Source organism: Mesorhizobium sp. ES1-3 (genome assembly GCF_020164795.1).
Lineage (GTDB): Bacteria > Pseudomonadota > Alphaproteobacteria > Rhizobiales > Rhizobiaceae > Mesorhizobium.
In genome coordinates this window covers 1-57217 of record NZ_JAIUGW010000023.1, presented here as the reverse complement: position 1 = coordinate 57217, position 57217 = coordinate 1, and the positions used below count along the sequence as shown (strand labels likewise).

Here is a 57217-nt window from a genome sequence, read left to right as displayed (position 1 = left end):
GGGCGATCTCTTGCGGCTGCGCCATGCGCTTCAGGAGCAGCCACCCGATACCTGCAGAGGTTCGCACCAACTATTGCCGCAGCAGCCATGCCAGACGGTCTAGCGAGAACGCGTAGGTGATGACGATCAGCACGGCCATGATGATGCCCATAGCGGTATGGCCTGCCACATGGAAACCCGCGGCACCGCCGAACAGGACGACGAATTCCAGCGCCAGCCTGACAGCGCCAGGCACCGGCACCGGAGCCCGGCCTGACCGGCTCGGATCATTGAGGACCGCGAAGGTACCCCATGCCGCGGCTGAGGCGAGCGGCAACGCGATGGCGAGGACCCAACGCCACGCTCCGTCCGAGAGGCTCCAGCCTGCCATGCCGAGGCCAAGCAAGGCGGCAAGCTCCAGCAGGAAGCGCAATGTAAGATTCCACCAGGCGTTGCCCACCATCGTCCTCCGAATCCCCGACGCCGAGGAGTGTGACTGAAGGCAATCATCGGGGCCAGACCGGATACCTCTTTTTCAGCGCGGCGCAAAACGGCAAGCGCCGTCGCAAACAGCGCAAGGATGGCAGCGCTGTTTCGCTAGTGATACACCTCGCGCGCCGGGGCTTGATGATGAACGCCCGGCTGCCATTTGCGAGGCTGGACCGTGAAGAAATACTCTGTATTCGCCATCGCCCGCGAGGCCATGCGCGGCCACAAGGGCTGGGAGGAACAATGGTCCTCGCCAGAGCCGAAGAAGGAATACGACGTCATCATCGTCGGCGCCGGCGGCCATGGGTTGGCCACCGCCTATTATCTGGCCACGGTGCACGGCATCACCAATGTCGCGGTGCTGGAAAAGGGCTGGCTGGGCGGCGGCAACACCGGCCGCAACACCACCATCATCCGTTCCAACTATCTCTATGACGAGAGCGCTGGGATTTACGACCATGCGCTGAAGCTGTGGGATGGGCTCTCCCAGGAGCTCAACTACAACGTCATGTATTCGGCGCGCGGTGTCATGATGCTCGCCCACAATGTGCACGACATCCAGGTGCTGAAGCGCCATGTTCACGCCAACCGGCTGAACGGTATCGACAATGAATGGCTGTCGCCGGAGCAAGCCAAGGAATTCTGTCCGCCGCTCAACACCTCGAAAGACGCGCGCTATCCGGTCGTCGGAGCGGCCTTGCAGCGCCGCGGCGGCACGGCGCGCCATGACGCGGTCGCCTGGGGTTATGCGCGCGGCGCTTCGGCGCGCGGCGTGCACATCATCCAGAACTGCGAGGTCACCGGCGTCAAGCGGGCCGCCAATGGCGCGGTGACCGGCGTCGACACGACGCGCGGCTTCATCGGCGCCAAGAAAGTCGGCGTCGTTGCCGCCGGACACTCCTCCGTCATCATGAACATGGCAGGCGTGCGCATGCCGCTGGAAAGCTATCCGCTGCAGGCGCTGGTGTCGGAGCCGGTCAAGCCGGTCGTGCCCTGCGTTGTGATGTCGAACACGGTGCACGCCTATATCTCGCAGTCCGACAAGGGCGAACTGGTGATCGGCGCCGGCACCGACCAGTATGTTTCCTATTCGCAGACCGGCGGGCTTCACATCTTGCAGCATACGCTGGACGCCATCTGCGAAATGTTCCCGATCTTCACGCGCATGAAGATGCTGCGCTCGTGGGGCGGCATCGTCGACGTGACGCCCGACCGCTCGCCGATCCTGGCCAAGACGCCGGTGCCAGGCCTCTATGTCAATTGCGGCTGGGGCACGGGCGGCTTCAAGGCCACGCCTGGCTCGGGCCATGTCTTTGCACACACCATCGCCAAGGACGATCCGCATCCGATCAACGCGCCCTTCACCATCGAACGCTTCCGCACCGGCCGCCTCATCGACGAGGCTGCTGCGGCGGCGGTGGCGCACTGATGATGACCGAGATGGCTGTGGCGATGCCGCTGATGCTGGCGGGGCTCCATTGATGACCATGGGCCAGAAGCTTTGCGATCAACCCGCCGGCGCGCGCGTCGGCCACGGCGAATTGTAGGAACAAACAGAATGCTTCTCATCCGCTGCCCCTATTGCGAGGAAGAGCGCCCGGAACTCGAATTCCGCAACGCCGGCGAGGCGCATATAGCGCGCTCGGCCAACATGGCCGGCGAGAGCGACGACGATTTCGAGAAGTTCTTCTTCATCCGCTCCAATCCCAAGGGCATCATCTATGAACGCTGGCGGCACATGCATGGCTGCGCGCGCTTCTTCAACGCGGTGCGCGACACCGTCACCGACAAGTTCGTCATGACCTACAAGGCCGGCGAGCCGAAACCTTCCAAGCTGCCCAATAACTCCAACGAAGGGCTTGCCAAATGAGCGGCGCGTTGCGTATTCCGGGCGCCGGACGCCTCAGCCAGGCCAAGGCCGCCCGCTTCAGCTTCGACGGCCAGGCCTATGCCGGCATCGAGGGCGACACATTGGCCTCGGCGCTGCTTGCCAATGGCGTGCATCTGGTCGGCCGTTCGTTCAAGTACCACCGCCCGCGCGGCATCCTGTCGGCCGGCGCGGAAGAGCCCAACGCCCTGGTGCAGATCGTGCGTGATGACGCGCGCAAGACGCCGAACGTGCGCGCGACGGTGCAGGAACTCTATGACGGGCTCGCCGCCAATTCGCAGAACCGCTGGCCGTCGCTGTCCTTCGATGTCGGTGCGGTCAACGATTTGGCATCGCCGCTGTTCTCGGCCGGTTTCTACTACAAGACCTTCATGTGGCCGAAGGCGGCCTGGAAGAGCCTTTACGAGCCGAAGATCCGCGAAGCCGCCGGTCTTGGCGTCTCCCCCGATAGGCCCGATCCCGACCATTATTCCTCGCGCTACGCCCATTGCGACGTTCTGGTGCTGGGCGGCGGTGCCGCCGGCATCGCGGCGGCACTTGCCGCGGCGGAGACCGGCGTGCGCGTCATCCTCGCGGACGAGCAGGCCGAGTTCGGCGGCAGCCTGCGCTTCGAGTCTGGTGCGAAAATCGACGGCCAGGGCGGCTTTGCCTGGGCGCAAGCGGCGATCGCCAGGCTGAGTGCGATGGACAATGTCCGCGTGCTGCCGCGCACCACGGCGTTCGGCTACTACGCGCAGAATTTCGTCGGCCTGGTCGAGCGCGTCAGCGATCACCTGAAGGCTCCCGGCCACGACCTGCCACGCGAGCGGCTCTGGCAGGTCCGCGCCAAGCGCGTGGTGCTGGCCTCCGGCGCCATCGAGCGCCACATGGTGTTCGCCAACAACGACCGGCCAGGCGTCATGCTGGCCGGCGCGGCGCGCACCTTCCTCAATCACTATGGTGTCGCGGTCGGAAAAAATGTCGGTGTCTACACCGCCAATGACTCGGCCTACGGCGCCGCGATCGACCTGAAGAAGGCCGGCGTCAACGTGGCGGCGATCGTCGATCTGCGTGACAACCCGACCGGCCCGGTGATCGACGAGGCGAGGGCGCTCGGCATCGAGATCAATTTCGGCCGTGCTGTGATCCGCGCCGGCGGCAAGCTGCGCGTGTCGTCGATGACGGTGCAGCCGAAGAATGGCGGCGGCGAACGCACCATCGCGGTCGATGCGATCCTGATGTCGGCCGGCTGGACGCCGTCGGTGCATCTGTTCTCGCAGTCGCGCGGCAAGGTCGCCTTCAACGACGAGACCAAGCGCTTCGTGCCGGGCACCTATGCGCAGGACTGCGTCTCGGTCGGCGCCTGCAACGGCACTGACGGCCTGTCGGCAACGGTTGACGAAGCCTATGCGGCGGGCGCCAAGGCGGCCAAGGATGCCGGCGCGAAAGCCGCGAAGGGTGTGAAGCCGAAGGTGGACGCCTCGGAAAGCTGGTCGCGCGGCATGCTGGGTGCGGCACCCGGCGCCGGGCCGGACACGACGGTGAAAGCCTTCGTCGATTTCCAGAACGACGTCACCGCCAAGGATATCCGCCAGGCGGTGCATGAAGGCATGCGCTCGATCGAGCATGTCAAGCGCTTCACCACCAACGGCATGGCGACCGACCAGGGCAAGACGTCCAACATGCACGGGCTGGCGATTGCAGCCGAGACGCTGGGCAAGCCGATCCCCGAGGTCGGCCTGACCACGTTCCGCGCGCCGTACACGCCTGTCACATTCGGCGCGATCGTCAGCCACGCGCGCGGGCCATTGTTCGACCCGACCCGCAAGACGGCAATCCATCCCTGGGCCGAGGCGCAAGGCGCGGTGTTCGAGGATGTCGGCCAGTGGAAGCGCGCCTGGTATTTCCCAAAAGCCGGCGAGGACATGCATGCGGCGGTCGACCGCGAATGCGTCGCCGTCCGCAACCAGGCCGGCCTGTTCGATGCCTCGACGCTGGGCAAGATAGAAGTGGTCGGGCCGGATGCGGCCAAATTCATGGAACTGCTCTACACCAATCCGTGGGAGAAGCTGGAGCCAGGCCGCTGCCGCTATGGCATCATGCTGCGCGAGGACGGCTTCATCTATGATGACGGTGTCGTCGGCAGGCTGGCGCCGGACCGTTTCCATGTCACCACGACGACGGGCGGCGCGCCGCGCGTCATGAACCACATGGAGGATTACCTCCAGACCGAGTTCCCTCATCTCAATGTCTGGCTGACCTCGATCACCGAGCAGTGGGCGGTCATCGCCGTGCAGGGTCCGAAATCCCGCGACATCATCGCGCCGCTGGTGGAAGGCATCGACATGTCCGATGAAGCGCTGCCGCATATGTCGGTGCGCGAGGGCAAGATCTGCGGCGTGCCGACACGGCTGTTTCGCATGTCGTTCACCGGCGAGCGCGGTTTCGAGGTCAATGTGCCGGCCGACCATGGCCAGGCGGTCTGGGAAGCGCTGTGGGCCAAGGGCCAGAAGCATGGCGCCACCGCGTACGGCACCGAGGCGATGCACGTGTTGCGCGCCGAGAAGGGCTATATCATCGTCGGCCAGGATACGGACGGCACGGTGACGCCCAACGATGCCGGTCTCGACTGGGCGGTCGGCAAGAAGAAGGCCGACTTCGTCGGCATTCGCGGCCTGACGCGGCCTGACCTCGTGGCCAAGGGCCGCAAGCAACTGGTCGGCCTCAAAACCAAGGACCCCAAGGTGGTGCTGGAAGAAGGCGCGCAGATCGTCGAGGATTCGAAGCAGGCGATTCCGATGAAGATGATCGGCCATGTCACATCGAGTTATTGGTCGCAAAATTGCGGCCGTTCGATCGCGCTGGCGCTGGTCGCCGGCGGGCGTGACCGGATGGGCGATACGCTCTACGTGCCGATGCCGAACGGGGTGATCGAAGTGGAGGTTACCGGCATGGTGTTCTTCGACGAGACGGGAGGGCGCCTCAATGGCTAAGGCTGCTGCAAAGACGGCCGCGACGGTTTCGCCCTCGGCAGAGCGGCGTCCGGCACTGGCCGGGCGCACCGTCTCCGCAACGGGTGTCAAGGTCGAGGTGCTGCCGCCGGCCGAGCGCGTCTCGCTGCGCGCGCCGGAAGCTTCGGTCGCTGCCCTGTCGAAGGCACTCGGCGTATTCTTGCCGAAGCAGCCGAAAACCTCGGCGTCGAAGGGCGGGCGAACGGCGCTGTGGCTTGGGCCGGACGAGTGGCTTGTCATCGACGAGGCCGGCAAGGACCCACTCGCCGATTGCGCAAAGGTTTCAGCGTTGCACTCGTCGGTCGGCATCTCGCATCGCAACATCGCGATTTCAGTCACCGGTCCGGCGGCGGAAGCCGCGATCAATTCGGGCTGCCCGCAGGATCTGTCGCTCGAAGCCTTCCCGGTGGGCGCCGCTTCGCGCACCATCCTGGGCAAGGCCGAGATCGTGCTGTTGCGGACGGCCGATGAGGCTTTCAGGGTCGAGTGCTGGCGTTCCTTCTCGGACTATGTCTTTACTTTCCTGTCCGAGGGAGCCCGCCACGCCGCTGGCTGACCCCGGAACGTTTGCCGCTCGCGTCCGTTGTGCGGCGACAGGTCGAGGAGAATTGCCGATGCCGTCGAAGTCCGCGCCGAAGTCGCCGAAAACCGCGGCAGTCCGTTCGCTAGAACTTGAGCGGCGCCACGAAGCCGACGCCGAAGAAGAGCTCGAGGAAGGCCTCGAGGATACGTTCCCGGCCAGCGATCCCGTGTCGATCACGGGGTCGTCCATTTCCGGCGCGCCGGCCAAAGCCGGCAAGGCCAAGACAGTTCCTGGCCGCAAGACCCGCAAGCCCTGAAATTTTGGCTGAAGGCGTCTTCCCAATGCCTCGGCGGATGCGGTATTCAAAGCGCTTTGGAGAGGAAAAAATGCCAATAAAAGCCGTTATCTGGGGCGAGAACGTCCATGAACAGACCAATGCCGCCGTGCGCGACCTCTATCCGCTGGGCATGCACGGCACCATTGCCGCCGCGCTCAACCAGGACAAGCGCATTGAGGCGACCACCGCCACCTTGCAGGAACCCGAACACGGCCTGAGCGAGACGCGCCTGGCGGCCACCGACGTGCTTCTATGGTGGGGCCATGCCGCCCATGGCGAGGTCAAGGACGAGATCGTCGAGCGCGTGCAGAAGCGGGTCTGGGAAGGCATGGGGCTGATCGTGCTTCATTCCGGCCATTACTCGAAAATATTCAAGCGGCTTATGGGCACGCCTTGTTCGCTGAAATGGCGCGAGGCGGGCGAGCGCGAGCGGGTCTGGGCGATCAACCGCGGCCACCCGATTGCCCAAGGCATCGGCGAATGCCTGGAGATCGGCGAGACGGAAATGTATGGCGAGCCGTTCGCGGTGCCGGAGCCGCTGGAGACGGTGTTTATCTCCTGGTACGAGGGCGGCGAGGTGTTCCGATCGGGGCTGACCTACCAGCGCGGCGCGGGAAAAATCTTCTACTTCTCGCCCGGCCACGAGACCTATCCGATCTATCACAATGAAGGCGTTCAGCAGGTGCTGCGCAACGCCGTGCATTGGGCACACAACCCGGCCCCGGCCTGGGCCGGCATCACCAATGCGCCGAATGTACCGACGGACAAGGCCAAGGAGAAGATTGTCCAGAAAGGCCTGCGCCTGCATGCCGACGGTGATAAGGGATTGAGCTGATGCATCGCTTGCTTTTGCTCGGCACCGGCTGGATCGCGGCGCATCATATCGAGGAGTTCGGTCAGGTTCCGGGCTGCAGCATCGTCGCCTGCGTCGATTCTCTGCCGGGCCGCGCGGCGGCGTTCGCCGCCGCCAACAAGATAGGCAATTTCTTCGAAAGCCTCGAAGCGGCGATCGCCTGGGGTGAGTTCGATGCCGCCATCAACGCGACGCCGGACGGCGTCCACAAGGCGACGACGCTCTCCCTGCTTGCCGCCGGGAAACATGTGTTCTGCGAGAAGCCGCTGGCGCCCAACCATGCCGATGCGCTTGCGATGAGCGAAGCCGCCGAGGCGGCCGGGCTCGTCAACATGGTCAACCTGACCTATCGCAACTCACCCGTGATCCACGAGGCCCGACGCATGGTGCAGGCCGGCGAGATCGGCGAGCTGCGCCATGTCGAGGCGGGCTACAGGCAAAGCTGGCTGGTCAGCAAGTTTTGGGGCGACTGGCGGATCGACGACAAATGGCTGTGGCGCCTGTCGAGCCGACACGGTTCGACAGGTGTTCTGGGTGATGTCGGCATCCACATCCTGGATTTCGCCAGCTATGGCGCGGCCCAGGATATCGTCGGTCTGCATGCCGACCTGGTGACGTTTCCGAAAGCGGAGGGCGATCGCATCGGCGACTATGTGCTCGACGCCAATGACAGCGTGGCGATGACGGCGCGGCTCAAATCCGGGGCGCTGGCCACGATCATGGCCAGCCGCTACACGACAGGTCACGGCAACGATTTGTCGCTGGCCTTGCATGGCACCAAGGGCGCGATCAAGGTCGAGACCGACGGCAAGGTTTCGCACCTGTCCGCCTGCCTTGGCGAGGATGTCGACCACCAGCGCTGGCGGACGCTGATGCCGCCCGAAGTCAAGCGCAACGCCCGGCGCTTTGCCGATGCGCTCGATACCGGACAGAACGGCGATCCGTCGTTCCGGCGGGCCGCAGACATGCAGAAGCTGATCGACGCGGCCTTCGAAAGTTCAGCGACCAAGCTGCCGGTCTCGGTCGCCTGAAATCACCATCTGGCCGGTTGAGCCGGCCAGAACCGACTTTCCGAAAATCTCAGTAGGCGCTCGGCATGATCCACGGGTTCACCGTGATTCCGAGCCGCGGACCCTTGCCGTCGGTCGTGGCTTGCTTGGAAGCCTTCTTATCGACCGAGCCGGTCGAAGCGCAATCGAGCTTCACATTGGTCCTGATGTCGACGCAGGTCGCTGCAGTCGGGTGCTTGACCGGGTGAGCGGAGCCGGCGGCAAAAGCCGAGCCCGAAAGTGCCAGCACGGCGGCGAGGGTGAGAAGTGTCTTTTTCATGGTCGGTCTCCGTTTTCGACGGTGAATTTGTTTCCGTACATGTACGTTGTTTCGTACAAATACGTCCGCCGATCGCGAAGTTCAAGAGAAAATCGTACATGTACGGTAAATTTTTGTTAACCAAGAAATTCGCCCCATTTGGCTGCGAGGGGCGACAAGGAAATCTGCGAAAACGAAAGGGCTGGCGCTCAGCAGTTGACCGGTGTCTCGGTCAACGGCGGCACATCTTGAGCGCTGAGCGTGGCAAGGGTGAAATCGCACATGCGTTTGACGAAAGCCTGCGGGTCGCCGAACGGGTAGAGCGGAAAGGTGATCAGCAGCGAGATCGTGCCATGGCCAACCGCCCACAGCATGGTGGCAATGGCGCGCGGATCGCCATGCAATTTGCCGGCGGCGACACAGGCCTCGACCCTGCTGATCAGCGCCTTCATCGCCGGGTTGCCTTCCTCCATGTCCTCGTAACTCCTGCCTTCCGGCAGCTTGGTCTTTTCGGTCATGAAGACGGTGCGGTATTCGTTGGGATTGCCGAGCCCGAAGGCGGCATATTCGGTCATGACCGCCTGCAAGGCCTCGATCGGATCGTCCGATGGGTGCTCCTCGATGCGCCGGGCAAGCGTTTCGAACGCGTCCTCGGCCAGCGCGAACAGGATGTCCTGCTTGTCGGCGAAGTAGGAATAGACCGACATCGGCGCATAGCCGACCCGCTTGGCCAGCTTGCGGATGGTCAGGCCTTCATAGCCTTCTTCCTGGACGAGCTTGTGCGCGGCCGCGACAAGCTCCGAGCGCAGTTCGGCCTTTTGTTTCTCGCGGCGTTTCTGGACGCTCAGCGGCAAGTCAGTTGCCCTTGTCTGGTTGGTGCCTGGCTAAATTATATACGCTGTACGGAAACGAACAAGGGTGCCGCCGGTTCCCATGGGGCAGGCGTCAGATGGCACGGACGCCGCCATCGACGGCCAGCGCCATCCCGTCGATATCAGACAGAACTAGCCGCGCGCCTTCGGCGGCAAAGCCTTTTGCGGCTCCCCGCCCAAGCCCGCCGGCCGCACCCGAGATCAGCACCGTTGCGCCGTCGAAGCGACCCATCCGTCTCCCCCTTTACGTCTGCTCGTCGATCATTTTGGCGGCGAGGTGCGAGAGCAATTTGACCGCCTCGCCATAGGTTTTGGCCTTCTCCGGGTTGGAAGCGTTGCCGTCGAGCGCCCGCTTGTAGACACCCTGGCAGATTGCCGCCAACCGGAAGAAGGAGAAGGCGAGGAAGAACGTCCAGTTGTCGATGCCGGCGAGCCCACGCCGCTGGCAATAGGCGGCGACATAATCTTCTTCGCCGGGCAGGCCAAGTGCCGAGCGATCGACGCCGCCCAGGCCGCGAAAGCCGGAATCATGCGGCAGGCGCCATTGCATGCACTGATAGGCGATGTCGGCGAAGGAGTGGCCAAGCGTCGACAATTCCCAGTCGAGCACCGCCAGCACCTTTGGCTGGTCCGGCGCGAAGATCAGGTTGTCCAGCCGGTAGTCGCCATGCACCAGCGACACGCTGATATCATCGGCCGGCATATGGGGTTCCAGCCAGGCAATCAGTTGATCCATTTCGGCAATGGTGCCGGTCTCGGAGGCACGGTACTGGCTGGTCCAGCGTGCCAGCTGCCGTTCGAAGTAATTGCCGGGGCGGCCGAAATCGCCGAGACCCACGGCCTCGACATCGACATCGTGCAGGGCGGCGAGCGTCGCATTCATGGCGTCGTAGATCGCGGCGCGCTCACCGTTGTCGCGGGCGTCAGGTAGCGCCGGATCCCAGAAGATGCGGCCATCGAGGAAATCCATGACGTAGAACATGCGGCCGATCGGCGAATCCTCGGCCGACAGATGCAGCATTTCTGGGACAGGCACGGCGGTGCCCAAAAGCGCCTTCATCACCCGGAATTCGCGGTCGACCTGGTGCGCCGATTTCAGGAGTTGGCCTGGCGGCTTGGCGCGCAGCACGTAACGGCCGCTTGCCGCCGTCAGGAGATAGGTCGGGTTGGATTGGCCGGATTTGAATTTTTCGATTGCCGTGAGCCCGGAAAAGCCCGGGATGTGCGCCTCGAGGTAAGGCGCAAGCGCCGCCTGGTCGAGCGCGTTCAGGTCGCTCATGCCGTCTCGGGCTGGCGTTCAATCAAGGTCAGCGTCAGCCAGCGGGCGGTCAGCGCTGGTTTCTTCGAACCTTCGATCTCGATGGTCACGTCGTGCGCCGTCTGCACCCAGCCCGATGGCCTGACCTTGACGTCGGCGAGCACGAAACGGGTGCGGATGCGCGCGCCGGTCTTCACCGGCGCCAGGAAGCGCAGCGAATCGAAGCCATGGTTGACGCCCATCTTGCCGTTTTCCAGCGGTGGCATGGTCTCGAACGTCATCGCCGATAGCAGCGACAGCGACAGGAAACCATGCGCGATGGTGCCGCCGAACGGCGTTTCGCGCTTGGCCCGCTCCGGATCGCAGTGGATGAACTGGTGGTCGTCGGTGGCGTCGGCGAACTGGTCGATCATGCGCTGCGTGACCACACGCCAGGGCGAAACGCCGACCTCCTTGCCGACGCTGGCCAGAAGCACATCGAGACTTATCGGTTCCACGCTCATGTCCTCCTGTTTCACCCCCGGCTTCTGCGGCCGGAAAATGTCATTCCTTGAACAAGGTCAACCCATGCTGCACCGACTGCCCGCCGTCGATCGGCAGGATGGCGCCGGTGACATAGCTGCCTGCACGGCTGCACAAATAGAGCGTTGCGCCGGCAATGTCATCCGGTGTGCCGATGCGGCCGATCGGGACATGGCTGCCGACATGCCTGGCCTGTTCGTCCGTGCCGGTGGCGAATGCGGTCATGCGGCTCTGGAACGGGCCTGGGGCGAAGGCGTTGACGGTGATGCGGCGGCCAGCGAATTCGATCGCCAGCGTGCGTGTCAGGTGGTGCACCGCGGCCTTTGAGGCAGTGTAGGAGTAGGCGTCATCGGCCAGCGGCTGCGTGCCCATCACCGAGCCCAGATTGATCACCCGGGCCGGATCGGCGTCGCTTGCAGCAGCATCGAGCAGCGGCAGCAATTCGCGTGTCAGATGGAAGACCGCGGTGACATTCACGCCGAACACCTTGGCCCATGCCGAATAAGGGAAGCTCTCCAGCGGCGCGCCCCAGGACACGCCGGCATTGTTGACCAGAATATGCAGTCTTTCGGTCCGTGCCTTGACTTCGCCGACCAGAGCGGCAATGCCAGCCTCACTGGAGACATCGCCGGCAAAGCCTTCCGCCCGGCCCGGGGCGCCAAGTCCGTTCAATTCGCCGGCGACCTTGATGCAGTCCTCGCCTTTGCGCGAGGCGATCATCACGCTGGCACCGGCCTTGACCAGCGCGGTTGCCGCCATACGGCCGATGCCGGTCGCCGCTCCCGTCACCAGCGCCGTCTTGCCGGCAACCGAAAACAGCTCATCCAGATAGCTCATCCAAATTCTCCGCGCCTTTGCCTCGCCTGCGGGCAAAACAGTTCGCGTTGACAAGGCTATCCGAAGTACGGTCATCCTTGCCACGGATAAAATGCCCGGCCTGCATGAAGGGTTAGCGACCGATGACGCAGATGAATCTCGGCATGACCGAGCGGCTGAAGCCGATCCACGCACGCGTCGCGGCCATGGTGCGCGACGAGATCATGCCGCTCGACAAGGAATTTCTGGGCGAAGTCGGCAAGGCCGGCGACCGCTGGGTCTACAGCAAGCGACAGAGCGAGATCCTCGAAGGGCTGAAGAAGACCGCCTGGGAACGAGGGCTGTGGAACTTCTGGCTGACCGGCTCGGAACGCGGCTACGGCCTGTCCACCGTCGAATACGCCTATCTGGCAGAGGAGATGGGCAAGGCCCATCTCGGCGCCGAAACCTTCAACTGCTCCGCGCCCGACACCGGCAACATGGAGGTTCTGGAACGCTACGGCTCGGCCGAGCATAAGCGGGAATGGCTCGAGCCGTTGCTGGACGGAAAAATCCGCTCGGCCTATCTGATGACGGAGCCGGATGTCGCTTCCTCCGACGCCACCAACATTTCCATGCGCTGCGAGCGGCAGGGCAGCGACTATGTGCTCAACGGCGAGAAATGGTGGGCGTCGGGCGCCGGCGATCCGCGCTGCGCCATCTACATCGTCATGGTGCGAACCGGCGGCGATGAAGAGCCACGGCATCGCCGTCATTCGATGGTCCTTGTACCCTCGGACACGAAAGGCGTGACCAAGGTCCGCGCCATGCAGGTCTATGGCGACGATGACGCGCCGCATGGCCACATGCATCTTCGCTTCGACAATGTGCTGATATCAGCCTCGAACCTGATCCTCGGCGAGGGCAGGGGTTTCGAGATCGCGCAGGGCCGTCTTGGCCCCGGCCGCATCCATCACTGCATGCGCGCCATCGGGCAGGCCGAGATGGCGCTGGAGATGCTGTGCCAGCGTTCCGTGCGCCGCGAGGCCTTCGGCCAGAAGCTGGCGAAGCTAGGCGCCAATTTCGACATCATCGCCGAATGCCGCATGGAGATCGAGATGGCCCGGCTGCTCTGCCTCAAGGCGGCGTGGATGATCGACCAGGGCGACGCGCGTGCCGCGGCCCCCTGGATCAGCCAGATCAAAGTCATCGCACCGCGTGTCGCGCTGAAGGTCACAGACGAGGCGGTGCAGATGTTCGGCGCGCAAGGCATCAGCCAGGACACGCCGCTGGCGCGCTCGTGGACGCACCTCAGGACGCTGCGCCTCGCCGACGGGCCGGATGCCGTGCATCGGCGGCAGGTGGCGCGGACGGAACTGAAGAAATACACGCAGGAAAAGGTCTGAGCGCTGTCAGGCCGCGTTGCCCGCCGACGAAAAAGGAATACCACCAATGACGATCCCGTCCGAAATGAAGGCGCTGCTCTTGGTCGGTGACGGCTATACCAGGACGCCGAGCGGCAGTGTGCTCGAGGCGATGGAGCCGTATCTCCAGCCGGGCAGCATTGCGGTGCCGGCGCCCGAACCGAGCCAGGTGCTGATCAAGGTCAGCCTGGCTTCGATCAATCCATCGGATATCGCCTTCATCAAGGGCCAGTACGGCCAGCCACGCGCCAAGGGCCAGCCGGCCGGTTTCGAGGGCGTGGGCACGGTCGTCGCGGGTGGCGAGGAGCCCTATCCCAAGAGCCTCGTCGGCAAGCGTGTCGCCTTCGCCACCGGCCTCAGCAATTGGGGCTCGTGGGCTGAATATGCCATCGCCGAGGCGGCAGCCTGCATTCCACTCCTCGATACGGTTCGCGACGAGGATGGCGCGGCGATGATCGTCAATCCGCTGACCGCGATCGCCATGTTCGACATCGTCAAACAGGAAGGCGAAAAGGCCTTCGTCATGACCGCCGGCGCCAGCCAACTCTGCAAGCTGATCATCGGCCTGGCCGGGGAGGAAGGGTTTCGACCTGTTGTCACCGTGCGCCGTGATGAGCAGATCGCCATGCTGAAAGAGCTTGGCGCGGCGCATGTCCTCAACGAGAAGGCGCCGGATTTCGAAGCCTCGTTGCGCGAGGTGATGAAGGCCGAACAGGCGCGCATCTTCCTCGATGCGGTGACCGGGCCGCTGGCGTCCGCCATCTTCAATGCGATGCCGAAAGGGGCGCGCTGGATCATCTATGGCCGGCTCGATCCCGCCGCCACGGTCATCCGCGAACCCGGCCAGTTGATCTTCCAGCACAAGCGTATCGAGGGCTTCTGGTTGAGCGAATGGATGCGGCAATCTAGAGATCGCCGTGGCCCGGCGATCGTCGAAGCGCAGAAGCGTTTTTCCGATGGACGCTGGTCGACCGACGTGACGGCGGTCATTCCGCTGGCCGAGGCAATGGCGCGCGTGCCGGTAGAACTGGCCAAGCCCAACGGCAAGGTTTTCATCCGGCCCTAAGGCGGTGACCTTGCTCTCGACGCTCGACACAATCACGTGTCCGGCCGCTATCGGAACGGCCGGATCGCCGCTTACGCCATTGAGCCCCCTATGCCTCGTCGCTTTGTCCGTGATATGTCGCCGCCATCGAATGCCGGGAAGGCGCCAGGCTGAAGCGTCTTCCGCGATGGCGTGCGGGGTGTATTGATGACGATTTCCAAGCCGGTTTTCGACCGTTTGGGGCTGGGTATGTGGGTCGGAGCATTCCTGGTCGTTCTCGGCCTGGTGTTATGGTCGCCCTACACGCGCACGGTGATGCAGGCCTACGGATATGGCAGCGAGGCATTCCTCAGCGGCCAGCCGCTGTACAATCTCCAATCCGAGATGGGCTATCTCTACGCGCCGGCCTTTGCCGCGCTCTACATTCCGGTGCTGAAGCTTGGACCGTATCTGGGCGGCGTGGTGTGGCATGCGGTGGGCTTCGCGGCGCTCACCTTCGCGGCGATGCGGCAGGTGCGCAAGCTCGGCGGCGAAGAATTGCCGTGGCTGCTCTCCTTCGGGCTCTTCCTTGCCGTGCCGATGGCGCTGGGTGCCATCCGCAACGGCCAGGCGACGATCCTCCTGACCGGCTCCTGCTGGCTCCTGACCCTGTCGGCGCTCGAAGGGCGGCGCGCCGAGACCTTCTTCTGGGCTTCGGTCGCCATCATTGCCAAACCGACCGCGATCATCATGCTTTTGCTGGTGGGGGCTCTGCGCCCGCGGCTGATACCCGTGCTCGCGCTGGCGGTGCTGTTCGTGCTCGCAATACCATATGCCTTCGCACCTGCAGGCTACGTCAACGAGCAGTACGGTGATTTCGCCCGCATGCTGACTTCTATGGCCGTCGACAAGTCCGGCCACTTCGTCCCCAGCGACTTCACGGCGCCTTTCACCTCGGTGGGAGTGCCCATGCCTGAATTCGCCGCCACGATCGTGCGCGTCGTCGTGGCACTGCTCACGCTATCGATCGTCCTCTGGTTCGACCGCAAGCTGCAGCCTGGAATGGCCGGACTGGCGATCTTCCTGACGGCCGCCTTCTACATGTGCGTCTTCAATCCGCGCGTCGAGCCAAATACCTATGCCATGATCGCCGTGCCTGCCGGCCTCGCCATCGCCATACTGTGGCGGGAGGAGCATGGCGGTGTCCTGGCTTCGGTGCTGTCGACGGTATTGTTCCTCACAGGTTTGACCGGCGTCGAGCGCCACATGCATGATTTCTTCTACCCCTGGTTCCGGCCGCTCGCGATCACCTTCATCGCCTGTTCGCTGATCTGGTGGTTCTGGGCCAAGGCGCGCCAAAAGACACTGAATGTCGGACCCGTTGCACATGGCTGAGTTGCGTCAGAAACTCGATATCGTAGCGCCCTTCTTCAACGAGGCGCAGTCGGCGTCGGCCTTTGCCGCGCTGCTCGACAGGCTCGAGGAAGCGGTATCAAGCCGTTTCGGCATGGCCGTCCACAAGATCCTGGTCGACGACGGCAGCCGCGACGATGGCGCTGGGCGATTTTCGCAGGCCCTGTCGGGATCGTGGGAGATCGTCCGCCTCAGCCGCAATTTCGGCAAGGAGGTCGCGGTGCTTGCCGGACTCGACCACTCGCGCGGCGACATGGTGCTGATCATGGATTCAGACCTGCAGCATTCCATGGACATCAGCCTGCAGATGATTGCCGAGTTGGTGGAGCACCCCGATATAGACGTCGTCTACGCCCAGAACGACCGGCGCGAGGCCAGCTGGCGGCGCAGCCAGTTGGCGAAGCTGTTTTATAGCCTGATCAACAGCAGCCAGCGTTTCGACATCCCCGAGAACGCGGGAGACTTTCGTGTCATGCGCGGTGCCGTCGCGCGCGCGCTGACCAGCCTGCGCGACAAGCGGCGCTTCAACAAGGGCCTGTTCGCCTGGGCAGGCTTCCGCCAGAAAGCCATACCCTATTCGCCGGAAAACCGCGCCATCGGCACATCGAAATGGAGCCGGCTCAACCTGATCGCCTTTTCGCTGGAAGGCTTTACGTCATTTTCGGTCATCCCTCTGCGCATCATCAGCCTGAGCGGGATGCTGGCGGCGCTGGCGGGAGGCGTTTACGGCGCCAAGGTGTTCTTCGAAGTGATGTTCTACGGGATCGCCGTGCCTGGCTATCCCAGCCTGATGGTCGCCGTCGTCCTGCTCGGTGGCCTCAACCTCACCTTGCTCGGCCTGATCGGCGAATATGTCTGGGTTACACTCTCGGAAAGCAAGGACCGGCCAGTCTATCTCGTGCGCGATGTCCTGCGCAGCGACGTGTCGGACAGGCCGGCAGGCGCGTCCCGGACATGACGCGGCGTATTCGCCTGATCGCCGACGACTACGGCCTGGCGCCAGGGGTTTGCGCCGGGATTCTAGACCTGCTCGACCGGCGACGCCTTACCGGCACCAGTTGCATGACCGGTTTTCCGGAATGGACCGAGGCGGCAGCGCGCATAAAGCCACTGTGCGGCCGCGCGGCGATCGGGCTGCACCTGACCCTCACGGACCAGCCAGCCGTCACAGGCAAATCGAGCCTGGCGCCTGAGGGCCGGCTGCCGCCGCTTCGTTCGCTGGCCCTGCCGGTCCTGCGCGGCCGGATAGACGAGCGCGACGTCCATGCCGAACTCGACGCCCAGTACAGCCGTTTCGTCGAGGCGCTGGGGCGCAAGCCCGACTTCATCGACGGTCATCAGCACGTGCATTTCCTGCCCGCCGTGCGCGGATGGCTGCGGGCGCATTTTTCCGAAGCGACCAGCAGGCCGGTATTGCGCGGCGCTCCGGCGCTCAGCGATGCCGCCGCCGCACCGAAGATCGCGGCGATCACTGCCGTGGCCGCCGGCTTCAACCAATCGATGCAGCGTGCCGGCTTTGCCGTTTGGAAGCCGCTCGCCGGTATCTATGACTGGCGGCAGCCCGAAAAATTTGCCCCATTGCTGGAGGCTGCGGTCGAAGCGTTGCCGGACCGTGCCCTGTTCATGTGCCACCCCGGCCATGTCGACGCAACACTGTGCGCGCGCGACCCGATGCAAGGCGTGCGCGAAGTGGAGTTCGGGGTACTGGCCTCGCATGCGTTCGGCGCGCGCCTGGCTCGCGCCGGTGTCGAGATCATGGACGGCAAGGGATGAGCGGCGCCGACCAGCCCCGGCGTTCGACCGGCAGCAAGATCGTCCGCTTTGCGCTTGTCGGACTGGCGAATACGGCCATCGATCTTGCAGGCTTTTCCCTGCTGCTCAAGCTGCACGTCCCGCCGCTGTCCGCCAATGTCGTCTCGTGGTCGATCGCCGTGATCTTCTCTTTCGTGGCGAATGGCTTCTGGTCGTTCGAGCGCAATCATGCCATCCGGTTGCATGACGCCTTCCTGCGGTTCGTCACGGCTGGGGCGCTGATTTCGCTCGGCGTCTCCAGCCTGTCGATCGCACTCTTCGCCGGTATCGCCGGCGTGTGGCCGGCAAAGATCGGCGGCGTCATCGTGGCGGCTGTGCTGAACTTTCTTGCCGCCCGTTGGTCGATCGAGGGCCGCCTGCTGAAATAGGGATATCTATTCCGCGGGTTCCACATTGGTGTAGGCGGCTTGCTCGAGTTCGCGCTTCAGCCGTGCTTCCTCATGGGTCTTGGGCGTGACGAAGCGACCAAGCAGGAGATAGGCGACCGGCGTCAGGAACAGCGTCGAGACGGTGGCCAGGCCAAGCCCGCCGACGATGACCCAGCCGAGCGCCACGCGTGCCTCGGCGCCCGCGCCGGCGGCCAGCACAAGCGGCACACCGCCGAGGATTGTGCAGATCATCGTCATCATCACCGGCCGCAGGCGGATGGTGGAGGCCTGCTCGATCGCTTCGCGAACGCCCAGGCCGCGGTCGCGCAACTGGTTGGCGAATTCGACGATCAGGATGCCGTTCTTGGCCATGACGCCGACCAGAAGCACCAGGCCGATCTGGCTGTAGGCGTTGAGGCTGGTGCCGGACAGCAGCAGCGCGAAGATGGCGCAGGCAAGGCCGAGCGGCACCGTCGCCATGATGATGACGGCACTGACGAAACTCTCGAACTGGGCGGCCAGCACCAAAAGAATGATGACCAGCGCGAAGCCGAAGATGGTGACCATGGCACTGTTGGTCTCGCCCAAAGTCGCGGCTTCGGCCAGCGGCAGGATGCGGCTGCCGGGTGGCAGAAGCGGCGCGGCGATCTCCTGCGCGCGCGCCAGCGCATCGCCGAGCGCGAAATTGCCTGAGAGGTTCGAGGTGATTGCCACCGAAGGCTGCTGCTGTTCGCGCGACAGCGACGGCGGCACGGCGCGCTCGGTCAGCGTGGCAATGGTCGACATCGGCACGAAGCGGCCATCCGCCGTCTTGAGGAAGACATTTTCCAGATCGGTCGGGTCGTTGATCGGATTGGTGGTCGAGACCAGCTTCACGCCGTAGCTGCGGTCGGCGATGTAGACATCGACGACGTCGTTGCCGTCGAGCATCGCCTGCAAGGTGTTGGCGAGCCCTGATATGTCGATGCCGAGATCGGAGGCGCGCTCACGGTCGATGGCGACGGAGAGCTGCGGCTGCGTCGGGTCGATGGACAGGCGCGGCGACTGGAAGCGCGGGTCCTTCTGCATCTCGTCGATGATTTTCACCGCTGCCTCGCCGAGCGCCTTGCGGTCGTTGCCGACCAGCGCGAATTGGAGACCGTTGCCGGCGCCACGGATGCCGAGGCTGTTGGGTTGCACCGGGAAGATGCGCACGCTTGGTACCTGCTTGGTCAACTGGCTGATCTCGGCCATGATCTGCTGCTGGCTGCGGACGCGCTCGTCCCAGGGCGCCAGCGTCATCACCATGAAGCCTGAGTTGTAGGCGCCGTTCCTGCCGGCGCTCTCGAAGGTGCTGATGATCTCACCGGAATCGCGCAGCGGCTGGATCAGCTTCTCGATCTTTTGCATCTGCTGGGTCGTGTAGTCGAGGCTGACGCCTTGCGGGGCGTTGATGCGCAGCAGCACCACGGCGCGGTCCTCAGTCGGCGTGATCTCCTGGCGGATTGTGCCGAACAGCGTGAAAGCGGTGCCGGCAAACAAAAGTGCCACCAGCACCACGATCCACGGCGCATCGAGGCAGATGTGCAGGCTGCGCCGGTAGGCAGCGTTCAGCAAGCCACCGATGCGCGAGCCGATGCCGTTGCCGCCCTCATGATGGAGAGAAGCGCTGGACAGCATGCGCGAGGCAAGCATGGGGCATAGCGTCAGAGCGACCACGCAGGACAAGAGCACAGACATCGCCAGCACGAAGCCGAATTCGCGGAACAGGCCGCCGGTCTGGCCGGGCAGGAACGAAATCGGCACGAAGACGGCGACCAGAGTCAGCGTCGTGGCAACGACGGCGAAGAACACTTCCTGCGCCCCGAGCACGGCGGCGGCGCGCGGGCCCATGCCTTCGTTACGCCGTCGCACGATGTTTTCCAGCACCACGATGGCGTCATCGACGACAAGGCCTGTGGCCAGCACCAAGGCAAGCAGCGTCAGGATGTTGACGGAGAAGCCGGCCAGATAGATTGCGGCTATGGTGCCGATCATGGCGACCGGCATCGACAGGCCGGGGATAAGCGTGGCGCGCCAGTCGAGCAGGAAGACATAGATGACGATCAGCACCATGGTGACCGATAGGCCGAGCGCGATCTCAACCTCGTGCACCGCACCCTTGACGAAGACCGCGTCGTCGCTGGTGATCTTGATCGCCATGCCCTTGGGTAGGTTCTCCTGCAGCTTGGCGACGGCGGCCTGGACGCCGGTCGAAATGTCCAGCGTGTTCGATTCCGCCTGGCGGATGATGCCGATGCCAATGCCGGTCTTGCCGTCCGAACGCAGCGTCGTCTGGCCGACATCGGGGCCGAGCGTGACGGTCGCGACATCGCGGATGCGCGTCGTGCCGCCGATGATGATGTTTTCGAATTCCTCGGGCGTCGTCACGTCGGCCGTGGTGCGCACGATCAGATCCTGGTTGGTCGTGGTGATCGACCCGGCCGGGGAATCGAAGGCGACGGAGGCGAGCGCCGCCCGGAGATCGGCGACCGTGAAGCCAAGGCTGGCGAGCTTGTTCTGATCGACGTCGATGCGGAAGATCTTGTCGCGATCGCCATAGACCTGGACGTCGGCGACGCCGGGCACGGCTGCCAGCTCGTCCTCGATCTGGTCCTGGACCACGACCGTCATGTCCTGGATCGACATGCTGTCGGAGGTCACCGCCAGCCGCATCACCGCGTCGGAATTGGCGTCGGCCTTGACGATGCGTGGCGGATCGGCCGTGTCCGGCATCTGGTTGGCGACGCGGCCGACCGCGTCACGGACGTCCGAGGTGGCGACGTTGAGATCGACACCGTCGTTGAACTCGATGGTGACGCGGCTCGAGCCGAAGGAAGAGGAAGACGAGATCGACTTGACGCCGGAGACGCGGGCTACCGCGCCCTCGATCGTGTCGGTCAATTCGCGGTCGACGGTTTCGGCCGCGGCCCCTTCGAAGGTGGTGGAGACCGTGACGACGGCGCGGTCGACGTCGGGCAGTTCGCGGACCTCGACACCGTAGAAGGCAGCGAGGCCGGCAACGGCAATGAGGGTGTTCAGCACGAAGGCCATGACCGGCCGGCGGATGAACAGCGCGGTGAAGCCTGTATCGCTGGCGGCGTTGACGGTGCCGGTCATGAGCCTTCCGCGGCGTCGACGGTGCGTTGCTCCTGGCCAGCGATGCGAACCTCGCCGCCTTCGCTGACACTTTGGGTGCCTTCGGTGACCACCATGTCGCCGCTGCCGATCTCCGCGTCGATCAGCACGGTTTCGGTGTTGCGCTGGATGATGCGAACCGGCAACCGCCTGGCCTTGCCGTCCTCAATCCGCCAGACATAGGCGCCGTCCGATCCCCACAGGATCGCCAGCGGGCTGACGGCGGGATAGGTCTCGCCGGGGAACTTCACGGTGATTCCGAACGACATGCCGGCGCGCAGCGAATCGGCCGGGTTGGCGATCTTGGCCTTGACCAGCAGGGTGCGGCTCTTTTCGTCGATGTGGTTGTCGATGGCGGAAACCGTGCCGGTATAGGCGTTGCTCGGATTGGCAATCGGCGTCGCCGTCAATTGCGCGCCGACCTTGACGGCGGCGGCGAAGCGCTCGGGCACCTGGAAATCGACCAGGATGGAGGACCGGTCATCAAGCGTGGCGATCGCCGACTGGTTGGTCACGTAGTTGCCGGCCGAGATCGGCAGGATGCCGACGGTGCCGGCGATCGGCGCCAGGATCGAGCGGCGCCGCAGCGCAAGCTCGGCATCCTGAAGCGCCAGCTTGGCTCCGGCCAGCACCACTTCGGCATCGGCCACCGCGACCGGCGTGGCGGCGTTGGAGGCGCGCAGCGACTTGACGCGGTCGAGCTTGGCTTGCGCGTCCTGCAAGGCGAGCTTGGCCCGGTTCTGGGCGATGATCTCCGTCTCGGAATCGAGCGTCGCGATGATCTGCCCCTTGTCGACACGGCTGCCGGATTCGACCAGCAACTCGGCAAGGCGGCCGGAACTGTAGGGATTGACGGTCACCGAGGCGTTGGCACGGCCGGTGCCGATCGCCTGCAGGCGATCATTGATGGTCGCCGTTCTGGCTGGCGACGCGACGATAGTGGCAATCTGGGTGCGCCCCGTCTGCCGGGCGCCAGCCGCCGCGGTGTCCTTCGCTGGAGGCATCGCGCCATACGCCCAGTCCCAGCGTGCCAGCACTTCAGGAGCGCCGGGGTAGAAACGCGCCCACGCAGCCACGGCGGCGACCACGATCACAAATGCAAGAACAATCTGTTTCCAGCTCGACATCGATACCCCAGCGGCAACAATCGTCCGCTGGGTTCCAGGTGGAAGCGGATGCAGCGACGATGCGGGCTGGCGGCAACAACCGGCCGCGCCCGATTATCATCGGTTTATGGCAATTATCACGCAATCGTGCACATTAAATCTCGGTAACGTGAATTCGGGACGCTGTAGCGGAACTGATGCGATGGCCGGGGAATCTGCTTATCGCAGGCCTTCCATCTCGCGGATGCGCCGGGCGCCGTCGGCCTCGAGTTGTCTTGTGACGGCGCCGATCAGCGTTTCGGCGACGACGAAAAGCGCCGCCGAGGAATCCCATGCGGAGGGCACGGCGGTTCGTCCGGCGATGACATGGCGGGCAAAGCGGGCGATCGGCGACAGCCACTGGTCGGTGAAGAGCACGATCTGAGCGCCGCGCTGATGCGCCTTCTCGGCGAAGCGGACGAGGCTATCCTGGTAGCGCCTGATGTCGAAGATCACCAGCACGTCGCGCTTGCCCATGTCGATCAGCCTGTCGCGCCACATGCTCTCCTGGCCGGCGAGGTGAAAGACGTCGGGCTGGATGACGGCCAGATGGGCGGCCATGTAGCGCGCCAGCGGATCGGTGAAGCGGCCGCCGATGAGAAAGGTCTTGCCGCGCCGCTCGGCCAGCCTGGTGGCAATGTCGGCAAGCTGCTTGTCGGACAGATGGCGGAAGGTCTCTCGCATATTGTCGAGCGTCGCCTCCAGCATCGGAGACGCCATGCCGCCGCTGGGCGAAGGCGGGTTGAGTGTTCGTATCGCCGGAGACTGCAGTTGCGCCGCCAGTTCGTCCTGCAGGCTCGACTGGAACTCCGGGTAGTTCTGGAAGCCGAGCCGGGCGACAAAACGCAGGATCGTCGGCGAGGAGACGCCGGCCGCGGCCGAGAATTCGGCCACCGTCTTCAGGCCGATCATGGGATAGCTCGCGATCAGAGTCTGCGCCGCGCGTCGTTCGCCAGCAGGCATCGCGCCGATACGGTCGGCGATCAATTCGGCAATGTTGGAAATCATCTTTTCCCCACCTTGGCCCGCAGACGGTCTTTTCCTCAGATCGCATTTGACAAAGCCAAGCAAACTGTATGAAATCATCCATAGGGACGCAATGAGGCAAAATACGTAACATACGATACAGCGCTCCCCGGGGACTGCAGACTATGGAGAAAGCACGGCCCGCCAGCCTTGCATCGTCTGATACCGCGCGGGTGACGAACCCCGGCGGATCGTGCCCTTTCGTGTTGACCTGCGACCACGCTTCCAATTTCCTGCCGGCCGAATTCGGCACGCTCGGCCTTGCCGCCGAGGACCTGTCGCGTCACATCGCCTGGGATCCCGGCGCGCTGCCGGTGGCGCTGCGCATGGCGCAGGCGCTCGATGCCACGCTGGTCGAAACTCGCATTTCGCGGCTGGTCATCGACTGCAATCGGCCGCTCGACGCGCCGGATCTGGTGCCGCCGGTCAGCGAAAGCACGGCAATACCGGGCAATACCGGCCTGTCCGAAAGGCAGCGCGCGGCGCGGGTCGCTCTGTCATGGCAGCCATTTCACAGCACCATCGAGCGCATCGTCGAGGAACGGTTGGCGCGCGGGCAAGAGACCCGGCTGGTTTCCGTGCATTCCTTCACGCCGGTCTACAAGGGCCGCAACCGGCCGTGGCATATCGGCATCATCCATGACGAGGATCGCCGCCTGGCGGCGCCGCTGATCGGCGCGCTGAGGCGGTTGGCCGGGGTTGCGGTCGGGGTCAACGAACCCTATTCGCCTGCCGACCGCGTCTATTTCACGCTGGAACGGCATGCGCGTTCGCGTGGCTTGCCCTGTGCGATGATCGAGATCCGCAACGATGAAATCTCCGGTGAAACCGGGCAGCGGAAATGGGCGGATCTGCTTACGGGCATTTTTTTGAATCTGGAGCCAGAGGAGGCCAAGGGCTCTCGACGAAGCGCAGTCGGAAAGTCAGTTCAATCGGCCAGCTAAGAACCAACAGGGGACTTCCAATGACAGCATCGGGTTATACAGACGTTGACAAGGCGGAGGACGTAAAGGCCCTCCACAGTATGGGCTACGCCCAGGAACTGGAGCGGCGCCTCAGCCGTTTTTCGAATTTCGCGGTTTCCTTCTCCATTATCTGCATCCTGTCGGGCGGCATCAATTCGCTGGCGCAAGGTACCTCAGGTGCCGGCGGCATCGGCATCGGCATCGGCTGGTTAGTCGGCTGTTTTATCTCGCTGACCTTCGCCGTCGCCATGTCGCAGATCAGCTCGGCCTATCCGACCGCCGGCGGCCTTTATCACTGGGGCTCGATTCTCGGCAATCGCGGCACCGGCTGGGTGACGGCCTGGCTCAACCTGCTCGGCCTGATCACCGTGCTCGGTGCCATCAATGTCGGCACCTGGACGTTCTTCGTCGGCGCCTTCGGGCCCGCGCTTGGCATCGAGGGCACGCTGACCAACCAGATGATCTTCCTGATCATCATCACCGGTGCCCAGGCCCTGATCAACCATCTCGGCATCAAGCTGACGGCGAAGCTGACTGACTTCTCGGGCTATCTGATCTTCTTTGGCGCCATCCTCATCGCGGTGGTCTGCCTGATCTCGGCGGAACATTGGGATTTCAGCCGGCTGTTTACGTTCCACAATTACTCCGGCGATGCCGGCGGCGGCGTCTGGCCGCAGGTTTCGAACGCTTGGGTGTTCGCGCTCGGGCTCTTGCTGCCGATCTACACGATCACCGGCTACGACGCTTCGGCGCACACCTCCGAGGAAACCATCAAGGCGGCTTCGTCGGTTCCGCGCGCCATGGTGATGTCGGTTATCTGGTCGACCCTGTTCGGCTATCTGTTCCTCGCCGCCTTCGTGCTGATGATCCCGAACATGGACGACGCCGCCAAGCAGGGCTGGAACGTGTTCTTCTGGGCCTTCGACCAGCGCGTCAGCCCCGGCATCAAGGAGTTCGTCTACCTTGTCGTGTTCACCGCGCAGCTTCTGTGCGGCCTCGCCACCGTCACGTCGGCCTCGCGCATGATCTTTGCCTTCTCACGTGACGGCGGACTGCCTGGCTCGGCGGCACTCGCCAAGGTCAGCCCGACCTATCGCACCCCGGTGGCGGCGATCTGGACGGCGTCGATCCTGTCGGTTCTGTTCGTCTGGGGCTCGACGCTGGTTTCGGTCGCCGGCACCTCGGCCTACACCATCGTCGTGTCGTGCACCGTCATCTTCCTGTTCCTGTCCTTTATCGTGCCGATCGTGCTCGGCATGCTGGCCTGGGGCACACCGAAGTGGGACAAGATGGGGCCGTGGAACATGGGGCGCGGCGTGTTCATGCTGTTCGGCTTCCTGTCGATCGTGTCGATGATCCTGATCTTCATCATCGGCGTCCAGCCGCCGAACGACTGGGCGCTCTACATCACGGTCGGCTTCTTCATCCTGACGGCGATCGTCTGGTTCGCCTTCGAGCGCAACCGCTTCCAAGGCCCGCCGCTCGGCGACATCATCGCTGCGCGTCAGGCAGCGATCAAGGCAGCCGAACAGGCGGTCGGCGAAACCGGCCGCTGACATCCGCCCTCATGGCCATGGCCGGCACCGTGCCGGCCATGGTTTTCGTTTCTCCCTTTCAACGACCAAGCACTGGAGTGCCAAAGGAATGGCCGGAAATTTCTCGTTCGATCAGTTGAAGAAAGCGGTCTCCAATGGCGAGATCGACACGGTGCTGGCATGCATTGTCGACATGCAGGGCCGGCTGGCGGGAAAACGGTTCCTGGCGCAGTACTTCGTCGATTCCGCGCACGACGAGACGCATGGCTGCAACTACCTGCTCGCGGCCGACATCGATATGGAACCGGTGCCGGGCTACAAGGCGGCAAGCTGGTCGAAGGGCTATGGCGATTTCGTCATGAAGCCGGACCTCGCGACGCTGCGGCGCATTCCCTGGCTGGAAAAGACCGCGCTGGTGATCTGCGACGTGCTCGACCACCATACCCATGACGACCTGCCGCACTCACCGCGCGCCATCCTGAAGAAGCAGGTCAAGCGGCTGACGGAGCGTGGCTACATCGGCTATTTCGCTTCCGAGCTCGAATTCTATCTGTTTAACGAGACCTACGATTCCGCCCGCAAGAAGCACTGGCAAGGTCTCGACACCGCATCGCCCTATATCGGCGACTACCAGATCGGCATCACCACCAAGGAAGAAGGCGTCATGCGCCGGCTTCGCAACGAGATGGAAGCGGCGGGAATCCCGATCGAGAATTCCAAGGGCGAGTGGGGCCCGGGCCAGGAAGAGATCAATGTGCGCTATGCCGAAGCGCTCGACATGGCCGACCGCCACGTCATCCTGAAGAACGGCGCCAAGGAAATCGCCGAGTCCGAAGGCAAAGCGATCTCTTTCATGTCCAAATACAATTACGGGCTCGCCGGCAATTCCAGCCACATCCACAATTCGCTGTGGAGCGCCGACGGCAAGACGCCGCTGTTCTTCGACAAAAAGGCAGATTGGACCTTGTCGACGCTCGGTCAGCAATGGGCGGCCGGGCAGTTGAAATACGCCAAGGAGTTCACCTGGTTCCTGGCGCCCTACATCAACTCCTACAAGCGCTTCCAGGCCGGCACCTTCGCGCCGACCAAGATCATGTGGAGCGAGGACAACCGTACCGCCGGTTTCCGCCTGTGCGGTGAGGGCACCAAGGGCATCCGCATGGAATGCCGCATCGGCGGCGCCGACCTCAATCCGTATCTTGCCTTTGCCGCGCTGATCGCGGCCGGCCTAGCCGGCATCGATGAAAAGCTCGAGCTGCAGAAACCCTTCGTCGGCGATGCCTATCAGGCCTCTCGTTTGCCGGAGATTCCAAAGACGCTGCGCGATGCCACCGAGACGCTGGCCAAGTCGAAGATGCTGAAACAGGCGCTCGGCGAGGATGTGCTCGAGCACTATGTCCACACGGCGAAGTGGGAACAGTTCGAATACGACCGCCGGATCACGGATTGGGAACTGCACAGAGGGTTCGAGCGATATTAAACCAAGCCACCGCTGCCCTACGGCCATCGCTCGAAGGCGGCGGCGCCAATCAAGATTTCATGAAGTGCGAGGACTGAACGAATGACCGAAACGGTCAAGTTAAAATCTCCGATCGACGGCTCGATTTACGCCGAGCGTCCGATCGCGACGGACCAGGCGATCAACGCCGCGGTCGAGCGCGCCAAGGCGGCGCAGGAGACGTGGGCGCAGACGCCGATCGTCGAGCGCGGCAAGTACATGCTGGCGATGCTCGAAGCGCTGGTCGCGATGACCGACGAGATCGTGCCGGAGATTGCCTGGCAGATGGGGCGGCCGGTTCGCTATGGCGGCGAGTTCGGCGGCGTCAAGGAACGTACCAACTATATGGTCGAGATCGCCGAGCAGGCGCTCAAGCCCGTGCCGGCCTCCAATCCCAAGGATGGGTTCCGCCGCTACGTGAAGAAAGATCCGCTCGGCGTGGTCATGGTGATCGCCCCTTGGAACTATCCTTATCTCACCGCCGTGAACACCATCGTGCCGGCGCTGATGGCCGGCAACGCCGTCATCCTGAAACACGCCGCGCAGACATTGCTGGTCGGCGAGCGCTTCAGCCAAGCCTTCGACAAGGCCGGCCTGCCCAAGGGCGTGTTCCAGAATGTGGTTCTCAACCACGCCCAGACCGAAAAACTGCTGGGTTCCGGCAAGATCGACCATGTCAATTTCACCGGATCGGTCGGCGGCGGCCGTGCCATCGAAAAGGCGGCGGCCGGCACCTTCATGACGCTTGGCCTCGAACTCGGCGGCAAGGACCCGGCCTACGTGCTGTCCGACGCAAAGATGGATCACGCGGTCGCCAACCTCGTCGACGGCGCCTTCTTCAATTCCGGCCAGTGCTGCTGCGGCATCGAACGCATCTATGTGCACGAGAAGGTCTATGACGAGTTCGTCGAAGGCTTCATCGCCGAGACCAGAAACTATGTCGTTGGCAATCCACTGGAGCAGGCGACGACAATGGGGCCGATGGCGCAGGCGCGTTTCGCCGACCTGATCCGCGAGCAGAAGGCCGAGGCGTTGCGCAAGGGTGCGGTGGCGCACATCAATATGAAGGTGGCTAACGACAAGGCCGGCTCCCCCTATCTGGCGCCGGAGGTGTTGACGGGAGTCGACCACCAGATGAGTGTCATGCGCGAGGAAAGTTTTGGCCCGATCGTCGGCATCATGAAGGTGCGCAACGACGAGGAAGCGATCGCGCTGATGAACGACAGCCCTTACGGACTGACAGCCTCGATCTGGACGCGCGACACCGAGCATGCGGTGGCGATCGGCGACCGGGTCGAGACCGGCACGGTGTTCATGAACCGCTGCGACTATCTCGATCCGGCGCTGGTCTGGACCGGCGTCAAGGACACCGGCAAGGGCGTTGCCCTGTCGGCGCTCGGCTACGACAATCTGACCCGGCCGAAATCCTTCCATCTGCGTGAAGCCATCTAATTTTCGAAAGACAAGCAATGTCCAAGCTCATCTCCAAATGGAACTATCCCACCACCGTCCGCTTCGGCGCCGGGCGCATCAAGGAATTGCCGGAGGTGCTCGCGGCCACCGGCATCAAGCGGCCGCTTTTCGTGACCGATCCGGGATTGGCGAAACTGCCGGTGGTCGCCTCGACGCTGAAGATCCTGGATGAGGCGAAGGTGCCCTATGGCGTGTTCTCCGAGGTGAAGCCGAACCCGGTGGACTCCAATCTCACCGCCGGCATCGCGGTGTTCAAGAAGGGCAAACATGACGGCGTCATCGCTTTCGGCGGCGGCTCGGCGCTCGACCTCGGCAAGCTGATCGCCTTCCAGGCCGGCCAGACGCGGCCGGTGTGGGATTTCGAGGATGTCGGCGACTGGTGGACGCGCGCCGACTCCGACGCCATTGCCCCGATCATCGCCGTGCCGACCACGGCCGGCACCGGCTCGGAGGTCGGTCGCGCCGGTGTCATCACCAATGAGGCAACGCACACCAAGAAGGTGATCTTTCACCCGAAACTTTTGCCGGCGATCGTCATTGCCGATCCGGAACTGTCGGTCGGCATGCCGGGCTTCATCACCGCCGGTACCGGCATGGACGCGCTCGCCCATTGCCTCGAAGCCTATTGTGCACCAGGGTACCATCCGATGGCCGACGGCATTGCCGTGGAAGGCGTGCGCCTGGTGTTCGAGAACCTGCCGAAGGCTTATGCCAACGGCAAGGACCTTGTCGCCCGCGCCCATATGATGAGCGCGGCCGCCATGGGCGCTGCCGCCTTCCAGAAGGGACTGGGGGCCATCCACTCGCTGTCGCATCCTATCGGCGCGCTCTACGACACCCATCACGGCATGACCAATGCGGTGTTCATGCCCTATGTGCTGGCCTTCAACCGGGACTCCATCGAGGAGCGTATTGCCAGGCTCGCCGCTTATTGCGGCATCAAGGGCGGGTTCGACGGCTTCGCCAAGGCGATCATCAAATTGCGCAAGGAATTGAAGGTGCCGCACGCGCTGCCGGGCCTGATCAAGGGGCTCGACATGGACAAGAAGCGCAAGGCGCTGATCGCCGACATGGCGGTGGTCGATCCGACGGCCGGCGGCAATCCGGTCAAGCTGACCAAGAAGGCCGCGCTGACGCTGCTCGAAAACGCTATCGCCGGGACGGTCTAAGGCCGGTTCCGGGGTGCGGAAGTTGATTGGGAAACGAAGGGAAAGGAAAGGGGAAGGGGCAATATAGGACGGATTAATGATTAGCCGGAAAATAAAGTGATGGCTAATTGCTACAGCCCGTTAAAAAGAGTTAACTTTTCACGCTGCGAGGCGCCGGTTTCACAAAGCTTTCATCTGGCTGTCACACGGAAACGATACCGCATCGCAGACGTCCAACGGCGTCAGTTTAATGGAGAGAACACATGTTCAAACTCACGGGGAAAGTGCTTTCCCTTTCGGCCGCGACCCTCATGGTGTCGTCGGTGATTTCGTCCGCCGCTTCGATGGACGATCTCATCAAGGCCGCGAAGGCCGAAGGCCAGCTCACCACGATCGCCTTGCCGCATGACTGGTGTGGTTACGGCGAGGTCATCGCCGGCTTCAAGGCGAAATATCCGGAAATCACCGTCAATGAACTCAACCCCGACGCCGGTTCCGGCGACGAAGTCGAGGCGATCAAGGCCAACAAGGACAATAAGGGCCCGCAGGCTCCTGATGTCATCGACGTCGGCCTCTCGTTCGGCCCGACCGCCAAGGCCGATGGCCTGTTGATGCCCTACAAGGTGTCGACCTGGGACTCGATCCCGGACAGCGCCAAGGATGCCGACGGCGCCTGGTATGGCGATTATTACGGCGTGCTCGCCTTCGAAGTGAACAAGGATCTGGTCAAGGAAGCTCCGACCGACTGGGCCGACCTGCTGAAGCCGGAATTCGCAAACTCGGTCGCCCTTGCCGGTGATCCACGCGCTTCGAACCAGGCCATCCAGGCCGTCTACGCCGCGGGCCTTTCCGGTGGTGCGGCAGCTGGTGAAGCCGCCGGCACCGCTGGCCTCGACTTCTTCAAGAAGCTCAACGCCGCCGGCAATTTCGTGCCGGTCATCGGCAAGACGGCGACGCTCGCACAGGGCCAGACGCCGATCCTCGTCACCTGGGACTACAACGCGCTTTCGGGCCGCGACACGCTGAAGGGCAACCCGCCCGTCGACGTCATCGTGCCGAAGACCGGCGTCGTCGCCGGTGTCTACGTGCAGGCGATCAGCGCTTTCGCGCCGCATCCGAATGCAGCCAAGCTGTGGATGGAATACCTCTATTCCGACGAAGGCCAGATCGGCTGGCTGAAGGGCTATTGCCACCCGATCCGCTTCAACGATCTTGCCAAGAACGGCAAGGTCCCCGCTGATGTGCTGGCCAAGCTGCCGCCGGCGGAATCCTATGCCGCCGCCGCGTTCCCGACGCTCGACGAACAGGGCAAGGCCAAGGAAGCCATCACCAAGAACTGGGACGCTGTCGTCGGCGCCAACGTCAAGTAAAAACTTGAAATCCACCGGGCGGCCACGTGTCCGCCCGGTCTTTCCTCGAAGACGGTAGCCGGCGCATGACCGATCTTACGCTTTCCAGTCAGGCCATTGCGGGAAAGACCGCGCCCCCAGGAGAAGCGCGCGCCTTGCGGTTTCCGACGCAGTGGCTCGGTGTGACGCCGTTCTTCATTTTCACCATCATGTTCCTGATTTTGCCGACGCTCTACCTGATGCTCGGCGCATTTCAGAACGATGCCGGCGAATTCACGCTGGAAAACATCTTCGCGCTATCGCAGGCGAACATCGTTGCCGCCTATTGGATATCGATCAAGGTGAGCCTCGCCTCGTCACTGATCGGCGCCTTTGCAGGCCTTGCCATCGCGATTGCCATCGTGCGCGGCGGTCTGCCGAACTGGATACGGTCGGCAACACTGACCTTTTCCGGAGTGGCTTCCAATTTCGCCGGTGTGCCGCTTGCCTTCGCTTTCATCGCCACGCTTGGCCGCCTTGGGCTCGTCACCGTTCTGCTCAACACACTGGTTGGGCTGAACCTCTATGCGCATGGTTTCAACCTGCTGTCGTTCTGGGGGCTGACGCTCACCTATGTCTACTTCCAGATCCCTCTCATGGTGGTCATCATCGTGCCGGCGATCGATGGGCTGAAGAAGGAATGGGGTGAGGCCGCAGCGACGCTCGGCGCCACACAGTCGCAGTACTGGCGGATGGTTGTGATACCCGTGCTATGGCCGAGTTTCCTGGGCACCGTGATCTTGCTTTTCGCCAATGCCTTCGGCGCCATCGCCACCGCTTATGCGCTAACGGGCTCTTCGCTCAACATCGTGCCCATCCTGCTCTACGCGCAGATACGCGGCGACGTGCTGCACAATGCCCACCTCGGCTATGCGATTGCGTTCGGCATGATCTTCATCACCGGGCTGGCCAACATCTTCTACATCTGGTTCCGGACCCGTTCCGAAAGGTGGCTCAAATGAAGGCTGGCAAATTCTGGGCCTGGGTCGTCTTCATCCTCGGCGCGGCCTATTTCTTCATACCGCTCATCTCGACGATCGAGTTTTCGCTGCGCATGCGTCGGGGCGTCTATTCCTTCGACGCCTACAAGGTCGTGCTCGGCGATAGCCAGTTCCAGACAACTTTCATGTATTCGGTGATCGTGGCGGTCTTCACCATCCTTCTTGGTGTTCTGATCGTTGTGCCCACGGCCTATTGGATCCGGCTGCGTCTGCCCCAGCTTCGCCCGGTGGTCGAGTTCATCACCTTGTTGCCGCTGGTCATCCCGGCCATCGTCATCGTTTTCGGCTATATCAGGATGTATGGCTCGAATTCGCCCCTGCCGTTCCTGTCAAACAATTTGGCCACAAATGCTCTGCTGGTCATCGGCTACGCGGCGCTGGCGCTGCCCTATATGTACAGGGCAGTCGACACCGGACTTCGGACCATCGACGTGCGGACGCTGACGGAAGCGGCTCAGATACTCGGTGCCGGCTGGGGTACGATCGTCACCCGCGTGATCCTTCCCAACGTGTTGATCGCCGTGCTCTCCGGTGCCTTCCTGACGTTCGCGATCGTCATCGGCGAGTTCACCATGGCAAGTCTGCTCAATCGGCCCGCTTTCGGTCCATATTTGCAGAACCTGGTTGCCAACCGGGCCTATGAACCGGCAGCGCTGTCCATAATCGCCTTCGTAATCACCTGGGGGTGCATGTCGCTGATCCAGGTCCTGTCGCGGTTTGCGCCGAAGTCCGCCAACCGTCCGAATTGATCGAAAGAAAGAACCATGGCCGAGCCATTCCTCTCCATCCAGCACGTCCGAAAATCCTTCGGCGCCACCACGGTCGTGGAGGATTTCAATCTCGACGTCGAGCCGGGTGAATTCGTCTCGTTTCTTGGGCCGTCCGGCTGTGGCAAAACCACTGTGCTGCGCATGGTCGCCGGCTTCGAGGAGCCATCAGCCGGCAAGATCGTCGTAGCCGGCAAGGACATCACCCGGTTGAAGCCCAACCAGCGCAATGTCGGCATGGTGTTCCAGGCCTATGCGCTATTCCCGAACCTAACGGTGGCGCAGAACATCGGCTTCGGCCTGAAGGTCGCCGGCATGCCCAGGGCTGATATCGATGCCCGCGTCGCCGAGATGCTCGACATGATCAAGCTGCCGCAGATGGCCGACCGCTATCCCTACCAACTCTCCGGGGGCCAGCAGCAGCGCATCGCGCTGGGGCGCGCCATCGCGCCAAAGCCCAAGCTGTTGCTCCTGGACGAGCCGCTGTCGGCGCTCGACGCCAAGGTGCGCGTGTCGCTGCGCGAGGAAATCCGCTCAATCCAGAAGAAACTCGGCATCACCACCATCTTCGTCACGCATGACCAGGAAGAGGCGCTGTCGATCTCCGACCGCATCGCCGTCATGTATGGCGGCAAGGCCGAGCAGGTCGGCACACCGTTCGAGATCTACAACCGGCCGGCGACCAAATTCGTCGCCAATTTCGTCGGCACGCTCAACGTGCTCGAAGGCAAGGTTACCGACGCCGCGTCCGGCACGGTGCAGGTCGACACGCAGGAAGTCTCGCTCAAGGGCAAGCTCAACGGCTCGAAGTCCGGCGACATGCTGTCGCTGGCGCTGCGGCCCGAGGCAATTTCGCTCGGCCGCCAGCCCGGCCGTGATTCCAGCCTTTCGGGCGAGATTTCCGAAGTGCACTTCCTCGGCTCGGTGATCCGTGTTCGCGTGGGCATCGGCGGCAACACGGTGTCGCTCGACACGTTCAACAGCCCGGCGACGCCACCACCCGCGGTCGGTGAAAAGGCCGAGATTTCGTTCTCGTCGAGCGATATGCTGGTGCTGCATTAGGTAGTCCACCGTCGGTTGGCGCTCCCAACGGGTGCTCCAGCGTTCCGGATTCCTCGTGCCGGCGGCGACACAACCCGTGCCAGAGGTGTTATCCTGTTGTTTCACGCCATGACTTTGGCACTGCCCATCGTTTCATTCGGCCGCTACGATAGCGCATGGCTCTTTTCGAACTGACGCTTGTCCTGCTTTTGGCCGCCGTCGCGCTGACGGCGCTGTCGCGGCGGCTGGAGATTCCCTATCCTTCCCTTCTGGCCCTGGCGGGCGTCGCGATTGCCTTCGTACCCGGTGCGCCGGTGATCGAGATCGATCCGGAACTGGCTCTTGCCCTGTTCATCGCGCCGGTGCTTCTCGATGCGGCCTATGACATGTCGCTGCGTGACCTGAAGCGTTACAGGCTGTCGCTGGTGCTGCTGGCGCTCGGCGCCGTGGTCTTCACCACCGTGGTCGTTGCCTTCGTCGGCTGGAAAATGGCCGGGCTGCCGGTCGCGGCGGCGGTCGCGCTTGGCGCCATCGTCGCACCGCCTGATGCGGTGGCGGCGAGCGCCGTGCTCGGCCAGTTCAGGGTGCCGTACCGCCTCACCGCCATCCTGCAGGGCGAGAGCCTGCTCAACGATGCCACCGCGCTGCTGATCTACCGGCTGGCGGTTTCGGCCGCGCTCGGTTCGATCATGCTGAGCAACGCCATTCCGGTGATCTTGCTGTCCACGATCGGCAGTTTGGTCGCGGGTTATGTGCTTGGCCGCGTCTCGCTGCTGACGCTTACCCGGATCGACGACGCCGCAAGCAGCACCGTGGTGCAGTTCGCCGGGACATTCGGGGTGTGGATCCTGGCCGACAGGCTCGGTCTTTCCGCCATCATCACCATCGTCGTCTATGCCATCACCATTGCGCGCAGCGCGCCGCGCCGCATGTCGGCGAGACGCCGCGTCAGCACCTATTCGGTCTGGGAGTCGGCGGTGTTCGTGCTCAATGTGCTGGCTTTCGTGCTGATGGGCCTTCAGGCCCGGTCGATCGTCGGCCGGCTCTCCGGCGACGGGCAGGGCGGAGTCTTTCTCTTTGCCGCGACCGTGCTGGTCGTCGTCATTCTGGCACGCCTCGTCTGGGTGGCGAGTTACGTTGCGATCATACGATGGTTCGCCCGCGACGGCGAAGGCCAACAGGGAGACGCGCCGACATTTCGCGGCGCCGTGCTGGTCGGCTGGTGCGGCATGCGGGGGCTGGTGACGCTGGTGGTCGCCATTGCGCTGCCGGCGGGCTTCCCCGGCCGCGATCCGATCGTGCTTGCCGCCTTTGCGGTGGTTCTGGGCACACTGGTGTTGCAAGGCATGACCTTGAAGCCCTTGCTGCGGATACTCAACTTCGAACGGGACACGAGTATCGATCGCGAAGTGGCTCAGGCGCGCGTTGCAGTCATGCAGGCCGCCCTTGACGTGTTGAGCCGTAAGACCTCGGGCGCGGCGGCCGTCGTGCGCGAGCAGTACGAGGCTCAGCGGCAGATCGCGGAAAACCCGGAGGATGCGCAGGCGGCGACCGAATACGACCGGCTGCGGCTCTACGCCATCAACCGCCAGCGCGACACGCTGGAGGAACTTCGCAGCAACGGCACGATCGGCGATGAAGCCTATCACCGGCTGGAGGAAGAAATCGACTGGGCGGAATTGGCGGCGTCGCCCGCCGGCCGGTTCCAACCGCTGACCACCGACTAGCAGATACCGCGTCTCGACCTCTGCCCTGCTGGCCCAAGCCCCGTCCGTCTTCCTGCACATTGCAAGCGATCGACCGAACCGTTACTGCCAATGCCGAGAAGTGAGCCGGATAAGCAATGAAGCTGGTCAGCTACAACATCCAGTACGGCTTCGGCGGCGACGGGCGCTACGATCTTTCGCGCGCGGCGCGCCTCGTCGCGGGCGCCGACATCATCGCCCTGCAGGAGGTCGAGCGGCACTGGCAGCGCAGCAATTTCGACGACCAGCCGGAACTGCTTTCACGCCTTTTGCCTGGTTATCACTGGGTATATGGCCCCGCCTTCGACATGGACGCCAGCGAGTGGCGGGACGGCCATCTGGTCAACCGGCGCCGGCAATTCGGCACCATGGTCCTGTCGAGGCTGCCGATCGTCTGGTCGCGGCTGCACGTGCTGCCGATGCGCCGCACGTTGCGTCCGCTCAACACCCGCAATGCCGCGCTCGAATGCATGATCCGCACACCGGCCGGGCCGGTCAGGGTGCTTTCGCTGCATCTCGCGCACATCGCGGCTGAAGAGCGGTTGGAGCAGATCGACTATCTCTTGGCCGCGCATCGCCGGGCGCCGCGGGAAGGGGGACCATGGAGCGGCGTGGATGACGAACCTTCGCGTAACTGGACACATGGGGAAGCCGAGCCGGAAAACCCGCTGGCTGCGATCTGGCTGGGCGATTTCAACATGGAACCCGGCAGCGCCGAATATCGGCGCATCGTCGGTAGCACGCCTTATCATCGTGGGGCGGCCTATCTCGACGGCTTCGTCGATGCCGCCGCCATGGCGGTTGAACCGGCTGGTGATTTTCACACGCATGAGAAGATCATAGACGGCAGACTGGCAAAGCGCCGGCTTGACCATTGCTTTGTCGGTGGCATGTTCGCCGGACGTGTGCGCTCGGTCACCGCCGACATCGGCGAGCTTGCGTCCGATCACTTCCCCGTCCGGGTCGACATCGATCTTGAAACGCCCTTCGGCTGGGGAGGTCGATGAGCTCCATATGACGCTTTTCGTTTTCTTCGCGGTGCTTGCCGCCGCCGCCATGCATGCGATCTGGAACGCGTTGGTCAAGGTGCATCTCGACCGCTTCCTGTCGATCACTTTGATGACGTTCGGCATGGGGGTCGCTGGCCTCGTGGTGCTGCCTTTCGTCGAGGTGCCCAAGGCGGAAGTCTGGCCCTACATCACCGCTTCGGTGATCTTCCACATGGGCTACCGCACTTTTCTGATCGGCGCCTACCAGGCCGGCGATTTCGCCCAGACCTATCCGTTGGCGCGCGGTACGGCACCTCTGCTGGCCGCGCTTGGCGGCATGTTCGTGGTCGCCGAGGTGCCGGCGCCGCTCGCCATTGTCGGCATCCTGCTGTTGTCGGCTGGAACGCTGGTGATGTCGTTTCGCGGCGGGGCGCATCTGGAGAAGCTGAACCTGCGCGCGGTCGCATTTGCGTTGGGCACGTCGATCTTCATTGCCAGCTACACGCTGTCCGACGGCAGCGGCGCGCGGCTGGCGGCAACCGCGCAAAGCTATGCCGCCTGGCTGTTCATCTGCGATGCGCTCGGAGCGCTGGTGCTGTGCCTCGTTTTCCGAGGGCCCAAGGCGCTGCCGGTGTTGGCGCGCGACTGGAAGACCGGGCTGTTCACCGGCGTGCTTTCCGGCGCCGCCTACTGGATCGTGATGTGGGCGATGACCAAGGCGCCGATCGCCTCGGTGGCGTCACTGCGCGAGACCTCGATCCTGTTCGCCATGATGATCTCGGTCTACGCGCTCGGCGAGAAGATGACGGGCTGGCGCGGTGCCGCCGCGCTCAGCATCGTCGCGGGCGTCATCGCGCTGAGGATGGCTTGATCTCTCAGCCCAGCACGGTCATCACCTGGCCACGCCGCTCCGGACTGAAGCGATGATGCAGACGGCGACCACGCCGGCAAAAAGCGCCAGCGCGTAGCCATAGCTCCCTCCGGGTGCTTCGGCGATCCCGCCTGATACGGACCGCCATAGGACGCGGCGAGATTGCCGGCCTGGTAGATGACGCCGGGCAAGGTCGCGCGCATGAAGCGGGTCGCCAAAGTCAGGAACGGTGCTTCGAGACAGCGGAGACTGTGTCGGCCCGCCGGTAAAGGAGAACAGCGGTCAGCCGGCTTTCGAAAGGCCGGCGGTTCACGTTTTCGTAAGGTCGAGATCGAAGACCATCAGCCCGTCCGTGCCGCCTTCGACGGCCGCGACAAGCCGGGCGCCGGCACGCTGATGCGCCTCATGCACGAGATAGGCGTCGCGTGCCGCGGCATCGCGGAAGTCGATGGTGAAGCCATGGCTGAACCCGCGCGCGAACGGCTCCGGACTGACATTGACGCTGAAATGAACCGTCTCCATGCCTTCGATCACCTGTCGCAACGCCTCGAGGTCGGCGTGGATGGCCGTGCGCTCGGTCGGGGATACATCGCTACGAAATCTAGCGAAAACACAGTGCCTGATCATTTTTCACTCCCTAAGCAGCGCGATTGCCGGAAAATACCGCCGGCGCCAGCGGCTCGCGGCCAAGGATCAGATCCGCGCCCTTTTCGCCAACCATGATTGTTGGCGCGTTGGTGTTGGAAGAAGGCACACGCGGCATCACCGAGGCGTCGCAGACGCGCAGGCCTTCTATCCCGCGCAGCCTGAGGTCCGGCGTCACCACCGCCATCTCGTCATGGCCCATGCGGCAGGTGCCGACCGGGTGGTGGTCGGTCTTGGACGTGCGGCAGGCATAGTCGATCAACTCGTCGTCGCTGGCGAGCGACGGACCCGGCAGCACCTCGCGCAGCACGTAGGGGACAAGTGCCTTCTGCCGCATGATCTCTCGCGCTAGCCGCAGCCCCTTCAGCGACATGGCGCGGTCATAGGGATCGGACCAGTAGTTCGGGTCGATCAGCGGATGGTCGGCGGGATCAGCGCTTTTCAGGCGTACCGTGCCGCGGGAGCGCGGGCGCAGGAAGGCCGAGTTCAAGGTGACCCCCGGGTTCTTCAGCTTCTCGACGCCGGCCTCGATGCCGGAGCCGAGACCCAGATGGAACTGAATGTCGGGCGAGGCGGCGGTCGGATCGGCGTACCAGAAGCCGCCGGTCTCGAACAAGCTGGAGGCGACCGGTCCGTTCTTCAAGAGCAGATATTGCAGGCCGGCCCAGGCGGTGCGGTGCAGCTTGGCATAATTGTCGTAGGTGTGATCGCCGGTGCATTCGGCGATGACGAACAGGTCGAGATGGTCCTGCATGTTGGAGCCGACGCCGGGCAGGTCGCGGACGGGCGTGACTCCAACCGACTTTAGATGGTCGGCCGGGCCGATGCCGGACTGCATCAGCAGCTTCGGCGAGCCGATGGCGCCGGACGAGACGATCACCTCGCGGTCGGCGCGCAGGATTGTTGTCTGGCCGCCCGGCTTGTCGACGATCTCGACGCCGATGGCACGGCCCTTCTCGACGACGATGCGGGTGACCAGCACATCGGTCCTGACGGTCAGGTTCTTGCGATCGCGGATCGGCTTCAAATAGGCGACCGAAGCGGAGGAGCGCCGGGCGTCTTTCTGGGTCAGCTGGTAGTAGCCGACGCCTTCCTGGCTGGCGCCGTTGAAATCAGGGTTGAAGGGAATGCCCATCTCCTGGCCGGCGCGGAAATAGGCTTCGCAGATCGGCAGCGGCGCAATCGGGTTGGAGACGCCGAGCGGGCCCTGGTCGCCGTGAAAATCGTTGGCATAGCGCTGGTTGTTCTCGGCGCGCTTGAAATAGGGCAGGACGTCGCGGTAGCTCCACCCGGTCAGCCCTTCCTCCTTCTCCCAGGCGTCGTAGTCGCGCGCATTGCCGCGCGTGTAGATCTGCGCGTTGATCGACGAACCGCCGCCGACGACCTTGGCCTGCGTGTACCAGAAGACGCGATCCTTCATGTGCTTCTGCGGCACGGTCGACCAGCCCCAGGAGGCGATGCCCTTGGTCATCTTGGCGAAGCCCGCCGGCATGTGGATCAGTGGGTGCCAGTCCTTGCCGCCTGCTTCCAGCAGCAGCACGGAATTGGAGGGATCCTCGCTCAGCCGGTTGGCCAGCACGCAGCCGGCCGGGCCGGCGCCCACGATGATGTAGTCGGTCATTGTCTCATCCGTTCACAGCCGGGGCACGGAAAGCGCGCCGTCGACATTGATGATCGAGCCGGTCGAAAAGCCCAGTCTGCCGGCAGCAAGTGCGGCCACCATGGCGCCGATGTCGGAGGCTTCGCCCCAGCGTTTCGCCGGTACCAGGCCGCTGTCTATCAAAGCGTCATATTTGGCGCTGACGCCTGCCGTCATCTCGGTGCGGATGATGCCCGGCCGCAGTTCGAACACGCCGATATCTTCCGGGGCGAGCCTGAGCGCCAGGTTCTTCACCCACATGGAAAGCCCGGCTTTCGACATGCAATATTCGGAACGCTCCGGAGAGGCCATCTCGGCGCTGACCGAGGTGATGGTGATGATCAATCTTGCATGATCGCTGGGCTGGCGGAGCATCGCCCTGGCGACGGCCTGGCTGAGGAAGACGGTGCCGCGCAGGTTGACGCCGAGGGCGCGGTCGAAATTGTCGGGTTTGAGGTCCAGCAGGTCGCCGCGCTCCGCAGCGCCGACGCCGGCATTGTTGACCAGGCAATCGATGCGGCCGAACGCGCGCAGGGTAGCGTCGACAAGTGTGGTGTGAGCGGAAAGATCAGCGATGTCGCAGGGATGGTAAGCGAAGGCCGCGCCACGCTCTATAATATTTTCTGTTAGCCCTTTGACGGGGCTATCGGCAAGATCGGCGACCAGGATGTCGAAGCCGGCATCGGCCAGCGCCTCGGCGCAGGCAAGCCCAATGCCGCGCGCGCCGCCGGTGACGATGGCTGCGGGACGGGTCATTGGATACCTATCCGTATGCTAGCGCCGCCCCTCATCGCCCTGCCGGGCACTTCTCCCCGTATAGTGACGGGGAGAAGGAGGCCGTCGCGGCCGCTTTCGCTAATCGCCAGCGTGGCAAGAAGAGCGCCGGGGTTGCGGCGAGCTGTCTTCTCCCCGCTTACGGGGAGAAGGTGCCGGCAGGCGGATGAGGGGCGGCGCGAACCTATCATTGAAATTCGCTCTTACGGATGTGGTCCGCTACCCGCAGCGCCTGGGCGGCGATCGACAGCGCCGGGTTCACGGCGGCTGAGTTCGGCAGGAAACTGGCGTCGACGACGAAGAGGTTCCGGTGATCGAAGGCGCGGCAGAACGGATCGAGCGGCGACGTCGCCGGATCGTCGCCCATTTTCACCGTGCCGCACTGGTGCGAGGGCGTGCGCTTGTCGAAAGGGCGCGACAGCACGAGGGGATAACCGCAGGCGCGGAAATTCTCGCGCATCACCTTGGTCAGGCCTTCCAGCGACTGCATGTTGGAGCGTCGCCATTGCATGACGATGTCCTTGCCGTCGACCATGATGCGGCTTTCGGGATCTGGCAGGTCCTCGCACATCAGGTACCAGTCGACGGCATGGCCGGCCATGAAGTCGAGCGCGAATTTCGGCACCCGCTTCACATTGGCCTTGAGCATGTTGCCGTCGATCTTGCCGAGAAGCTGGACATTGCCGAGCGGTTTGCCGCCCTTGCCGTCCGAGAGATAGTAGTCGTTCAGCATCAGCGTCTTCTGGTAGACGGCATCGTTCCTGCGGCGCGGATCGATCGCCAGCATGGCGCTCGAATTGTGGTTCATGAAGTTGCGGCCGACCTGGTCGGAGCGGTTGGCCAAGCCCTTGCCTCCTCCCTTGCCATTACCGGGTGAGGGCGAGCGCAGCAGGATGACGGCTGAATTGACCGCGCCGGCCGACAGGATCACCAGCTTGGGCGCGACCTTCCTCGGCTCGCCGTTCTGGCGATAGTGAACGGCCGAGATGGTTTTGCCGTCCGGGGCTGTCTCGAGATATTCGACATAGGCGCCGGTTTCGAGCTTGATGTTCTCGTCCTTGAGCGCCGCCGCCAGCGGTGCCGTCTGGGCGTCCATCTTTCCCTGACCAGTGTTCGGGAAGGCGTCCCAGCCGGTCCTGCCCTCCTTCAGCCATGTCTCTATGTCGACGCCGAGCGGCAGTGAGGCTGGATGCAGGCCCAGCCCCTTGAGTTCGGCACGGGCGCGCGCGATCGGCGCTTCGTCAGGCACCGGCTTGAAGGCATAGGGAATGGAGTGGAACGGCTCGGTCGGGTCCTCGCCAAGCGTGCCGCGCACCCGGAAAAGCTGTTCTGCCCTGGAATACCAAGGCTCGAATTCGTCATAGGAGAACGGCCATGCGGGCGAGACGCCGCCAAAGTGTTCCATGTCGGAAAAATCTTCCTTGCGGTAACGGATCAGCACCGCGCCGAAGAATTTCGAGTTGCCGCCGACGTAATAATAGTTGCCTGGGTTGAAGGTGGCGCCGCCAGCCTCGCGCCACATTTCCTTCGGCCGGTAATGGCCGTCAACGAAGATGGCGCGCGTGTCGCGCGCGTGCGGCGTCGACGGCAACGGCTCGCCGCGCTCCAGCATCAGGATGGAAGCGCCGCTGCCGGCCAGACCGGAGGCAATCGTGGCGCCGCCGATCCCGGAACCGATGATGACGATATCGGGGTTTGCCATCGCCTAAAGCGCGCCGCGTTTGAATTGACACATGCCGCCCGCTTTAGTTCTTTTGTTTCGATGCATGTCGTTGCCCCAAAACCGGATCCACTTTTGGACGACACGCATCAGCGAATACGGCTCTCGGTCGCCGGATCGAAGAACACCGCCTTGGTGAGGTTGAAGGCGAGCGGCGTGTTGGTGCCCGGCTGGATGTTTGCATCGGCGCGCAGCCGCGCCACCACGCCCTTGCCGCCGAGATTGGTAACGGCGAAAGTGTCGGAGCCGGCCGGCTCCACAACCTCGATATGGCAATCGGCGGTGGCGATTTGCGAGGCGTTGCGCTCCGCGCCTTCCGGATCGGTGAGCGCCTCCGGGCGAACGCCGAAGATGACCGGCTTGCCCTTGAACGCCGACAATCCGGCCGGAGCGTTGGCCATCGGCAAGGTGATCGGCTGGCGTGCCTCGCGATCGAGCACGACGGCCAGGTCGCCGCCGTTGCCGTCGATGGTGGCCGGGATCAGGTTCATCGCCGGCGACCCCATGAAGTCGGCGACGAAGACGTTGGCGGGGTTGTTGTAGATCTCGGCCGGCGTGCCGAACTGTTGCACCTCGCCGTCACGCATGACGGCGATCTTGGTCGCCAGCGTCATCGCCTCGATCTGGTCGTGGGTGACGTAGACGATGGTTGTGCCGGTGGTGGCATGCAGGCGCTTGATCTCGATGCGCATGTCGACGCGCAGCTTGGCGTCGAGGTTGGACAGCGGCTCGTCGAACAGGAACAGCTTGGGGTCGCGCACCAGTGCCCGGCCCATGGCGACGCGCTGGCGCTGGCCGCCGGAGAGCTGGCCCGGCTTGCGCTGCAGGAGATGGCCGATCTGCAGCACCTTGGCCACCTTGTCGATCGCCTTCTGGCGTTCGTCGGCAGGCACGCCGCGCATCTCCATGCCGAAGGAGATGTTCCCGGCGACCGTCATATTCGGGTAGAGTGCGTAGCTCTGGAACACCATGGCGATGTCGCGCTTCGACGGATGCAGATCGGTGATGGTGCGACCGTCGACGCGGATATCGCCAGAGGTGATCGTCTCCAGTCCGGCAATGGTGTTGAGCAAGGTCGACTTGCCGCAGCCGGACGGACCGACCAGCACCAGGAAGCCGCCCTTTTCCAGCTCGAGGTTAATCCCTTTCAGGATCTCGACCTGGCCAAAACGCTTCCTCAGACCATCAATTTCCAGAAAAGCCATTGGGTTATCCTTTGACCGCGCCGGCCATCAGACCGCGCACGAAATAGCGGCCGGCGAGCACATAGACGAGAAGGGTGGGCAGCGCGGCGATCATCGCCGCCGCCATGTTGACGTTGTATTCGACGACGCCGGTCGAGGTGTTGACGACGTTGTTGAGGGCCACCGTCATCGGCATCGCGTCACCGGTGCCGGCATAGGCGGAGGCGAACAGGAAGTCGTTCCAGATGTTGGTGAACTGGTAGATGACGGTGACGACGAAGATCGGCATCGAGTTCGGCAGCATGATGCGCCGGAAGATCTGGAAGAAGGAAGCGCCGTCCACTTGCGCGGCCTTGACCAGTTCGGTCGGGAACGCCTCGTAATAGTTGCGGAAGAACAGTGTGGTGAAGCCGATGCCGTAGACGACATGGACGAAGACCAGGTTGACCGTCGAATTGCCGAGGCCGAAGCTGGTTCCGATCGTGTTCTGCAGCGTCACGCCGAACCGTCCGAGGCTGCCCAGGATCGTCGCCATCGGCAAGAGAACCGACTGGAACGGAATGAAGCACGCAAACAGCATCAGCCCGAACACCAGGGTTGCGCCGCGGAAACGCCATTTGGTCAGCACGTAGCCATTGAGCGCGCCGAGCATGGTCGAGATCAGCACGGCCGGAACCACCATCTTGATGGAATTCCAGAAATAACCCTTGATGCCGGCGCAGGTGAGGCCGACGCAGGTCTCACCCCAGGCCTTCAGCCAGGGCTCAAAGGTCGGCGCCGTGGGCAGCGCAAGCATGTTGCCGTTCTGGATCTCGTCCATGGTCTTGAACGAGGTCACCAGCATGACGAATAGCGGCATCAGGTAGAACAGTGCGAACAGCGCCAGAAGCCCGTAGATGACGATGCGGTTGACGATCTTGACGTTGACGCCACGGCTGACCTGGCGGGCGGGAGCGGTGACGGCGCTCATCGCGACTTCTCCCTAAGTTCCGAATAGAGGTAGGGCACGATGATGGCGACGATGGTCATCAACATGATCACCGCACTTGCCGAACCGACGGCCATTTCGTTGCGCTTGAAGGTGTATTCATACATGAAGTTGGACGGCAGCCAGGCCGAGCCGCCGGGACCGCCGCTGGTCAGAGCCACCACCAGATCGTAGGATTTGATGGCAAGGTGCGCGAGCACGATGAAGGCCGACAGGAAGATCGGCCGCAAGAGCGGAATGACGATGCGGCGATAGAGCTGGAAGGTGGTGGCGCCGTCGATCTGCGCCGCTTTCATGATCTCGCCGTCGATGCCGCGCAGGCCGGCCAGGAACATCGCCATGATGAAGCCGGAAGCCTGCCAGACGCCGGCGATGACCACCGTGTAGATGACGAAATCCTTGTTCTTGATCCAGTCGAAATGGAAGCTCGTCCAGCCCCATTGATGCAGCGTCTGCTCAAGACCGAGGCCGGGGTCGAGGAACCATTTCCAGGCGACGCCGGTGACGATGAAGGAGAGCGCCATCGGGTAGAGGTAGATGGGGCGCAAAACGCCTTCGCCGCGGATCTTCTGGTCGAGCAGGATGGCCAGGAACAGGCCGAGCGCCAGGCAGATCAAGATGTAGAGAAAACCGAAAATGCCCATATTTGTGATCGACGTGTACCAGCTCGATGGCGGGTCGGTGTCGAAGGTCCAGCCCCACAGTCGCTGATAGGCACGCCCGCCCGTTATGGCGTAGGACGGGAAGGTCTTGGAGTTGGTGAAGGACAGATAGATCGTCCACAGGATGAAGCCGTAGACGAAAACGATGGTGATGGCGAAGCTCGGCGCCAGCACGATTTTCGGCAAGGCATCCTGCAGGCGCGAGCGCACAGAGGCGCGCGGGCGGGCATGCTCCGGCGTCAGCTTAATCTGGGTTGTCGCGACTGTGCTCATGGGTTCCTCCCGTCGGCGTCCGGCCGACCGGCCTCACGGACCGGGGACCCTTCCCCGCCGGAGCGGGGAAGGTGTTTTCGTACGTAGCGCTTACTTGGCGTCGTCGATCGCCTTGACCAGTTCGGTCACCGCCTCGTCCGAGGTCTTGATCTGACCATGGACGAATTTGGAGACGACGTCCTTGTAGGCATTGGCGACCGCCGGAGGCGCGCCGTAGCCCTGGGCGAGCGAGCCGAACAGCGTGCCGCCTTCATTGGCCTTCTTCAGGTCGGCAATACCCTTCTTGCCGCAAGCGTCGAAGTCGGTGTCTGGCACGTCGGTCCGGGCCGGAACCGAACCCTTGACGACGTTGAAGGCCGACTGGAAGCTCTTCGACAAAGTGGCGGTGGCCAGAGCGATCTGGGCGGCCTTGCGGTCCTCCGGAACGTTGAACATGCCGAACATGTCGGAGTTGTAGATCACCGAGCCGTCGGTGCCCGGGAAGCGGTAGCAGAGGAAGTCGGTGCCCGGGGTCTTTTTGGCGGCGTGGAACTCGCCCTTGGCCCAGTCGCCCATGACCTGCACCAGCGCATCGCCCTTGATGACCATGGCGGTGGCGAGGTTCCAGTCGCGGCCCGAGAAGTTCGGGTCGACATAGGTGACGAGCTTGGCGAGATTGTCGAACGACTTCTTCATCGTGTCGGACTTAAGCGACGCGTCGTCGAGGTCGTTCATCGCCTTCTTGTAGAATTCCGGCCCGCCGGTCGACAACACGACGGAATCGAACATGGTGGCTTCCTGCCAGTTCTGGCCGCCAAGCGCGAGCGGAGTGACACCGGCCGCCTTGGCCTTGTCGAGCAATGCCACGAAGTCGTCGAAGGTCTTCGGCTCGGTGCCGCCGATCTTGTCCATCACCGCCTTGTTGATCCACAGCCAGTTGACGGAGTGGACGTTGACCGGAGCGGCGACCCACTTGCCGTCATAGACGGCGAATTTCTGCAGGGCGGTCGGAACCGATTTGTCCCAACCTTCCTTCTTGGCCGTCTCGGTGAGGTCGCCCATGACGCCGGCCGCGGCATAGTCGAGCACGGTGTAGCCGAGCATCTGCGAGGCGGTCGGATAGTTGCCGGCCGCGACCATCGCCTTCAGCGCGGTCATGGCGGCATCGCCGCCGCCGCCGGCCACCGGCACGTCCTTCCAGGCATAGCCTTCCTTGGCCAGATCCTGCTTGAGCACGTTGAGGGCCGCCGCTTCGCCGCCCGACGTCCACCAATGCAGCATCTGCACTTCCTTGACGTCCGCGGCGTGGGCCGAGAACACAAAGCTTGTCGCAAGAGCCGTTCCGATAAGCAGTTTGCGCAACATGTACTTCCTCCCTTGTTGCATTACACGACCGGTGGCAGGCCACCGGGTTCTTCCCAACTCAGCCGACCCACCAACCGGTGCGCTGGCCGCGATGAAACTGGATTGTCTTTTCCTCGGTATAGTCCTCGACGGCGCGCTTGCCGAGTTCGCGGCCCAAGCCCGATTGCTTATAGCCGCCGAACGGCAGTTCTGGATAACCTTCCATGAACGTGTTCACCCAGACCGTCCCCGAACGCACGCCCCGCGCCACCGACATGCAGGTGTCGATGCTGGCGCTCCACACACCCGCCGACAGACCATAGGGCGTGTTGTTGGCGATGTGCAACGCCTTCTCAATCGATTCAAAGGTCAGCACCGAGAGCACCGGCCCGAACACTTCCTCGCGGGCGACGGCCATGTTTTCGGTGACGTCGCGCAAGATCGTCGGATCGAGATATTGGCCGGCATTGGAGGGGAGCTGCCGACCGCCGCTGAAGATGCTGCCGCCGTCACTCGCGGCCGCCGCCACGTAATCGGTCACCTTGGCAAGATGGTCGGACGAAATCATCGCGCCGACCTTGGTCCTGTCATCGAGCGGATCGCCCACCGTTACCTTGGCGGTCAATGCCTTCACAGCGGCCAGGAAATCACCGGCGATCGCCTCGTGCACGATCAGCCGGCTGCCGGCATTGCAGCATTCGCCGGCATTGAAGAAGCCGCCGAACACCGCCGCGTCGGCGGCCGCCTCGAGATCGGCATCGGGGAACACGATCTGGCCGTTCTTGCCGCCGAGCTCCATCGAGACCTTCTTCAGGGAATTCGAGGCCGCCGCCATGGTCATCTTGCCGACGCGGGTGGAACCGGTGAACGAAACCATCTCGACCAGGGGATGGCTGACCATCGGCGCGCCGACATCGGCGCCGAGGCCGGCGAGGATGTTGACGACGCCCGCGGGAACGCCGGCTTCGAGCAGGATGTCGCCAAGCAGGAAGGTCGAGGCCGAGGTCATCTCGCTCGGCTTGACCACCGCCGTGCAGCCGGCTGCGAGCGCGAAAGGCAATTTCTGGCTGACGATGAGGAACGGGAAGTTCCACGGCGTGATGATCGAGACGACACCGATCGGCTCGCGCAGCACGACGCCCAGCATGGCGTCGCCGAGATTGGCGTAGCTTTCGCCATGCAACGTTCGGGCGAGCGAAGCTGCATAGCGCCAGATGTCGACGGCGCCGCCGATCTCGCCGCGCGCTTGGGCGATCGGCTTGCCGGATTCCAGTGCATCGAGCCGCGCTATGTCTTCCAGCCGGGCCTCGATCAGGTCGGCCGTCTTGAGCAGGATCGCGGCACGCTCGGCCGCCTTCATGCGCGGCCAGGGACCGGTCTCGAACGCCCTGTGCGCCGCCTGCATCGCGGCTTCCACTTCGGTGGCACCTGCCTGCGCATAGTGTGAAACGGTGAAGCCGTGACCGGGGCTCTTGCGTTTCAGCATGCGGCCATCGCGGGCATCGACGTGCTTGCCGTCGATCAGCAGCTTGTATGCCTTGGGGGCCGCAGAGGCCTCGGCAGGCATGGAAATCTTGAGAGGTGCATTCATGTGATTTCCACTCTGTCCTAGGAACGCGAAAACACGGGCTTCTGCTTGGTCTTGAAGGAGCCGACACCGGCCTTGAGATCGCTGGTTAGCGCTATGAAGCCGCTGGCCAAGGCTTCCGTTGCAGCTGCACTTTCCTCGCCTTCCGCCACCGCGATCATCAGCTTGGCGGCTTCGGTCGCCAGCGGTCCGCGTTCGGCGATTTTTTCAGCCCATGTCTTGGCTTCATCCGACGCTTTGCCGGTTTCGACGACGCGATCGACGATACCCAGCGCAAGTGCTTCCGCCGCCAGAAAAATCTCGCCGCCAAGCGCCATGCGACGCACCGTCTGGGCGCCGAAGCGACGCACGGCGCGCTGCGTGCCGGACCAGCCGGGGACGACGCCGATCGAGGTTTCGGGGAAGCCGAGTTTCACCTGCGTTTCCGCGACGCGGAAGTCGCAAGCGACAGCCAGTTCGAGCCCGCCGCCGAGCGCATGGCCAGACAAGACCGCGATGGTCGGCTGGCGTAGCCGTGCCAGCCGGTCGAAGACACGGTGGCCGTAGCGCACCCATTGCACCTGAAAATCGGCGGCGTTCATGCCGCCCCAGGCCTCGACATCGCCGCCGGCGCAAAAACCCTTGCCTTCGCCGCGTATGAGCACGACGCGCACATCCTCGGCGCTTTCCGCCTCATCGAGCGCCGCTTCCAGCGCGCGCAGCATCGGAATGTCGAGCGCGTTGAACTTTTCGGGCCGGCGCAAGGTGACGATGCCGATCGCGCCATCCTGCTCGAAGGTCACGAGGCGCTCAGCCATGCGCGCCTCCGAGCGAGGCGCCGCCATTCAGCGACAGGCCGATCGGCCGATCCTGGTAGAGCGCGGCGGGCGTCACCTTGAGGTCGTTGGCTACGTTGAGCGGGATCTCGGCTTGACCAAGCACATCGCGCTCGAGGTCGATACCCGGCGCCAGTTCCGTCACCATCAGCCCATCTGATGTCAGCTTCATCACGCAGCGCTCGGTGACGTAGGTGATGTCCTGTCCCTGCGCGACCGCGCGCTTGCCGGAGAAGGAGATGTGCTCGACCGCCTCGACGACTTTCTTGACCTTGCCTTCCGCGTCGATGCGGATGCCGCCATTGGCGAGCGACAGCTTGGCCCCTGCATTGAAGAAGCCGGAAAAGACGATCTTCTTTGCCCGCGACGTGATGTCGACGAAGCCGCCGGCTCCGGCGGTAACGTGCGGCCGTGCCGAAAGCTTCGACACGTTGACCGACCCGTGGCGGTCGATCTGCAGGAAGGAAAGCAGCGAAGCGTCGAAACCGCCGGCCTGGAAATAGATGAACTGGTGTGGCGAGGGCATGATCGCCTCGGCGTTGGAGGCGCAGCCGAACTTGAAGTCGAGCAGCGGCACGCCGCCGACGGCGCCTTGTTCGATCACCCAAGTGACCTTGCCGTGCTGGCCTTCTTCCAGAAGGATGCGCGGCACGTTGGCCGAGATGCCGAAGCCGATGTTGACGGCCATGCCATCGCGGAGCTCCATGGCGACGCGGCGCGCGATCACCTTCTGGACGTTCATCTCGGCATTGCGGAAGCTCGACAGCGGCCGGAAGATTTCACCAGAAATCGCCGGATCGTAAGGCGTCAGCGTCGTCTGCAACTGGTCCGGCGCGACGACGATATGGTCGACCAGCACGCCGGGCACGCGCACATCATGCGGCTTCAGCGTGCCATTCTCGACGACGCGCTTGACCTGCGCGATGACGATGCCGCCATTGTTGCGGGCGGCGAGCGCCTGTTCCAAGCCGCCGAGATAGGCGCCCTCGTGCTCATAGGTCAGGTTACCGCGCTCGTCCGCCGTGGTGGCGCGGATGATCGAGACCTGGGGCACGATGGCGCGGAAATAGAGCCATTCCTCGCCGTCGAATTGCTGCACCGACACGATCGGCTCGCCGGCGGCGGCGTTCATGGCACAACCCTGGTGGCGCGGGTCGGCAAAAGTGTCGAGGCCGACCTTGGTCAGCACGCCCGGCCGCTTGGCGGCGGCTTCGCGGTGCATGTCGAACAGGATGCCGGATGGCACGTTATAGGCGGCAACGGAATTGTCGCCGATCATCTTCCAGATCCGCGGCGGCTCGGCGGAGGAGGGGCCGGACGGATAGGAGCCGCACAGCGTACGCTTCAAAAGGCCCGGCTGGGCCAGATGATCGATGCCCTTGATGCCATACATGTCGCCGGCGGCGATCGGGTGTAGCGTGGTGATGTCCTTGGGATGGCCCTCGCTGTCGAAGCGTTCGCCGATGGCGGCGAGCACGGCATCCGGACAGCCGAGGCCGCTCGACGAGGACACCGAGACGACCATGCCGTCCTTGATCAGGCTGGCTGCCTGCGCCGGTGAAACGACCTTGCTCAATTCATGCTCCCGAGTTTCGGGTCGATCTTGACGGCCTTGCCGGAATTGGCCGATTGCAATGCCGCCTCGGCTGATGCGAGCGACCAGATGCCGTCTTCTCCGGTGGCGGAGGGCTGGTCATCGCCACGGATCGCGGCATGGAACCGGTCCACCGACCTGACATAGAGGTTCTCGCGGTCGAAGCTCAATTCTTCCTCGCCGCTGGCGGTGCGCAGAAGGACTGAGCCCACCGGCTTTTGCGTCATGACATTGCGGGCGATGAGCGACCCTTGCGAGCCGTGCACCTCGAAGCCGGTATCGGCAAATCTGGTGGTGAAGCCTTCATGCGATTGCGCGATAAGGCCCGACTTGAAGCGCCAGATGCACATGGCGCCGTCTTCTAGCCCGCTGCCGGCCATACCGGCGGATTGCGTAAAAGCGGAAACCTCGACCGGATCGTCGCCAAGCACGAAGCGCAGCGTGTCGGCATCGTGTACGGTGATGTCGAGCACCACGCCGCCGCCCGCCTCAGGCCTGGCGATGCGCCAACCCTGCAGGTTTTCGGGCAGGTAGACGGCGTGGAAAACCCGCGCGGCAATCGGCTGGCCGATGCGACCTGCGGTAACAGCCTCGCGCATGGCGCGGTGAGCACCGGCATTGCGCAGATGATGATTGGTTCCAAGCACGACGCCCGCGGCCTTGGCCGCAACGACCATCCTGCGCGCGTCGTCGCTGGTCAGCGCCAGCGGCTTCTCACACAGCACATGTTTTCCCGCCTTGATCGCGGCCAGTGCCTGTTCGAGATGCAGTTCGTTGGTGGTCGAGATGTAGACGGCGTCGATGTCGGATCCGAGCAAGGCATCGAGATTCGATACGGCGGCCGGAATGCCATTTTCCCTTGCATAGGCCGCGGCGCGGTCCGGGTTGGAACTCATCACCGCTGATATCTCGCCACCCTCTTGCGCGCGAATGGCGTCGATCATGAACTGCCGGCCGATCGTGCTGGCGCCGATCAGCCCCCATTTGACGCTCATGTCGCGGCTCCCGTTGCCGTAGGCCTGTTTCGCGTGCGGCGATCTGGGCCGCAGCTTTCCCTGACCACGAGATTGACGGCGCCGATATGGTCCTCAGCGCGCGTGGTGCGCGACTGGATCAACTTGATCATGACGTGGGCCGCGCGTTCGCCGAGACCGGCGGAGTCCACCGCGACGCTGGTCAGCGGCGGCATATAGTGCTCGGCCTCGACCACATCGTCGAAGCCGACGACGGCGAAATCCGGGCCGGGCTCGAGCCTGCGCTTGCGCAGCGCCAGCATGACGCCGAAGGCGACGGCATCGTTGAAGCAGAGCGCCGCGGTTGGCGGCTCGACCATTGCGAGCGACGTTTCCAGGCAGGCCATGCCGCCCCTGCGGTTGGTCTCGCCCTCGATGATGAGCGCGTCGCGGGCGTCGATGCCGAGCGTTTCGCAGGCTTCGCGAAAGCCGCCCAGCCGCTCATGATAGACCACCAGGTCGGACGAGCCGCCGAAGAACGCCAGCCGGCGGTGCCCCTTGCCAATGAGATGAGCGGTGGCGAGATAGGCGCCCCGATGATTGTCGGGAGCAATCACCGGAATGCGGCTTTCAGGCAGCCGGCGCATGGCGAAGACAATCGGCAGACCGGCTATTTCCAGCCGCCGGAACGCTCCTGGCGTGGTGCCGCGCGCCGGGGAAACGATGAGCCCGGCGACGCCCTGTTCCATCAGCGACTTCAGTACTTCTTCCTGGCGCACCGGATTTTCGGCCGTGTTGGCGATGAAGGGCACGATACCGGCCGATTGGAAAACACGCTCCATGCCCACCGCCAGTTCCGCGAAGAACGGGTTGGTGAGATCGTTGATGACCATGCCGATGACGTTGGAGTGGGCCTTGCGCAGATTGGCGGCGCCGCGATTGTAGACATAGCCGACATCCTCGATCGCCTTGCGCACCTTGACCGCGGTCTCGGGACGGATCAGCCCGCTGCCCTGGAGCACGAGCGACACGGTCGATTTGGACACGCCCGCCTCGCGGGCAATGTCGAAGATCGTCGCCTTGGCCCGGCTGGCCATCCAGATATCCTCCCCGGTTTTCTCAATCGAATTTATTGGAACGTTCTAATCTATGCTCCATGGATGAGTCAATCGGGATTTTTTCTCAATCAGACGACGCGGTCATACGTGGTCCAACAGTTTGCCATCCAAGGGGTCTTGTGTTGCAACGCAGCATTGGTTGGCGGGTCACTTCGAATCCTAAAGGTTCTTGATTTATTGGAACGTTCCATTTAATAGGCGCTGCGAAGGGAGAGATCGATGGACATTGTCTTGCCTGGCGAAGGTGACCGCAGCGCCCGCTACGCGCTTGCCGGACGGCCGGTCCAACCGGTAATCGGTGCACGGTTTTCGCGGATCGCCTATGCCGCCGCGCATGTCGTCGCCGATCCCCTTGATATGACCGATCCATGGTCGCTGCCGGTTGTCGACTGGGACAGGACGATGGCGTTTCGTCATCATCTATGGCGGCTCGGCTTCCGCATCGCCGAGGCGATGGACACGTCGCAGCGCGGCATGGGCTTCGATTGGACAAATGCGCAGGAATTGATCCGCCGTTCAATCGCGGAGGCGCGGACCGTCGCTGGCGATCTCGCCTCGGGCGCCGGAACCGACCACCTCGTGCCGGCGTCGGCCAGGACACTGGACGATGTGATCGCCGCCTATGAGGAGCAGTTCGCTTTCATCGAAGGCCAGGGCGGCAAGGCGATCATGATGGCCAGCCGCGCGCTGGCGGCCGTGGCGAAGGGGCCGGACGACTACGCCCTGGTTTACGACCGCATATTGGGCCAGGCCTCCGGCAAGGTCATCCTGCACTGGCTGGGCGACATGTTCGACCCGGCCTTGAAGGGCTATTGGGGCAACGACGATTTCGAGGCCGCGCTCGATACGGTGGTCGCCATCATCGAGCGCCATGCCGGCAAGGTCGAAGGCATCAAGATATCGCTGCTGGACGCCGGCAGGGAGGTGGCGCTCAGGAACCGGCTGCCGGACGGTGTGTTGATGTTCACCGGCGACGACTTCAATTATCCCGAACTGATCGCCGGAGACGGCAAGCGGCACTCGCACGCACTGCTCGGCATTTTCGACGCGATCGCGCCGGTTGCCAATGCCGCGCTGGCGAAGCTGGCTGATGGCGATCGTGCCGGCTATGACGCGCTGATGGCGCCGACCGTGCCGCTGTCACGAAAAATCTTCGAGGCGCCGACCGAACATTACAAGGCCGGCATTGTCTTCATGGCCTGGCTCAACGGCCATCAGGACCATTTCGCGATGGTCGGCGGCATGCAGTCGGCGCGCGGCATCCGCCATTATGCCGAAGTCTTTCGCCTCGCCGACCAGGCCGGATTGCTGGCCGATCCCGACCTTGCCATGTCGCGGATGAAAAGCCTGTGTGCCGTCGCGGGCGTCTAAACGAGTTTCGCGATCGAATCTGCCGTCGTCCATTCCGGTGAGCGCCAAGACGGGAGCGCCGTGATGCAAGGGCCGAATTTCTGGGTTGGATGGTGGGCGTGACAGGGATTGAACCTGTGACCCCTGCAATGTCAATGCAGTGCTCTCCCGCTGAGCTACACGCCCATCCGAAGCCGCGCATACACCATTTTTGGTCCGGCGCGTCAATAGCAGGAAAAGAGGAAAAACACGTCGTCTCGCCGCGGCTGTGGAACTGATGCCGGCGGCTTGCGGAAGGTGGCTCAGGCCGCCTGCAGCATCTTCTCGACCTCGTTGACGAGATCGCGCAGGTGGAAGGGCTTGGACAGAACCTTGGCGTCTTTCGGCGCCTTGGAATCCGGATTCAGCGCGACGGCGGCGAAACCGGTGATGAACATGACCTTGAGGTCGGGGTCGATCTCGGTGGCGCGGCGTGCCAATTCGATGCCGTCCATCTCCGGCATGACGATGTCGGTCAGAAGCAGCGAGAACGGTTCCTCGCGCAGCCGCTCATAGGCGCTGGCGCCATTGTCGAAATCGCTGACCTGGTAGCCGGCGCGCTCCAGCGCCTTGACGAGGAACCGACGCATATCGTCATCGTCTTCCGCCAGAAGAATGCGTGCCATGATATCCTGTCCGAATCACCCGCCAGAGACTGCCGTGGGGCAGTCCCGTTAACCATCCTGTATATGAGGAGGTGAGAGTAAACATCAAGTGAACGCGGACGCGCCTGACCCACATTTGCCCAGCGGCACGACCGCTGAAATGCTGGACATGCGGCCGGCAAGGTGGCAGTTTCGTGTCATGATGCACTGGTGTTTTCGGGTTCGTTCAAATTGAAGACGGCAGCCGAGGATTTTTCGGTCTTTCCACCCTTCGAAATCCGTTCGGGCGCCGAGCAGCGCGTCCCCTTCCTCTTCAATTCACCGCATAGCGGCCGCTACTATCCCGAACGCTTCCTTGCCATGGCGAGGCTCGATCGCAATGCCATCCGACGCTCGGAGGATTGCTATGTCGACGAGTTGTTCGGCGGCGCCGTGGCGCTGGGCGCGCCGATGCTGGCGGCGAATTTCCCGCGTGCCTATCTCGACGTCAACCGCGAGCCGTGGGAACTCGACCCGCGCATGTTCGCCGAGCCGGTGCCGTCCTTCTGCAACATCCGCTCGGCGCGTGTCGCCGGCGGGCTCGGTACCGTGCCGAAGCTGGTGGGCGAGGGGCTCGACATCTATGCGGGCCGCTTGCCGCTCGCCGAGGCGGTTGCCCGCATCGAGGCCGTCTACAAGCCCTATCACGAAACGCTGAAGCGGCTTTTGACCAGGACCCACGCCCGTTTCGGCTTTGCCGTGCTGATCGATTGTCATTCGATGCCGGCGAGCATCCGCGTCGGTGACAACGGGCTGCGGCCGGATTTCATCATCGGCGACCGTTTCGGCATCTCGGCCACCTCGGCCTTGACCGAAACCGCGATCGGGCTGCTGACCGCGATGGGCTATACCGTTGCTCACAACAAGCCTTATGCCGGCGGTTTCATCACGGAACATTATGGCCGCCCGGCGCGTCATCTGCATGCGCTGCAGATCGAGCTCAATCGCGGGCTCTACATGAATGAGCGAACATTCGAGAAGGCCGCCGGCTTCGACGCGCTGGCCGACGATCTGACGCGGTTTTCAGCCGACCTGATGGCGATGCCGGACCATCATTTCATCGACCTGCCGCTGGCCGCGGAGTGAAGATCACGCCTTGTCTCATGCGTGCCCAAGACCCTTTGCCGTTTTCTGGGCGGCAGGCTCCGGAGCGGTGAAAAAAAGACCGCATCGTTTGCACGATACGGTCGAAGTCTAGGGAGGAAACGCCCAAGGAGGGCATGGACAGGAAACCCTGTCCGAGGATGAGGGTATTGTGCAGCGCACAAATGTCAAGGGACGTTCAGGCTTTTTTAATTCACAGTGATGTGGAAATTGCCTCTCGATGGCGTTGGAGTGACATTCCGGCAACAGCTATCGCGGCGATAAATCGATAAACAAGCTTGTTTTGACGGGCGGCAGAGCCGGTTCGGGCATGCTGCAATGCGGGAGAATCAGTTGGACATCAGCATCGATTTCATGCGCCGCATCGCGCAAGCCGCAGCGGCCGAGACCTTGCCGCGCTTTCGCGCCCAAGGCGCGGTCGCCAACAAGGAAAAGGGCAGTTTCGACCCGGTCACCGAGGCCGACCGCGAGGCCGAGCGCGCGATCCGGGCGCTGATATCGGCCGAGTATCCCGACCATGGCATCCTGGGCGAAGAGCACGGCAGCGAGAACATCTCCAGCCGGCACGTCTGGGTGATCGATCCGATCGACGGCACGCGCGCCTTCATCTCCGGCCTGCCGGTGTGGGGGACGCTGGTCGGGCTGACGGTCGATGGCGACGCGGTCGCCGGCATGATGGCGCAGCCCTTCACCGGCGAGCTGTTCTACGCCAACGAGTCCGGCTCGCATTACGAGGGGCCGGGAGGTCCGCGAAAACTGTCGACCCGCAAGACGACAAAACTCGATGAGGCGACGCTGTTCACCACCACGCCGGCGCTGTTCAAGGGCGAGGCACGCACGCGCTACGACGCATTCGAGAAGCAGATACAGCTCGCCCGTTATGGCGCCGATTGCTATGCCTTCGCCATGATCGCCTCGGGGAGCGTCGACATCGTCGCCGATCCTGGATTGAAGCCCTACGACATCGTGGCGCTGATCCCGATCATCGAGAAAGCCGGCGGGGTTGTCACCACTTTCGACGGCGGGCCGGCGGAGAATGGCGGCGATGTTCTTGCGGCGGCGACACCGGAGCTTCATGCCGCCGCCATGGCCGCCCTGCGCGGCTGATCGGCTTCTTTGTTGACGCTAGGACGTAGTGACGATTTAACGGGTTGGGATTCCCAAGGAAGCGCAAATCAGATTCAACGCTGATTTTTGGAGG

Annotated in this window: 52 protein-coding genes, 1 tRNA gene and 1 pseudogene (1 of these 54 cut by a window edge); 28 read left to right on the top strand and 26 right to left on the bottom strand. The window is 63.5% G+C overall.

The window, feature by feature from the left end; translation table 11 throughout:
* Together LB536_RS24690 and LB536_RS24685 are read right to left on the bottom strand one after the other, a co-directional pair.
* Positions 1 to 34 (bottom strand): annotated as a pseudogene (locus tag LB536_RS24690) (SDR family oxidoreductase); its annotated part reaches 92 nt to the left of the window's first position; the annotation flags it as partial.
* Positions 35 to 70: 36 nt separating this feature from the next.
* The gene (locus LB536_RS24685; protein ID WP_224597182.1) at positions 71 to 442 is read right to left on the bottom strand and encodes a YrdB family protein; all 372 of its coding nucleotides are present in this window, start codon (positions 440 to 442) and stop codon (positions 71 to 73) included.
* Between the two features lie 201 nt (positions 443 to 643).
* On the opposite strand from LB536_RS24685, the gene LB536_RS24680 reads away from it, so the two are divergent.
* From LB536_RS24680 to LB536_RS24650, 7 genes are all read left to right on the top strand, one after another.
* Entirely contained in the window at positions 644 to 1897 is a 1254-nt protein-coding gene (locus LB536_RS24680; protein ID WP_224597179.1) for a sarcosine oxidase subunit beta, read from the top strand.
* A 129-nt stretch (positions 1898 to 2026) separates the two neighbouring features.
* On the top strand, positions 2027 to 2338 hold the full coding sequence (locus tag LB536_RS24675; protein ID WP_140756146.1) for a sarcosine oxidase subunit delta: 312 nt from the start codon (positions 2027 to 2029) through the stop codon (positions 2336 to 2338).
* On the top strand, positions 2335 to 5328 hold the full coding sequence (locus tag LB536_RS24670) for a sarcosine oxidase subunit alpha (RefSeq protein ID WP_224597175.1): 2994 nt from the start codon (positions 2335 to 2337) through the stop codon (positions 5326 to 5328). The genes LB536_RS24675 and LB536_RS24670 overlap by 4 nt, the downstream gene beginning before the upstream one ends.
* Positions 5321 to 5902 (top strand): sarcosine oxidase subunit gamma, encoded by a 582-nt coding sequence (locus tag LB536_RS24665; RefSeq protein ID WP_224597172.1) that lies wholly within the window; start codon positions 5321 to 5323, stop codon positions 5900 to 5902. The genes LB536_RS24670 and LB536_RS24665 overlap by 8 nt, the downstream gene beginning before the upstream one ends.
* 58 nt (positions 5903 to 5960) lie before the next feature.
* Positions 5961 to 6185: a hypothetical protein gene (locus LB536_RS24660; protein ID WP_140813504.1), complete on the top strand. Its 225-nt coding sequence runs from the start codon at positions 5961 to 5963 to the stop codon at positions 6183 to 6185.
* A 70-nt stretch (positions 6186 to 6255) separates the two neighbouring features.
* Positions 6256 to 7041 (top strand): ThuA domain-containing protein, encoded by a 786-nt coding sequence (locus tag LB536_RS24655; RefSeq protein WP_224597171.1) that lies wholly within the window; start codon positions 6256 to 6258, stop codon positions 7039 to 7041.
* Positions 7041 to 8090 (top strand): Gfo/Idh/MocA family protein, encoded by a 1050-nt coding sequence (locus LB536_RS24650; RefSeq protein WP_140756136.1) that lies wholly within the window; start codon positions 7041 to 7043, stop codon positions 8088 to 8090. Before LB536_RS24655 ends, LB536_RS24650 begins: the two co-directional genes overlap by 1 nt.
* 49 nt (positions 8091 to 8139) lie before the next feature.
* Here LB536_RS24650 and LB536_RS24645 read toward each other — a convergent pair whose 3' ends face one another.
* From LB536_RS24645 to LB536_RS24620, 6 genes are all read right to left on the bottom strand, one after another.
* Complete coding sequence (locus LB536_RS24645) at positions 8140 to 8388, bottom strand: DUF680 domain-containing protein (RefSeq protein WP_140756134.1); 249 nt, start codon at positions 8386 to 8388, stop codon at positions 8140 to 8142.
* Positions 8389 to 8576: 188 nt separating this feature from the next.
* A complete protein-coding gene (locus LB536_RS24640) occupies positions 8577 to 9221 on the bottom strand; it encodes a TetR/AcrR family transcriptional regulator (RefSeq protein WP_224597168.1) in 645 nt (214 codons plus the stop codon).
* Positions 9222 to 9312: 91 nt separating this feature from the next.
* Positions 9313 to 9471, bottom strand: coding sequence for a hypothetical protein (locus tag LB536_RS24635; protein WP_224597164.1), 159 nt, complete (start codon positions 9469 to 9471; stop codon positions 9313 to 9315).
* Between the two features lie 12 nt (positions 9472 to 9483).
* Positions 9484 to 10518 (bottom strand): phosphotransferase, encoded by a 1035-nt coding sequence (locus LB536_RS24630; protein ID WP_224597160.1) that lies wholly within the window; start codon positions 10516 to 10518, stop codon positions 9484 to 9486.
* On the bottom strand, positions 10515 to 11000 hold the full coding sequence (locus tag LB536_RS24625) for a MaoC family dehydratase (RefSeq protein ID WP_019861112.1): 486 nt from the start codon (positions 10998 to 11000) through the stop codon (positions 10515 to 10517). Before LB536_RS24625 ends, LB536_RS24630 begins: the two co-directional genes overlap by 4 nt.
* A gap of 40 nt (positions 11001 to 11040) precedes the next feature.
* On the bottom strand, positions 11041 to 11856 hold the full coding sequence (locus tag LB536_RS24620; RefSeq protein WP_140810616.1) for an SDR family oxidoreductase: 816 nt from the start codon (positions 11854 to 11856) through the stop codon (positions 11041 to 11043).
* A 122-nt stretch (positions 11857 to 11978) separates the two neighbouring features.
* Between LB536_RS24620 and LB536_RS24615 the strand changes: the two genes are divergently transcribed.
* The 6 genes from LB536_RS24615 to LB536_RS24590 all read left to right on the top strand — a co-directional run bounded on the left by LB536_RS24615 (position 11979) and on the right by LB536_RS24590 (position 17855).
* Positions 11979 to 13220 (top strand): acyl-CoA dehydrogenase family protein, encoded by a 1242-nt coding sequence (locus LB536_RS24615; protein WP_224597156.1) that lies wholly within the window; start codon positions 11979 to 11981, stop codon positions 13218 to 13220.
* A gap of 46 nt (positions 13221 to 13266) precedes the next feature.
* Positions 13267 to 14304: a zinc-binding dehydrogenase gene (locus LB536_RS24610; RefSeq protein ID WP_140810613.1), complete on the top strand. Its 1038-nt coding sequence runs from the start codon at positions 13267 to 13269 to the stop codon at positions 14302 to 14304.
* 186 nt (positions 14305 to 14490) lie between these two features.
* A complete protein-coding gene (locus tag LB536_RS24605; protein ID WP_224597154.1) occupies positions 14491 to 15657 on the top strand; it encodes a glycosyltransferase family 87 protein in 1167 nt (388 codons plus the stop codon).
* Positions 15650 to 16633 carry a glycosyltransferase family 2 protein gene (locus tag LB536_RS24600; RefSeq protein ID WP_224597152.1) on the top strand — a complete coding sequence of 328 codons (984 nt, stop codon included), beginning with the start codon at positions 15650 to 15652 and terminating at the stop codon, positions 16631 to 16633. Before LB536_RS24605 ends, LB536_RS24600 begins: the two co-directional genes overlap by 8 nt.
* Positions 16630 to 17448 (top strand): ChbG/HpnK family deacetylase, encoded by an 819-nt coding sequence (locus LB536_RS24595; RefSeq protein WP_224597149.1) that lies wholly within the window; start codon positions 16630 to 16632, stop codon positions 17446 to 17448. The genes LB536_RS24600 and LB536_RS24595 overlap by 4 nt, the downstream gene beginning before the upstream one ends.
* Complete coding sequence (locus tag LB536_RS24590; RefSeq protein ID WP_224597146.1) at positions 17445 to 17855, top strand: GtrA family protein; 411 nt, start codon at positions 17445 to 17447, stop codon at positions 17853 to 17855. The genes LB536_RS24595 and LB536_RS24590 overlap by 4 nt, the downstream gene beginning before the upstream one ends.
* A 6-nt stretch (positions 17856 to 17861) precedes the next feature.
* Here the strand turns inward: LB536_RS24590 and LB536_RS24585 are convergent, their stop codons facing one another.
* The 3 genes from LB536_RS24585 to LB536_RS24575 form a co-directional block, all read right to left on the bottom strand.
* Positions 17862 to 20993, bottom strand: coding sequence for an efflux RND transporter permease subunit (locus LB536_RS24585; protein WP_224597143.1), 3132 nt, complete (start codon positions 20991 to 20993; stop codon positions 17862 to 17864).
* Entirely contained in the window at positions 20990 to 22138 is a 1149-nt protein-coding gene (locus tag LB536_RS24580; RefSeq protein ID WP_224597141.1) for an efflux RND transporter periplasmic adaptor subunit, read from the bottom strand. Before LB536_RS24580 ends, LB536_RS24585 begins: the two co-directional genes overlap by 4 nt.
* Before the next feature lie 198 nt (positions 22139 to 22336).
* Complete coding sequence (locus LB536_RS24575) at positions 22337 to 23164, bottom strand: MurR/RpiR family transcriptional regulator (RefSeq protein ID WP_224597139.1); 828 nt, start codon at positions 23162 to 23164, stop codon at positions 22337 to 22339.
* A gap of 143 nt (positions 23165 to 23307) precedes the next feature.
* Between LB536_RS24575 and LB536_RS24570 the strand changes: the two genes are divergently transcribed.
* From LB536_RS24570 to LB536_RS24515, 12 genes are all read left to right on the top strand, one after another.
* Positions 23308 to 24126: an N-formylglutamate amidohydrolase gene (locus LB536_RS24570; RefSeq protein WP_224597138.1), complete on the top strand. Its 819-nt coding sequence runs from the start codon at positions 23308 to 23310 to the stop codon at positions 24124 to 24126.
* 20 nt (positions 24127 to 24146) lie between these two features.
* Positions 24147 to 25703 (top strand): amino acid permease, encoded by a 1557-nt coding sequence (locus LB536_RS24565; protein WP_224597136.1) that lies wholly within the window; start codon positions 24147 to 24149, stop codon positions 25701 to 25703.
* 88 nt (positions 25704 to 25791) lie between these two features.
* Complete coding sequence (locus tag LB536_RS24560) at positions 25792 to 27162, top strand: glutamine synthetase family protein (RefSeq protein WP_140756103.1); 1371 nt, start codon at positions 25792 to 25794, stop codon at positions 27160 to 27162.
* 81 nt (positions 27163 to 27243) lie between these two features.
* Positions 27244 to 28632, top strand: coding sequence for an aldehyde dehydrogenase family protein (locus tag LB536_RS24555; protein ID WP_224597134.1), 1389 nt, complete (start codon positions 27244 to 27246; stop codon positions 28630 to 28632).
* 17 nt (positions 28633 to 28649) lie between these two features.
* Positions 28650 to 29822 carry an iron-containing alcohol dehydrogenase gene (locus LB536_RS24550; protein WP_140756099.1) on the top strand — a complete coding sequence of 391 codons (1173 nt, stop codon included), beginning with the start codon at positions 28650 to 28652 and terminating at the stop codon, positions 29820 to 29822.
* Between the two features lie 242 nt (positions 29823 to 30064).
* Positions 30065 to 31171: an ABC transporter substrate-binding protein gene (locus LB536_RS24545; protein ID WP_140756097.1), complete on the top strand. Its 1107-nt coding sequence runs from the start codon at positions 30065 to 30067 to the stop codon at positions 31169 to 31171.
* A gap of 65 nt (positions 31172 to 31236) precedes the next feature.
* Entirely contained in the window at positions 31237 to 32151 is a 915-nt protein-coding gene (locus LB536_RS24540; RefSeq protein WP_318013496.1) for an ABC transporter permease subunit, read from the top strand.
* The gene (locus LB536_RS24535) at positions 32148 to 32939 is read left to right on the top strand and encodes an ABC transporter permease (protein ID WP_140810601.1); all 792 of its coding nucleotides are present in this window, start codon (positions 32148 to 32150) and stop codon (positions 32937 to 32939) included. Before LB536_RS24540 ends, LB536_RS24535 begins: the two co-directional genes overlap by 4 nt.
* Before the next feature lie 15 nt (positions 32940 to 32954).
* The gene (locus LB536_RS24530) at positions 32955 to 34019 is read left to right on the top strand and encodes an ABC transporter ATP-binding protein (RefSeq protein WP_140756091.1); all 1065 of its coding nucleotides are present in this window, start codon (positions 32955 to 32957) and stop codon (positions 34017 to 34019) included.
* A gap of 155 nt (positions 34020 to 34174) precedes the next feature.
* The gene (locus LB536_RS24525) at positions 34175 to 35725 is read left to right on the top strand and encodes a cation:proton antiporter (protein WP_224597132.1); all 1551 of its coding nucleotides are present in this window, start codon (positions 34175 to 34177) and stop codon (positions 35723 to 35725) included.
* A 116-nt stretch (positions 35726 to 35841) separates the two neighbouring features.
* Positions 35842 to 36750: an endonuclease/exonuclease/phosphatase family protein gene (locus LB536_RS24520; protein WP_140756087.1), complete on the top strand. Its 909-nt coding sequence runs from the start codon at positions 35842 to 35844 to the stop codon at positions 36748 to 36750.
* Positions 36751 to 36757: 7 nt separating this feature from the next.
* Positions 36758 to 37603, top strand: coding sequence for an EamA family transporter (locus LB536_RS24515; protein WP_140756085.1), 846 nt, complete (start codon positions 36758 to 36760; stop codon positions 37601 to 37603).
* 309 nt (positions 37604 to 37912) lie between these two features.
* Here LB536_RS24515 and LB536_RS24510 read toward each other — a convergent pair whose 3' ends face one another.
* The 13 genes from LB536_RS24510 to LB536_RS24450 all read right to left on the bottom strand — a co-directional run bounded on the left by LB536_RS24510 (position 37913) and on the right by LB536_RS24450 (position 52858).
* Complete coding sequence (locus LB536_RS24510; RefSeq protein WP_140756083.1) at positions 37913 to 38230, bottom strand: Dabb family protein; 318 nt, start codon at positions 38228 to 38230, stop codon at positions 37913 to 37915.
* A 10-nt stretch (positions 38231 to 38240) separates the two neighbouring features.
* Positions 38241 to 39869, bottom strand: a complete 1629-nt coding sequence (locus LB536_RS24505) for a GMC family oxidoreductase (RefSeq protein WP_140756081.1) — start codon at positions 39867 to 39869, stop codon at positions 38241 to 38243.
* Between the two features lie 12 nt (positions 39870 to 39881).
* Entirely contained in the window at positions 39882 to 40643 is a 762-nt protein-coding gene (locus LB536_RS24500; RefSeq protein WP_224597130.1) for a 3-ketoacyl-ACP reductase, read from the bottom strand.
* Positions 40644 to 40848: 205 nt separating this feature from the next.
* Positions 40849 to 42363: an FAD-dependent oxidoreductase gene (locus tag LB536_RS24495; protein ID WP_224597128.1), complete on the bottom strand. Its 1515-nt coding sequence runs from the start codon at positions 42361 to 42363 to the stop codon at positions 40849 to 40851.
* Between the two features lie 107 nt (positions 42364 to 42470).
* Positions 42471 to 43586 (bottom strand): ABC transporter ATP-binding protein, encoded by a 1116-nt coding sequence (locus tag LB536_RS24490; RefSeq protein WP_224597126.1) that lies wholly within the window; start codon positions 43584 to 43586, stop codon positions 42471 to 42473.
* Between the two features lie 4 nt (positions 43587 to 43590).
* Positions 43591 to 44535 carry a carbohydrate ABC transporter permease gene (locus LB536_RS24485; RefSeq protein ID WP_224597124.1) on the bottom strand — a complete coding sequence of 315 codons (945 nt, stop codon included), beginning with the start codon at positions 44533 to 44535 and terminating at the stop codon, positions 43591 to 43593.
* On the bottom strand, positions 44532 to 45488 hold the full coding sequence (locus LB536_RS24480) for a carbohydrate ABC transporter permease (RefSeq protein WP_140756071.1): 957 nt from the start codon (positions 45486 to 45488) through the stop codon (positions 44532 to 44534). Before LB536_RS24480 ends, LB536_RS24485 begins: the two co-directional genes overlap by 4 nt.
* A 90-nt stretch (positions 45489 to 45578) precedes the next feature.
* Positions 45579 to 46832, bottom strand: a complete 1254-nt coding sequence (locus LB536_RS24475) for an ABC transporter substrate-binding protein (RefSeq protein WP_140756069.1) — start codon at positions 46830 to 46832, stop codon at positions 45579 to 45581.
* A gap of 58 nt (positions 46833 to 46890) precedes the next feature.
* Complete coding sequence (locus LB536_RS24470; protein ID WP_224597122.1) at positions 46891 to 48402, bottom strand: aldehyde dehydrogenase family protein; 1512 nt, start codon at positions 48400 to 48402, stop codon at positions 46891 to 46893.
* A 17-nt stretch (positions 48403 to 48419) separates the two neighbouring features.
* Positions 48420 to 49196: an enoyl-CoA hydratase/isomerase family protein gene (locus LB536_RS24465; RefSeq protein ID WP_140756065.1), complete on the bottom strand. Its 777-nt coding sequence runs from the start codon at positions 49194 to 49196 to the stop codon at positions 48420 to 48422.
* Positions 49189 to 50790: an acyl CoA:acetate/3-ketoacid CoA transferase gene (locus LB536_RS24460; RefSeq protein WP_224597120.1), complete on the bottom strand. Its 1602-nt coding sequence runs from the start codon at positions 50788 to 50790 to the stop codon at positions 49189 to 49191. The genes LB536_RS24465 and LB536_RS24460 overlap by 8 nt, the downstream gene beginning before the upstream one ends.
* Positions 50787 to 51803, bottom strand: a complete 1017-nt coding sequence (locus LB536_RS24455) for a Gfo/Idh/MocA family protein (protein WP_224597118.1) — start codon at positions 51801 to 51803, stop codon at positions 50787 to 50789. The genes LB536_RS24460 and LB536_RS24455 overlap by 4 nt, the downstream gene beginning before the upstream one ends.
* On the bottom strand, positions 51800 to 52858 hold the full coding sequence (locus LB536_RS24450; RefSeq protein WP_224597117.1) for a LacI family DNA-binding transcriptional regulator: 1059 nt from the start codon (positions 52856 to 52858) through the stop codon (positions 51800 to 51802). Before LB536_RS24450 ends, LB536_RS24455 begins: the two co-directional genes overlap by 4 nt.
* Positions 52859 to 53098: 240 nt before the next feature.
* Between LB536_RS24450 and LB536_RS24445 the strand changes: the two genes are divergently transcribed.
* A complete protein-coding gene (locus LB536_RS24445) occupies positions 53099 to 54250 on the top strand; it encodes a dihydrodipicolinate synthase family protein (protein ID WP_224597116.1) in 1152 nt (383 codons plus the stop codon).
* A 90-nt stretch (positions 54251 to 54340) separates the two neighbouring features.
* Here the strand turns inward: LB536_RS24445 and LB536_RS24440 are convergent.
* A tRNA-Val gene (locus LB536_RS24440) sits at positions 54341 to 54415 on the bottom strand.
* Between the two features lie 116 nt (positions 54416 to 54531).
* Positions 54532 to 54894, bottom strand: coding sequence for a cell cycle two-component system response regulator CpdR (cpdR, locus tag LB536_RS24435; RefSeq protein ID WP_006199474.1), 363 nt, complete (start codon positions 54892 to 54894; stop codon positions 54532 to 54534).
* Between the two features lie 162 nt (positions 54895 to 55056).
* Between cpdR and LB536_RS24430 the strand changes: the two genes are divergently transcribed.
* Together LB536_RS24430 and hisN are read left to right on the top strand one after the other, a co-directional pair.
* Positions 55057 to 55998: an N-formylglutamate amidohydrolase gene (locus tag LB536_RS24430; RefSeq protein ID WP_224597115.1), complete on the top strand. Its 942-nt coding sequence runs from the start codon at positions 55057 to 55059 to the stop codon at positions 55996 to 55998.
* A 351-nt stretch (positions 55999 to 56349) separates the two neighbouring features.
* Positions 56350 to 57123, top strand: coding sequence for a histidinol-phosphatase (gene hisN / locus LB536_RS24425; protein WP_140756053.1), 774 nt, complete (start codon positions 56350 to 56352; stop codon positions 57121 to 57123).
* The last annotated feature ends 94 nt before the right edge of the window (positions 57124 to 57217 follow it).

Excerpts from the sequence above, each read along its gene's own strand:
- LB536_RS24685 (WP_224597182.1), bottom strand. The coding sequence starts at position 442 with ATGGTGGGCAACGCCTGGTGGAATCTTACATTGCGCTTCCTGCTGGAG.
- LB536_RS24675 (WP_140756146.1), top strand. The coding sequence starts at position 2,027 with ATGCTTCTCATCCGCTGCCCCTATTGCGAGGAAGAGCGCCCGGAACTC.
- LB536_RS24670 (WP_224597175.1), top strand. The coding sequence starts at position 2,335 with ATGAGCGGCGCGTTGCGTATTCCGGGCGCCGGACGCCTCAGCCAGGCC.
- LB536_RS24665 (WP_224597172.1), top strand. The coding sequence starts at position 5,321 with ATGGCTAAGGCTGCTGCAAAGACGGCCGCGACGGTTTCGCCCTCGGCA.
- LB536_RS24660 (WP_140813504.1), top strand. The coding sequence starts at position 5,961 with ATGCCGTCGAAGTCCGCGCCGAAGTCGCCGAAAACCGCGGCAGTCCGT.
- LB536_RS24655 (WP_224597171.1), top strand. The coding sequence starts at position 6,256 with ATGCCAATAAAAGCCGTTATCTGGGGCGAGAACGTCCATGAACAGACC.
- LB536_RS24650 (WP_140756136.1), top strand. The coding sequence starts at position 7,041 with ATGCATCGCTTGCTTTTGCTCGGCACCGGCTGGATCGCGGCGCATCAT.
- LB536_RS24645 (WP_140756134.1), bottom strand. The coding sequence starts at position 8,388 with ATGAAAAAGACACTTCTCACCCTCGCCGCCGTGCTGGCACTTTCGGGC.
- LB536_RS24635 (WP_224597164.1), bottom strand. The coding sequence starts at position 9,471 with ATGGGTCGCTTCGACGGCGCAACGGTGCTGATCTCGGGTGCGGCCGGC.
- LB536_RS24630 (WP_224597160.1), bottom strand. The coding sequence starts at position 10,518 with ATGAGCGACCTGAACGCGCTCGACCAGGCGGCGCTTGCGCCTTACCTC.
- LB536_RS24625 (WP_019861112.1), bottom strand. The coding sequence starts at position 11,000 with ATGAGCGTGGAACCGATAAGTCTCGATGTGCTTCTGGCCAGCGTCGGC.
- LB536_RS24620 (WP_140810616.1), bottom strand. The coding sequence starts at position 11,856 with ATGAGCTATCTGGATGAGCTGTTTTCGGTTGCCGGCAAGACGGCGCTG.
- LB536_RS24615 (WP_224597156.1), top strand. The coding sequence starts at position 11,979 with ATGACGCAGATGAATCTCGGCATGACCGAGCGGCTGAAGCCGATCCAC.
- LB536_RS24610 (WP_140810613.1), top strand. The coding sequence starts at position 13,267 with ATGACGATCCCGTCCGAAATGAAGGCGCTGCTCTTGGTCGGTGACGGC.
- LB536_RS24605 (WP_224597154.1), top strand. The coding sequence starts at position 14,491 with ATGACGATTTCCAAGCCGGTTTTCGACCGTTTGGGGCTGGGTATGTGG.
- LB536_RS24600 (WP_224597152.1), top strand. The coding sequence starts at position 15,650 with ATGGCTGAGTTGCGTCAGAAACTCGATATCGTAGCGCCCTTCTTCAAC.
- LB536_RS24595 (WP_224597149.1), top strand. The coding sequence starts at position 16,630 with ATGACGCGGCGTATTCGCCTGATCGCCGACGACTACGGCCTGGCGCCA.
- LB536_RS24590 (WP_224597146.1), top strand. The coding sequence starts at position 17,445 with ATGAGCGGCGCCGACCAGCCCCGGCGTTCGACCGGCAGCAAGATCGTC.
- LB536_RS24585 (WP_224597143.1), bottom strand. The coding sequence starts at position 20,993 with ATGACCGGCACCGTCAACGCCGCCAGCGATACAGGCTTCACCGCGCTG.
- LB536_RS24580 (WP_224597141.1), bottom strand. The coding sequence starts at position 22,138 with ATGTCGAGCTGGAAACAGATTGTTCTTGCATTTGTGATCGTGGTCGCC.
- LB536_RS24575 (WP_224597139.1), bottom strand. The coding sequence starts at position 23,164 with ATGATTTCCAACATTGCCGAATTGATCGCCGACCGTATCGGCGCGATG.
- LB536_RS24570 (WP_224597138.1), top strand. The coding sequence starts at position 23,308 with ATGGAGAAAGCACGGCCCGCCAGCCTTGCATCGTCTGATACCGCGCGG.
- LB536_RS24565 (WP_224597136.1), top strand. The coding sequence starts at position 24,147 with ATGACAGCATCGGGTTATACAGACGTTGACAAGGCGGAGGACGTAAAG.
- LB536_RS24560 (WP_140756103.1), top strand. The coding sequence starts at position 25,792 with ATGGCCGGAAATTTCTCGTTCGATCAGTTGAAGAAAGCGGTCTCCAAT.
- LB536_RS24555 (WP_224597134.1), top strand. The coding sequence starts at position 27,244 with ATGACCGAAACGGTCAAGTTAAAATCTCCGATCGACGGCTCGATTTAC.
- LB536_RS24550 (WP_140756099.1), top strand. The coding sequence starts at position 28,650 with ATGTCCAAGCTCATCTCCAAATGGAACTATCCCACCACCGTCCGCTTC.
- LB536_RS24545 (WP_140756097.1), top strand. The coding sequence starts at position 30,065 with ATGTTCAAACTCACGGGGAAAGTGCTTTCCCTTTCGGCCGCGACCCTC.
- LB536_RS24540 (WP_318013496.1), top strand. The coding sequence starts at position 31,237 with ATGACCGATCTTACGCTTTCCAGTCAGGCCATTGCGGGAAAGACCGCG.
- LB536_RS24535 (WP_140810601.1), top strand. The coding sequence starts at position 32,148 with ATGAAGGCTGGCAAATTCTGGGCCTGGGTCGTCTTCATCCTCGGCGCG.
- LB536_RS24530 (WP_140756091.1), top strand. The coding sequence starts at position 32,955 with ATGGCCGAGCCATTCCTCTCCATCCAGCACGTCCGAAAATCCTTCGGC.
- LB536_RS24525 (WP_224597132.1), top strand. The coding sequence starts at position 34,175 with ATGGCTCTTTTCGAACTGACGCTTGTCCTGCTTTTGGCCGCCGTCGCG.
- LB536_RS24520 (WP_140756087.1), top strand. The coding sequence starts at position 35,842 with ATGAAGCTGGTCAGCTACAACATCCAGTACGGCTTCGGCGGCGACGGG.
- LB536_RS24515 (WP_140756085.1), top strand. The coding sequence starts at position 36,758 with ATGACGCTTTTCGTTTTCTTCGCGGTGCTTGCCGCCGCCGCCATGCAT.
- LB536_RS24510 (WP_140756083.1), bottom strand. The coding sequence starts at position 38,230 with ATGATCAGGCACTGTGTTTTCGCTAGATTTCGTAGCGATGTATCCCCG.
- LB536_RS24505 (WP_140756081.1), bottom strand. The coding sequence starts at position 39,869 with ATGACCGACTACATCATCGTGGGCGCCGGCCCGGCCGGCTGCGTGCTG.
- LB536_RS24500 (WP_224597130.1), bottom strand. The coding sequence starts at position 40,643 with ATGACCCGTCCCGCAGCCATCGTCACCGGCGGCGCGCGCGGCATTGGG.
- LB536_RS24495 (WP_224597128.1), bottom strand. The coding sequence starts at position 42,363 with ATGGCAAACCCCGATATCGTCATCATCGGTTCCGGGATCGGCGGCGCC.
- LB536_RS24490 (WP_224597126.1), bottom strand. The coding sequence starts at position 43,586 with ATGGCTTTTCTGGAAATTGATGGTCTGAGGAAGCGTTTTGGCCAGGTC.
- LB536_RS24485 (WP_224597124.1), bottom strand. The coding sequence starts at position 44,535 with ATGAGCGCCGTCACCGCTCCCGCCCGCCAGGTCAGCCGTGGCGTCAAC.
- LB536_RS24480 (WP_140756071.1), bottom strand. The coding sequence starts at position 45,488 with ATGAGCACAGTCGCGACAACCCAGATTAAGCTGACGCCGGAGCATGCC.
- LB536_RS24475 (WP_140756069.1), bottom strand. The coding sequence starts at position 46,832 with ATGTTGCGCAAACTGCTTATCGGAACGGCTCTTGCGACAAGCTTTGTG.
- LB536_RS24470 (WP_224597122.1), bottom strand. The coding sequence starts at position 48,402 with ATGAATGCACCTCTCAAGATTTCCATGCCTGCCGAGGCCTCTGCGGCC.
- LB536_RS24465 (WP_140756065.1), bottom strand. The coding sequence starts at position 49,196 with ATGGCTGAGCGCCTCGTGACCTTCGAGCAGGATGGCGCGATCGGCATC.
- LB536_RS24455 (WP_224597118.1), bottom strand. The coding sequence starts at position 51,803 with ATGAGCGTCAAATGGGGGCTGATCGGCGCCAGCACGATCGGCCGGCAG.
- LB536_RS24450 (WP_224597117.1), bottom strand. The coding sequence starts at position 52,858 with ATGGCCAGCCGGGCCAAGGCGACGATCTTCGACATTGCCCGCGAGGCG.
- LB536_RS24445 (WP_224597116.1), top strand. The coding sequence starts at position 53,099 with ATGGACATTGTCTTGCCTGGCGAAGGTGACCGCAGCGCCCGCTACGCG.
- cpdR (WP_006199474.1), bottom strand. The coding sequence starts at position 54,894 with ATGGCACGCATTCTTCTGGCGGAAGACGATGACGATATGCGTCGGTTC.